This window comes from Sphingomonas sp. PP-CE-3G-477 (genome assembly GCF_003050745.1).
In the GTDB taxonomy this organism is placed as follows: Bacteria; Pseudomonadota; Alphaproteobacteria; order Sphingomonadales; family Sphingomonadaceae; genus Sphingomonas.
The window spans coordinates 115,344-173,014 of the sequence record NZ_QAOF01000002.1; the positions used below are offsets into that span (position 1 = coordinate 115,344).

Annotated in this window: 44 protein-coding genes, 1 tRNA gene and 2 riboswitches (2 of these 47 cut by a window edge); of the genes, 28 read left to right on the forward strand and 17 right to left on the reverse strand. The window is 66.0% G+C overall.

Features of this window, described 5'->3' with window-relative positions:
- Positions 1–16, forward strand: partial view of an ROK family transcriptional regulator gene (locus tag C8J45_RS05890; protein ID WP_107962366.1) — the 3' portion only. Its footprint begins 1,229 nt before the window's first position; 16 of the gene's 1,245 nt are visible here — the last part of the coding sequence; its start codon lies off the left edge, out of view; its stop codon occupies positions 14–16.
- Positions 17–21: 5 nt separating this feature from the next.
- Here C8J45_RS05890 and C8J45_RS05895 read toward each other — a convergent pair whose 3' ends face one another.
- Genes C8J45_RS05895 through C8J45_RS05910 form a run of 4 tightly spaced genes read right to left on the reverse strand, consistent with a single transcriptional unit; the run spans position 22 to position 7,566 of the window.
- Positions 22–1,485 carry a carboxylesterase/lipase family protein gene (locus tag C8J45_RS05895; protein ID WP_107962367.1) on the reverse strand — a complete coding sequence of 488 codons (1,464 nt, stop codon included), beginning with the start codon at positions 1,483–1,485 and terminating at the stop codon, positions 22–24.
- Positions 1,482–2,237 (reverse strand): GDSL-type esterase/lipase family protein, encoded by a 756-nt coding sequence (locus C8J45_RS05900; protein ID WP_308811333.1) that lies wholly within the window; start codon positions 2,235–2,237, stop codon positions 1,482–1,484. Before C8J45_RS05900 ends, C8J45_RS05895 begins: the two co-directional genes overlap by 4 nt.
- On the reverse strand, positions 2,234–4,183 hold the full coding sequence (locus C8J45_RS05905) for a glycoside hydrolase family 97 protein (RefSeq protein WP_107962369.1): 1,950 nt from the start codon (positions 4,181–4,183) through the stop codon (positions 2,234–2,236). The genes C8J45_RS05900 and C8J45_RS05905 overlap by 4 nt, the downstream gene beginning before the upstream one ends.
- The gene (locus C8J45_RS05910) at positions 4,180–7,566 is read right to left on the reverse strand and encodes a LamG-like jellyroll fold domain-containing protein (RefSeq protein WP_107962370.1); all 3,387 of its coding nucleotides are present in this window, start codon (positions 7,564–7,566) and stop codon (positions 4,180–4,182) included. Before C8J45_RS05910 ends, C8J45_RS05905 begins: the two co-directional genes overlap by 4 nt.
- Before the next feature lie 195 nt (positions 7,567–7,761).
- Positions 7,762–7,983: riboswitch (cobalamin riboswitch) on the forward strand.
- 238 nt (positions 7,984–8,221) lie between these two features.
- Between C8J45_RS05910 and C8J45_RS05915 the strand changes: the two genes are divergently transcribed.
- From C8J45_RS05915 to cobJ, 7 genes are all read left to right on the forward strand, one after another.
- Positions 8,222–9,211, forward strand: coding sequence for a HoxN/HupN/NixA family nickel/cobalt transporter (locus C8J45_RS05915; RefSeq protein ID WP_107962610.1), 990 nt, complete (start codon positions 8,222–8,224; stop codon positions 9,209–9,211).
- A gap of 55 nt (positions 9,212–9,266) precedes the next feature.
- Positions 9,267–9,482: riboswitch (cobalamin riboswitch) on the forward strand.
- A 99-nt stretch (positions 9,483–9,581) separates the two neighbouring features.
- The gene (gene cobW, locus C8J45_RS05920) at positions 9,582–10,619 is read left to right on the forward strand and encodes a cobalamin biosynthesis protein CobW (RefSeq protein WP_107962371.1); all 1,038 of its coding nucleotides are present in this window, start codon (positions 9,582–9,584) and stop codon (positions 10,617–10,619) included.
- Between the two features lie 8 nt (positions 10,620–10,627).
- Entirely contained in the window at positions 10,628–13,861 is a 3,234-nt protein-coding gene (gene cobN / locus C8J45_RS05925; protein ID WP_107962372.1) for a cobaltochelatase subunit CobN, read from the forward strand.
- Positions 13,858–15,006 (forward strand): cobalamin biosynthesis protein CobG, encoded by a 1,149-nt coding sequence (locus C8J45_RS05930; protein WP_107962373.1) that lies wholly within the window; start codon positions 13,858–13,860, stop codon positions 15,004–15,006. Before cobN ends, C8J45_RS05930 begins: the two co-directional genes overlap by 4 nt.
- The gene (locus C8J45_RS05935) at positions 15,007–15,636 is read left to right on the forward strand and encodes a precorrin-8X methylmutase (RefSeq protein WP_107962374.1); all 630 of its coding nucleotides are present in this window, start codon (positions 15,007–15,009) and stop codon (positions 15,634–15,636) included. It abuts the gene before it with no gap.
- Positions 15,633–16,370, forward strand: coding sequence for a precorrin-2 C(20)-methyltransferase (cobI, locus tag C8J45_RS05940; protein ID WP_107962375.1), 738 nt, complete (start codon positions 15,633–15,635; stop codon positions 16,368–16,370). The genes C8J45_RS05935 and cobI overlap by 4 nt, the downstream gene beginning before the upstream one ends.
- A complete protein-coding gene (cobJ, locus tag C8J45_RS05945) occupies positions 16,367–17,116 on the forward strand; it encodes a precorrin-3B C(17)-methyltransferase (RefSeq protein WP_107962376.1) in 750 nt (249 codons plus the stop codon). Before cobI ends, cobJ begins: the two co-directional genes overlap by 4 nt.
- Here the strand turns inward: cobJ and C8J45_RS05950 are convergent.
- Positions 17,092–17,841 (reverse strand): cobalt-precorrin-6A reductase, encoded by a 750-nt coding sequence (locus C8J45_RS05950; protein ID WP_107962611.1) that lies wholly within the window; start codon positions 17,839–17,841, stop codon positions 17,092–17,094. The genes cobJ and C8J45_RS05950 overlap by 25 nt on opposite strands.
- Between C8J45_RS05950 and cbiE the strand changes: the two genes are divergently transcribed.
- The 7 genes from cbiE to C8J45_RS19535 all read left to right on the forward strand — a co-directional run bounded on the left by cbiE (position 17,831) and on the right by C8J45_RS19535 (position 23,204).
- On the forward strand, positions 17,831–19,039 hold the full coding sequence (cbiE, locus tag C8J45_RS05955; RefSeq protein WP_374956424.1) for a precorrin-6y C5,15-methyltransferase (decarboxylating) subunit CbiE: 1,209 nt from the start codon (positions 17,831–17,833) through the stop codon (positions 19,037–19,039). The genes C8J45_RS05950 and cbiE overlap by 11 nt on opposite strands.
- A complete protein-coding gene (locus C8J45_RS05960) occupies positions 19,021–19,413 on the forward strand; it encodes a cobalamin biosynthesis protein (protein ID WP_258191322.1) in 393 nt (130 codons plus the stop codon). The genes cbiE and C8J45_RS05960 overlap by 19 nt, the downstream gene beginning before the upstream one ends.
- Positions 19,410–20,195, forward strand: coding sequence for a precorrin-4 C(11)-methyltransferase (cobM, locus tag C8J45_RS05965; RefSeq protein WP_107962378.1), 786 nt, complete (start codon positions 19,410–19,412; stop codon positions 20,193–20,195). The genes C8J45_RS05960 and cobM overlap by 4 nt, the downstream gene beginning before the upstream one ends.
- On the forward strand, positions 20,192–21,499 hold the full coding sequence (locus C8J45_RS05970) for a cobyrinate a,c-diamide synthase (RefSeq protein ID WP_107962379.1): 1,308 nt from the start codon (positions 20,192–20,194) through the stop codon (positions 21,497–21,499). Before cobM ends, C8J45_RS05970 begins: the two co-directional genes overlap by 4 nt.
- Complete coding sequence (cobA, locus tag C8J45_RS05975) at positions 21,496–22,215, forward strand: uroporphyrinogen-III C-methyltransferase (RefSeq protein WP_107962380.1); 720 nt, start codon at positions 21,496–21,498, stop codon at positions 22,213–22,215. Before C8J45_RS05970 ends, cobA begins: the two co-directional genes overlap by 4 nt.
- The gene (gene cobF / locus C8J45_RS05980; protein ID WP_107962381.1) at positions 22,212–22,970 is read left to right on the forward strand and encodes a precorrin-6A synthase (deacetylating); all 759 of its coding nucleotides are present in this window, start codon (positions 22,212–22,214) and stop codon (positions 22,968–22,970) included. Before cobA ends, cobF begins: the two co-directional genes overlap by 4 nt.
- Positions 22,971–23,081: 111 nt before the next feature.
- Positions 23,082–23,204 carry a hypothetical protein gene (locus C8J45_RS19535; protein ID WP_258191323.1) on the forward strand — a complete coding sequence of 41 codons (123 nt, stop codon included), beginning with the start codon at positions 23,082–23,084 and terminating at the stop codon, positions 23,202–23,204.
- A 79-nt stretch (positions 23,205–23,283) separates the two neighbouring features.
- On the opposite strand, the gene C8J45_RS05985 is transcribed toward C8J45_RS19535, so the two are convergent.
- On the reverse strand, positions 23,284–23,553 hold the full coding sequence (locus C8J45_RS05985) for a DUF1488 family protein (protein WP_107962382.1): 270 nt from the start codon (positions 23,551–23,553) through the stop codon (positions 23,284–23,286).
- A gap of 173 nt (positions 23,554–23,726) precedes the next feature.
- Here C8J45_RS05985 and C8J45_RS05990 point away from each other — a divergent pair, with 173 nt between their 5' ends.
- The 3 genes from C8J45_RS05990 (at position 23,727) to C8J45_RS06000 (ending at position 29,125) form a co-directional block, all read left to right on the forward strand.
- The gene (locus C8J45_RS05990; RefSeq protein WP_258191324.1) at positions 23,727–24,347 is read left to right on the forward strand and encodes a DUF1826 domain-containing protein; all 621 of its coding nucleotides are present in this window, start codon (positions 23,727–23,729) and stop codon (positions 24,345–24,347) included.
- A gap of 68 nt (positions 24,348–24,415) precedes the next feature.
- Entirely contained in the window at positions 24,416–26,563 is a 2,148-nt protein-coding gene (locus C8J45_RS05995) for a M3 family metallopeptidase (RefSeq protein WP_107962384.1), read from the forward strand.
- A 147-nt stretch (positions 26,564–26,710) separates the two neighbouring features.
- Positions 26,711–29,125, forward strand: coding sequence for a TonB-dependent receptor domain-containing protein (locus C8J45_RS06000; RefSeq protein ID WP_258191325.1), 2,415 nt, complete (start codon positions 26,711–26,713; stop codon positions 29,123–29,125).
- Positions 29,126–29,161: 36 nt separating this feature from the next.
- Here C8J45_RS06000 and C8J45_RS06005 read toward each other — a convergent pair whose 3' ends face one another.
- Both C8J45_RS06005 and C8J45_RS06010 read right to left on the reverse strand, forming a co-directional pair.
- Complete coding sequence (locus C8J45_RS06005) at positions 29,162–29,797, reverse strand: glutathione S-transferase (RefSeq protein ID WP_107962385.1); 636 nt, start codon at positions 29,795–29,797, stop codon at positions 29,162–29,164.
- 112 nt (positions 29,798–29,909) lie between these two features.
- On the reverse strand, positions 29,910–32,063 hold the full coding sequence (locus C8J45_RS06010; protein ID WP_107962386.1) for a TonB-dependent siderophore receptor: 2,154 nt from the start codon (positions 32,061–32,063) through the stop codon (positions 29,910–29,912).
- 145 nt (positions 32,064–32,208) lie between these two features.
- Between C8J45_RS06010 and C8J45_RS06015 the strand changes: the two genes are divergently transcribed.
- On the forward strand, positions 32,209–32,559 hold the full coding sequence (locus C8J45_RS06015; RefSeq protein WP_107962387.1) for a hypothetical protein: 351 nt from the start codon (positions 32,209–32,211) through the stop codon (positions 32,557–32,559).
- Positions 32,560–32,876: 317 nt separating this feature from the next.
- Here C8J45_RS06015 and C8J45_RS06020 read toward each other — a convergent pair whose 3' ends face one another.
- The 6 genes from C8J45_RS06020 to C8J45_RS06045 all read right to left on the reverse strand — a co-directional run bounded on the left by C8J45_RS06020 (position 32,877) and on the right by C8J45_RS06045 (position 43,866).
- Positions 32,877–34,529: a Na+/H+ antiporter gene (locus tag C8J45_RS06020; protein WP_181321125.1), complete on the reverse strand. Its 1,653-nt coding sequence runs from the start codon at positions 34,527–34,529 to the stop codon at positions 32,877–32,879.
- Positions 34,530–34,604: 75 nt separating this feature from the next.
- Positions 34,605–36,203, reverse strand: coding sequence for a family 43 glycosylhydrolase (locus C8J45_RS06025; protein WP_107962388.1), 1,599 nt, complete (start codon positions 36,201–36,203; stop codon positions 34,605–34,607).
- Positions 36,200–37,510 (reverse strand): DUF885 family protein, encoded by a 1,311-nt coding sequence (locus C8J45_RS06030; protein ID WP_181321126.1) that lies wholly within the window; start codon positions 37,508–37,510, stop codon positions 36,200–36,202. Before C8J45_RS06030 ends, C8J45_RS06025 begins: the two co-directional genes overlap by 4 nt.
- A gap of 265 nt (positions 37,511–37,775) precedes the next feature.
- Entirely contained in the window at positions 37,776–41,600 is a 3,825-nt protein-coding gene (locus tag C8J45_RS06035; protein ID WP_107962390.1) for a LamG-like jellyroll fold domain-containing protein, read from the reverse strand.
- A 100-nt stretch (positions 41,601–41,700) separates the two neighbouring features.
- A complete protein-coding gene (locus C8J45_RS06040) occupies positions 41,701–43,029 on the reverse strand; it encodes an MFS transporter (RefSeq protein WP_107962391.1) in 1,329 nt (442 codons plus the stop codon).
- 24 nt (positions 43,030–43,053) lie between these two features.
- On the reverse strand, positions 43,054–43,866 hold the full coding sequence (locus C8J45_RS06045; protein ID WP_107962392.1) for a 2-keto-4-pentenoate hydratase: 813 nt from the start codon (positions 43,864–43,866) through the stop codon (positions 43,054–43,056).
- A gap of 149 nt (positions 43,867–44,015) precedes the next feature.
- Between C8J45_RS06045 and C8J45_RS06050 the strand changes: the two genes are divergently transcribed.
- From C8J45_RS06050 to C8J45_RS06075, 6 genes are all read left to right on the forward strand, one after another.
- On the forward strand, positions 44,016–45,056 hold the full coding sequence (locus tag C8J45_RS06050) for a LacI family DNA-binding transcriptional regulator (RefSeq protein ID WP_107962615.1): 1,041 nt from the start codon (positions 44,016–44,018) through the stop codon (positions 45,054–45,056).
- Positions 45,057–45,158: 102 nt separating this feature from the next.
- Positions 45,159–46,601 (forward strand): glucuronate isomerase, encoded by a 1,443-nt coding sequence (gene uxaC / locus C8J45_RS06055; RefSeq protein WP_107962393.1) that lies wholly within the window; start codon positions 45,159–45,161, stop codon positions 46,599–46,601.
- Positions 46,602–46,612: 11 nt separating this feature from the next.
- A complete protein-coding gene (gene kduI / locus C8J45_RS06060; protein ID WP_107962394.1) occupies positions 46,613–47,455 on the forward strand; it encodes a 5-dehydro-4-deoxy-D-glucuronate isomerase in 843 nt (280 codons plus the stop codon).
- 117 nt (positions 47,456–47,572) lie between these two features.
- The gene (kduD, locus tag C8J45_RS06065; protein ID WP_107962395.1) at positions 47,573–48,343 is read left to right on the forward strand and encodes a 2-dehydro-3-deoxy-D-gluconate 5-dehydrogenase KduD; all 771 of its coding nucleotides are present in this window, start codon (positions 47,573–47,575) and stop codon (positions 48,341–48,343) included.
- A gap of 38 nt (positions 48,344–48,381) precedes the next feature.
- Positions 48,382–49,389: a sugar kinase gene (locus C8J45_RS06070; RefSeq protein WP_107962396.1), complete on the forward strand. Its 1,008-nt coding sequence runs from the start codon at positions 48,382–48,384 to the stop codon at positions 49,387–49,389.
- On the forward strand, positions 49,376–50,935 hold the full coding sequence (locus C8J45_RS06075; protein ID WP_107962397.1) for a carboxylesterase/lipase family protein: 1,560 nt from the start codon (positions 49,376–49,378) through the stop codon (positions 50,933–50,935). The genes C8J45_RS06070 and C8J45_RS06075 overlap by 14 nt, the downstream gene beginning before the upstream one ends.
- A 4-nt stretch (positions 50,936–50,939) precedes the next feature.
- Here the strand turns inward: C8J45_RS06075 and C8J45_RS06080 are convergent, their stop codons facing one another.
- On the reverse strand, positions 50,940–51,353 hold the full coding sequence (locus C8J45_RS06080; RefSeq protein ID WP_107962616.1) for a cupin domain-containing protein: 414 nt from the start codon (positions 51,351–51,353) through the stop codon (positions 50,940–50,942).
- A 275-nt stretch (positions 51,354–51,628) separates the two neighbouring features.
- Here C8J45_RS06080 and C8J45_RS06085 point away from each other — a divergent pair, with 275 nt between their 5' ends.
- The gene (locus C8J45_RS06085; RefSeq protein ID WP_244655535.1) at positions 51,629–54,667 is read left to right on the forward strand and encodes a TonB-dependent receptor; all 3,039 of its coding nucleotides are present in this window, start codon (positions 51,629–51,631) and stop codon (positions 54,665–54,667) included.
- A 111-nt stretch (positions 54,668–54,778) separates the two neighbouring features.
- Here C8J45_RS06085 and C8J45_RS06090 read toward each other — a convergent pair whose 3' ends face one another.
- Complete coding sequence (locus tag C8J45_RS06090) at positions 54,779–56,068, reverse strand: N-succinylarginine dihydrolase (RefSeq protein WP_107962399.1); 1,290 nt, start codon at positions 56,066–56,068, stop codon at positions 54,779–54,781.
- A 210-nt stretch (positions 56,069–56,278) separates the two neighbouring features.
- A tRNA-Pro gene (locus C8J45_RS06095) sits at positions 56,279–56,355 on the reverse strand.
- A 215-nt stretch (positions 56,356–56,570) separates the two neighbouring features.
- On the opposite strand from C8J45_RS06095, the gene C8J45_RS06100 reads away from it, so the two are divergent.
- Together C8J45_RS06100 and C8J45_RS06105 are read left to right on the forward strand one after the other, a co-directional pair.
- Positions 56,571–57,560 (forward strand): lytic transglycosylase domain-containing protein, encoded by a 990-nt coding sequence (locus tag C8J45_RS06100; protein WP_258191327.1) that lies wholly within the window; start codon positions 56,571–56,573, stop codon positions 57,558–57,560.
- Positions 57,544–57,671, forward strand: the beginning of a protein-coding gene (locus C8J45_RS06105) for a septal ring lytic transglycosylase RlpA family protein (protein ID WP_107962400.1). 394 nt of this gene lie beyond the right edge of the window; the window shows 128 of its 522 coding nt (coding positions 1–128); its start codon is at positions 57,544–57,546; its stop codon lies beyond the right edge, outside the window. Before C8J45_RS06100 ends, C8J45_RS06105 begins: the two co-directional genes overlap by 17 nt.

Genomic DNA, 57,671 nt, shown 5'->3' on the forward strand with positions numbered 1-57,671 from the left:
CCTGATCAAAAGCTGATCGGGTCAGGGCGTATCGCGTAGGCCGCAAATGGCGCCGCGCAGATCCCGGCGCGACACCGGCCCGGTTTGGTCGAACGCCATATAGTCCCGCGTGCCATTCGAATATCGCGCCCATTGCGGGAGTGCGCCACCGTTCGGGTTCCCCGTCTTCACGAAGTTCACCCAATAGGCCTGCAACGGCGGCTGGCCGGGTTTCGGCGGGTTGAACAGATATCCGATCTCGCTCGAATGGCTTACGGTGCCGCCGGGCGGGGCATAGTCGAACTGATATTGCCAGACGGGCACGCCGACGCGGGTCAGCGCCTTCGAGACCGCGACGGTCGGGCAGCGGAACGTCAGATCGGTCGCCAACTGCGCGGTCACGTCGCCGAGGCGCGGATCGTCGACGGGCTTGCCGCCGGGGTTGAGGTCGTAAAAGGCGAGCGCCTTGCCGGCGTTGGCACCGAACTCGCTGCGCACGGTCGCCTCGGCTGCGGGGCGGCCACCATGCAAGCCGAGTTCGCGCGCGTTCACGCCGATCACCAGCGGTGCACGATCGACGTGGCCGTTCGCCAGCAGATGCGCGGGGGTGTCGGTGAGAACGCGGCCGTCGACCACCGCCTGCAACCAGATGAAACTGTCGTCGTCGAGATCGGGAACGTCGACCTTGTCCTGCACCGCGAGCAACCGGTCGACCGACAAGCCACGGAGTTGCGCCGCCGTCGCGGTCTCGGGCAACCCGGCGGCGGTCGCGATCAGCGATCCCAGCCGCTCGTTCTGCGCAAGGCTGCGCGGTGCCACGCCGAAGCCCGGCGTACCGCTTTCCTCGATCGCCTGCGCGAACAGGCCGCGCGATGCCGGCGCCAGTCGGTGAAGCGCGACGTCCTGCGCTCCGGCGGATTCGCCCGAGATCGTGACGCGCGCCGGATCGCCCCCGAACCGTGCGATGTTGCGCTTGACCCAGCCGAGCGCCGCCTGCTGGTCCATCAGCGCGTAATTGCCCGAATGCCCGCCCTGTTCGCGGCTGAGCGCGGGGTGCGACAGGAATCCGAGCGCGCCCAGTCGGTACTGGATGCTGACCAGCACGATGCCGCGGTCGGTGATCGCGGATTCGACCGTGCCGCTGCCCGCGCCGCCTCGATTGGCGCCGCCGTGGATCCAGACCAGCACGGGCAGGGGCTTGGCGGGCGACAGCGCCGGCGTGCGGACGTCGAGGAACAGGCAATCCTCCGAACCATGCTGCGCGGCCGTACGGTTCCATTCGCCGTAATCGCCCTGCGGACAGGCAGCATGCTCGGCGACCGCGTCGATCGGCTCGGTCCATTTCGCAGGCCGCTCGGGCGCACGCCAGCGGAGCGGCCCCGCGGGTGCCTTCGCGAACCGGATGCCGCGAAACACGCTCGTTCCGCCGGGTACTGCTTGGCCACGGACCGGTCCATCATCCGTGCGGACGACCGGCGCCGCGGCCAAGGCCAGCGCCAGGATCATCGCAGGCCTCGCGGGGCCGGCTTGGCGAGCGCGGTGCGGATCGCGGCTTCGGCGACCGGTGCCATCGCCGCATAGCCTGCCTTGTTCGGATGTACCCCGTCATAGGTCAGCGAGGCACGCGTCGCGTCGCCGTCGTGCAGCGCACCCCAGTAATCGGCATAGGTCGCGCCGATCTTCGCCGCATAGTCCTTCAGCCACGCGTTCATCGCGGCGATCTTCGGTGCCGTCGCCAGCCCGGGCCGCCACGGAAACCGGTCCGCCGGCGGGATCGAGGCGAAGATCACGCGGATGTTGTTGGCGCGCGCGAGATCGGCCATCGACATGATGTTCGCCTTGGTCTGCTCGGGCGTCATCGGTCCGGTATTGCTGGCGATGTCGTTGGTGCCGCCCATGATCTGGACCACCGCCGGGTGGAGGTCGACGACGTCCTGCCGAAAGCGGAGCAGCATCTGCGGCGTGGTCTGCCCGCCGATCCCGCGACCCATCCGGTCGTCGGCGAAGAACGACGGGACCATGTCGAACCACCCCTGCGTGATCGAATCGCCGATGAAGACGACGCGGTGGTTGCCGGGCTTGGGCAACGCGGCGTTGGCGGACTGATAGCGGCCCAGCCACGCCCAGTCCTCGTGCAGCCGAGTCTCGGCCGCCTGCGCCTCGCGCTGCTTGTCCGCGTCGGTCTGCGCGGTCGCTGCCGTGCCGGTCATTGCGATCATGCCGGCAAGGGCGATCCGGGCGTATGTCGTCATGGTCATCGAACAGGCTCCATCATGGCGGCGGCGCCTCCGGACGCGGCCAGTGTCAAGGTCAGGGTGTCGCGCGCGGTCACCGTGCGGGTCGCGGTAACGAGGTTGGTCGGGGTCGCGCCGTCGGTCCAGGTCCGCGTGCGATAACGGCCGGTCCCGAGGAACGCGAGCGGCAGCGTGATCGTCCGCGCGGCATCGGTCATCGCCCCGACATACCAGGTCTTGCCGCTCCGCCTTGCTACCGCGATGTGCTCGCCGAGTTCGCCGCTCAGGAACCGCGTCTCGTCCCACGTCGCCGGCACCGCGGCAAGGAAATCGAGCCCCGACTGGCCACGATACGCATCGGGACTGTCGGCGATCGACCCGAGCGGGCTTTCGTACACGACGTACATGGCGAGCGTCTGCCCTCGCGTCGTCTGCACCTCGGGGCCCACGGGATGCGGCGCGAACGTCCCCAGCGTACGATTGCGATACCCGCCCGGCGTATAGTCCATCGGCCCGCCGAGCATCCGCGTATAAGCGAGCGTCACGTTGTGCCGCGCCGTGATCCGCCGCGTCCACTTGTTGTATTCCGCCCCCAGCACGCCTTCCTGCGTCAGGAAGTTCGGCCAGGTCCGCGTCATCCCCCACGGGTGCGTCGCGCCGTGCAGGTCGAGCAGCAGGTGATGCCGCGCAGTCGCCTCGGCGAGGCGGTGATAATAGGCGATCATATCCTGGTCGTCGCGGTCCATGAAATCGACCTTGATGCCCTTGATCCCCCACGCCTCGACCTGCGCCAGGATACGCTCCATGTTGGTATCGAGCAGCTTCCAGTGGATCCACACGATCAGCCCGACGCCGCGCTTGCGCCCATAGTCGACCAGCGCGGGCAGGTTCACGGCGGCGATCGGCCTGGTCGGGTCGGCCCCCGGATTGAGCGTGCCGCCGTCGCCGCTGTTCACGTACCAGCCGTCGTCGATCATCATGTACGGCAGCGTCATCGACTGCGCGAAATCGATATAGCCGCGGATCGTCGCGTCGTTGGTGCTCGCCTTGGGCACGCTCGCCAGGATCGGCCCGGACCACCAGTCCCACGCGGTCTTGCCGGGCTTCACCCAGCTGAAATCCCCCTTCGGCGCGGGGTTCAGGCTGGTGAGCAGCGTGTTCTCGATCAGCGTGCCGGGGTTCGCGCCGACCATGATCACCCGCCACGGCGACCGGATGCCGGTCCCGACGTCCGCCTTGACCGCGATCCCCGGCTCGTCGATCCGCCGCGACAGCTTGGTGTCGACGCCCAGCGCGCCGGTTTCGGTGCCGGTCAGGTACATCGTCGGCCATCCGGTCACGTCGGCCTCCGCGAAGGCCAGCGTCGGCCCGCCCTCGCCGGTGCGGCACACCAGCGGCAGTTCGTACAGATTGTGCCGACGGATCGCCGACGCCTTCACCGGATCATATTCGCCCTCATGGCTCGTCCCGAAGGTCCCGAGGTTGAGCCCGGTGCAATCATAGTCCGCCGGGAAAGCGACCTGCGTCAGTTCGTTGACGATCCGCAGCGACGTCAGGTTCGGCTGCGTCGGCACGACATAGCGCAGCGCCGTCCCGGTGTCGTACGCACGGACGATCACGTCGAGCCGTCGCGTCTTGCCATCGGGCTCGGCGAGATGGACGACGATCTCGTTATACCGCTCCGCGACCGACGACGTCTTGCCGGCACGCAAGGTGTAGCGATCCTCGCCGCGCCGCCGGCCGACGCCGATGACCTTCAACCCGTTAGACAGCTTGGCATACCGCTCGAACTCGAGCCCCAGCGTCGAGGGCGCCACGACTTCGCGACCGGCCACGGCGACCCGGTAGGTCGGTTGCGCCGCGGCGTTGGTCCCGAGCGTGACGGCGATCCGCCCATCGGGCGAAACGACGGATTGCGCCACGGCGGGTGTCGCCCCGAGCACCGCCGCGACCAATACCAGCGCCTTCATCGTACCATCCCTCCTGCAACGTTCCACCCACGCAGCGCGACATGCGCGGCGGAAGCCTTGGCCGTTGGATAGCGGATCTCGACGGTGCGTACGTCACCCGGCAGCAGGGATACGTAGTTGTCGCTGAAATAGGCAGGCAGGACCTGCGAGCCGTCGGCGTTCATCACCGTCAGCTTGGTCTCGATCGCGGGCGTCGCGCTGGTATTGCGCAACGTCACAATGGTCACCGTGTCCGCGCCGTCGACCCGCGTCGCCGATGCCGTGTCGAGCGTCACCGCCGCGAGACCGTTCAGCGCCTGGAACTGCGCATCGTTGGCCGCCTGCCAGTAGAAGTTGGTCGACAACAGCTTGCCCGCCGCATCGCTCGCCTCCAGCCGGACGAGCGCGACGCCGTTCGCGGTCGCCGCCTTGGCATCCAGCGTGAACGCATCGCTCGCCGCCTCACCGGTGGCGGTGATCGTCGCGGACTTCTCGGCGATCGTCCGGTTGTCGAGCCCGACCACCTTCGCCTTCACGGTGACGCCGCGCAGCGAGGTGAGCCCGTTATTGACCAGCACGGCCTTCCAGTCGGGCAGGTTCATCTGGACATGGACCGGCTCGGATGCCTTCTTCACACCGTAGAACGAGGCCTGCGTGTCATAGTCCGAACTGAAGATGTTCCACGCCGACGACGGCCAGGCGGGCTGCGTCATCCACAGCATCCGGCCGCTATGCTCCGTCCACAGCTTCGCGTTCATCCCCTCGAAGATCGCGCGGTACGATTCATACTGCATCATCTGCGCCTTGCGCTCGAAATCCTCGAGGCTGGTGCCGGGGCCGAAGCGCGTGGCGAGCACGTCCATATACGTCTTCACCGCGCCGTTCCCGGTCTGGTGCCAGTCGTGATACGCCCAAGCATCGCTGATCGGCCATTGATCGGCCGGCGCCATCGCACGCTTCCACGCCTCCAGCGTCGGCAGCGACGGGGTGCCGCTCTCGACCGAGAAACCCTTGGCATGCTCGGTGAAATACTCGACCGGCGGACGCCAGTTATACGGTCCGGAGTTCTGCAGGTTCACCCGGTTGGACGACCCCATGTACAGCCGCGTGCCGTCCTCCTTGTCGATCAGCGTCTCCAGCGCCTCGTTGAGGATCGGCTGCGGTACGCCCTCGTTGCGGCCGAACCACACGACGATCGACGGGTGGTTGCGGTATCGCTTCACGACGTCGGTCGCGTTGGTCATGAACAGCGCCGGGTCCTGCGCCTCGATGTTGTAGTCCTGCGTCGATTCCCAGAAATCGTTGAGGATCATCAGGCCGTATTCGTCCGCCAGATCGTAGAACGTGTCTTCGGTGTTCTGGCCGACCCAGTTGCGGATGATGTTGAGATGCGCGTCCTTGTGCAACTTGAAAAACGGCTCGAGCCGCGTCCGGTCGACGCGCTTCATGAAGTCGTCCATGCCGATATTGCCGCCACGCGCGGCGATCTTCACGCCGTTGACGCGAATCACCAGATACGGCGTCAGGCCGTCCTGGTCCTTGATCCGGGTGACCGCAGGCGATGTTTCGGCGCCCGGCACGAGGCTCGCGGCCCAGCCATTGGCGACCTTGCGGATACCGGTATGCGAGCCGTCGACGATCCGCTCGCCACGCTGCCGCGCCTTCGACAGGTCGATGCCGACCCGTTCGAGGTCGCCGTCCTTGTCCATCAGCGAGATGTCGTACGTGACCTGCCGGATGCCGAAGCGGACGTGCTTGGTGTCGCTCGCCGCGCCGTCCACCGACGCGGTCAGGGTCAGGTCGTGCAGGGCAGGGGCACCGTAGCCGTTCGGCCACCAGAGCTTCGGATTGCGCACCATAAGCTGCGGGAAGTCCGCAGGCTTCAGCACGACGTTGGCGGTCTGGCCGGGCGCGAGCGTCACCTGCTTCTCGACTACGACGTTATCGAATGCCGCGCGGACAGTGGCGCTCACCGGTCCCGCGGAATGGTTCGCGACGGGTACGCCGATCTCGACTGCCGCGACGCTGTTGTCCGCCTTGGGCAAGGTGGTGACGACCTGAGCATCGCCTAGCATTGCTGCTCCCGTCGCGGTCAGGGTCACGCCGCGCCACAGGCCGATGTTGCGGTCGCGGATGCTCGGAATCCAGTCCCACCCCTCGGTCGCGACGAAGGTCGGGCCGTCGAGCATCATCATGCCGCCATTCTCGCCGACGCCCGACGTCAGCGACTCTTCCTGCGCGATCCCCGGATGCGGCGGCGGCGACACCTTCACCGCGACCGCGTTGCGGCCGGGCAGCAGCTTGCCGGTCACGTCGAACCGGCCGCGCACGAACGCACCCTTCATCGTGCCGATCGGCGCCCCGTTCAGCCACACCTCCGCGCTGTAGTTCACGCCGTCGAAATTGAGCATCTGTCGCTTGCCCGCGGTCGCGGCGGGCGCGTCGAACTCGGTGCGGTACCAGTAATCCTGTTTCGCGAGGCTTTCGGGGATCGTCATGTTGTTCAAACCGAACGCAGGGTCGGCATAGACCCCGCGATCCACCAGCGTCGTCAGGACCGTGCCAGGCACCGTCGCAACGTACCAGTTCGACGCATCGAACCCCGCACGGCTGAGCGTGGCACCGGGTGCGGTCACCTTCGGCGCTTCGGCCAGCCGCCAGCCGGCGACGGTCCAGGCGCCGGCATGCAGCGGTGCGATCGCGGGTTCGGTCGGGAGTGGCTTGGCGACGGGCGCGGGGAAGGGGGCCTTCGACACCGGCCGGGTCCAGGCATCCTGCGGGGTGGTCTGGCCAAGCGATTGACGCACCTGAACCGGCCATGCCGGGCTCGCATCCTGATAGACGATCGACGCGCCCGGCTTGGTCGTGGCAAGCGCCTTCACCGCACCCGCGTCGAGCGCACGCGCCTCCATCGCAAAGCCCGAAACCCGCCCGCCGAACGGCGCGATCGTCGCGACCGATGGCACGGGCGCCGTGGTCATCCGTCGCTGCGCGACCTGTCGCCCATCGACGTACAGGCGCGCCTGACCCTGCTCGACCGTCGCCGCGACGTGATGCCAGCTGCCAGCCGCGATCCGCGATGGCGCGATCACCGTGCCGGCTTCGGTGATGAGGCTCGGGCGGCCCTTGTCGAGCGCAAGATAGCGTCGCGGTCCGTTCGCGATATCGCCGAACCCCGCCACCGGGACGATGCCGTCGCGGATCGTCCGGGGTTCGATCCACCCCGACAGCGTCCAGCTCGGCGCGTCGATCGGCCTAGCGCTATCGCCCCCGATCGCCGTCTTGAGGCTGTCGCCACCAGCAGGCGCCGCGACGTTGAACGGACCATAGCGCTGGGCCGACGCGGCGGTCGCACAGCATAACGCCACCATGGAAATCGTGCCCGCGAACATCCGCTTGCCCATAATCATCCTCCCGTGCGCGGAATCTGACGATGCTCCGCGATTGACGATCAACATGACGCGGTGCCGCGAAAAAGCCAAATTGAATTACGAATTGTTTCCGATCGGTCGGGGCGTTCGCGACCACGCTTGACCGAGGCGCATATTGGCAGCGCCGCGAAAGCAGGATACCCAACCGGGCGGGCAGCGGATCAACGCCGCCTGCATGATCGCGTCGGTGCCCCTCGGGGCTTGATTGGGAATGCGGTGCGGTGGGGTTCGCCCTGCCAATGCCGCGGCTGTCCCTGCAACTGTAAGCGGCGAGCGAGACGCACGGGCCCTTCGACTAGAGGGCAGCCACTGGGTCGAAAAGCCTGGGAAGGCGTGGCGTGGAGCTTTGACCCGTGAGCCAGGAGACCTGCCGGCGTCTGGTCGCTCTTGTCCCGGTCCAGGGGGTGGCCGAGGCACGGTGAACGCCGTCTGAGCGACGACACGCGCGGCAGGGGCCGCACGGCGACGCGCGTCGGCCGCTCATGGCGTCCGGTCTTCGCGTGTCCCGGCCGCTCGCGGCAGGCCCCCGTCCTCGTCGGACGCCGGGGAGTTCTGCATGACGACTGCGACGATAGATAGACCGGTCGAGAGACCGACGCACGCCGCCACCCGCAAGCGGATCGGCTGGATGTTTTCAGGCTTGGTCATTGCCAACATCGCCGCGTGGGGCTGGGCATTCTCGCTGTTCCACGCGCAACCGCTGATGCTGGGCACCGCGCTGCTCGCCTGGGGCCTGGGTCTGCGCCACGCCGTCGACGCGGATCACATCGCCGCGATCGACAACGTGACGCGCAAGCTCATGCAGGACGGCCAGCGCCCGATCGCGGTCGGTTTCTGGTTCGCGATCGGCCATTCGGGGATCGTCCTCATCGCCGCCGTCGCGATCGCGCTCACCGCCAGCGCGCTGTCTCAGTTCGAGGCGTTCAAACAGGTCGGCGGCGTCATCGCGACCGTCATCTCCGCCGTCTTCCTGTTCACGATCGCCGCGATGAACCTGATCATCCTGCGCTCGGTGTGGCGTACCTTCGGCCATGTCCGCGGCGGCGGCACCTATGTCGAGGAGGATCTCGACCTGCTGCTCGGCAACCGCGGCTTGCTCGCGCGGCTGTTCCGGCCGATGTTCCGGCTGGTCACGCGGAGCTGGCACATGGCGCCGCTCGGCTTCCTCTTCGGGCTGGGCTTCGACACCGCCACCGAAGTTGCGATCCTTGGCCTCTCCGCGAGCCAGGCCGCCGACGGCCTGTCGATCGGCACCGTGCTCGTTCTGCCGGTGCTGTTCGCGACCGGCATGGCGCTGGTCGATACCGCGGACGGTGTCGTCATGCTCGGCGCGTATGAATGGGCGTTCGTGAAGCCGATCCGCAAACTCTATTACAACATCACCATCACGCTGATCTCGGCGATCGTCGCGATCGCGATCGGCGGGATCGAGACGCTCGCGCTGCTCGGATCGAAGCTGGGGCTGACCGGCGGCATCTGGGATCTGGCGGAGGCGCTCGGCGAGAACTTCAACGGCCTCGGCTTCGCGATCATCGGGCTGTTCGTGCTCTGCTGGGTGCTGAGCTTCGCGATCTACCGCTGGAAACGCTTCGACGAGATCGAAGTCGTGCACGGATAGCTGGCGGCGTGCCGGAAAGTCCGTTAGGTCGCCTTCGTGAGGGTCGGTTGCACCGAACCTCGTTGATCGCGCCGGTGCCCTTCGGGGCTTGAATGGGAATGCGGTGCGGAAGGGGTTCGCTCCTCCAATGCCGCGGCTGTCCCTGCAACTGTAAGCGGTGAGCGACACGCACGCGCCCTTGATGGGCAGCCACTGGGCCGACGGCCTGGGAAGGTGTGCGAGGAGCTTCGACCCGCGAGCCAGGAGACCTGCCAGCGCAACGGTCGCTCTTGCCACGATCCAGGGGGTGATCTTGGCACGGTTCTCCGTCTGAGCGACGAACACGCCCGGCCGTCTGGTCGCGCGTGCGTGTGCTCGCAGGAGAATATCAATGCCCGATCTTTCAAAGGTCCCCGTCACGATCGTCACCGGCTTTCTCGGCGCCGGCAAGACCACGCTGATCAGCCACCTGATCCGCAACGCGAGCGGCCGCCGTCTCGCCGTCGTCGTCAACGAATTCGGCACGCTCGGCATCGACGGCGACATTCTCAAGGGCTGTGCGATCCCCGATTGTCCGGCCGAGAACGTGATCGAGCTGGCGAACGGCTGCATCTGCTGCACGGTGGCGGATGACTTCATCCCGACCGTCGAGGCTCTCCTTGCGCTCGACCCGCGCCCCGATCACATCCTGATCGAGACGTCCGGGCTCGCGCTGCCCAAGCCGCTGCTGAAGGCGTTCGACTGGCCCGCGATCCGCTCGCGCATTACCGTCGACGGTGTCATCGCGCTCGCCGATGCCGAGGCGGTTGCCGCCGGTCGTTTCGCCCCTGACGTCGCTGCGCTCGACGCCCAGCGCGCCGCCGACCCGAGCGTCGACCACGAGACGCCCTTGTCTGAGGTGTTCGAGGACCAGCTCGCCTGCGCCGATCTGGTGCTGTTGACGAAGGTCGATCTCGCCGGGCCCGAAGGCGTCGCCAAGGCGCGCGCGGTGATCGCCGCCGAGTCCGCACGGCCGCTGCCGGTCATCGACCTGACCGACGGCATCATTGATCCGCGCGTGATCCTCGGCCTCAACGCCGCCGCCGAAGACGACATCGCCAGCCGCCCCTCGCATCACGACGGCGAGGACGATCACGAGCATGACGATTTCGACAGCGTCGTCGTCGAGCTTGGCGAGATCGCCGACCCCGCCGATCTGACCGCGAAGATCGAAGCCCTCGCCCGCAGCGCGGACATCCTCCGCGTGAAGGGCTATGCGGCCGTCACCGGCAAGCCGATGCGTCTGCTCGTGCAGGCGGTCGGCGCGCGCGTCCGTACGCAATACGACCGCCCCTGGCGCGCGGGCGAACCGCGCCGCACGCAGCTGGTGGTGATCGCCGAGCACGACCGGATCGACGAGGCCCGCATCAAGGCCGCGCTGGACGGCTGAGGCCCACGATGCATGTCGTCTTCCGCGAGACCCACGGGCTGGAGGAAAGCGCGGTCCCGCAGGACCTCGCCCAATCCCCCGCGGATCTCGTCGTCCTCTCCTTCTCCGACGGTGACCTCGGCGCATTCGCCGCGGGCTGGAGACGTGCGGACGCAGCCGGAAGCCGATTGCCGTCGCTACGCCTCGCGAACCTGAGCGCACTCCAGCATCCGCTCTCGGTCGACACCTATGTCGAGCAGACGCTGGCAGGCGCGAAGGGCGTCCTGATCCGGCTGATCGGCGGGCGGTCTTACTGGAGTTACGGCCTGCAACAGGTCGAGAACCTTGCGCGGGAGAAGGGCATCGCGCTGGTCGTCCTCGCAGCGGACGGCCGCATCGACACGCGGCTCGACGCCGCCTCGACGATCCCGCTCTCCACGTTGCGCCGCCTGGCCCATCTCTGCGACACTGGCGGCGCAGTCGCGGCGCAGGCGGCACTGGCCCAGTTCGCGCTGGCCGCCGGCTGCTACGCCGGCCCGGTCACCGGCGTCCGCGCGATCGCCGATGTCGGCGGCTGGCAGCCACATGACGGCGTGACCTGCCCGGCCGCGTTCGCCCTGAACGCGACACGCCCCCGCATCCTGATCGTTTTCTACCGCTCATACCTGACCGCCGCGGACCTCGACCCGATCGAAGCGCTTCACGCCGAACTTTCCGCGCGAGGGTTCGACGTCATCGGCCTCTTCGCGCCCTCGCTCAAAGCGCCGGACGCGGCCGGCTGGCTGAGCCGTTGGGTCAAGGCGCTGGAACCCGCCGCGATCGCCAACGCCACCGCCTTTTCCGCGCGCGGCGTCTCCGACACCACGCCTCTCGACGGTGCCAACGTGCCCGTTTTTCAGATTGCGCTAGCCACCTCCGACCGCGCCGCCTGGGCCGGCGCCACCCGCGGCCTGTCGCCCGCCGACCTCGCCATGCACGTCGTCCTCCCCGAAGTGGACGGTCGCCTCTTCGCCGGTGTCGCCAGCTTCAAGGAAGCTGCCGCGAGGGACGGATACCTCGAATACACGCGCCGCGAACACCGCGCCGACCCGGCCCGCATCACCGCCATCGCCGCGCGCATCGAAGCCTGGACCAGCCTGGCCAGCAAGCCGGTCGCCGACCAGCGCATCGCGGTCGTTCTCTCGACCTACCCTGGCAAGGCATACCAGATGGCGCACGCCGTCGGCCTCGACGCACTCGCCTCCACGCAAGCGATCCTCGCAGACCTCACCGAAGCCGGCTACGCGATCACGCCCGACGCAACTGATCTCGCTACCTCACGCATCCACTGGCCGCTCGCCGAGTATCGCAAAGGCCTCGCGCACCTTCCCGAAACTCTGCAGAAAGACCTCCAGGAAAGCTGGGGCAATCCAACGGAAGACTTCACTTTCACCGCGATCGATCAGGGCGGGGCGCTTGTCGCCCTCCAACCCGAACGCGGCCGAACCGAGCAACGCGCCGAGGAATATCACGACCTTTCACGCTGCCCCTGCCATGCCTATGTCGCCTTCTACCTCTGGCTCCACGCGCGCGGCACCAATGCGCTGGTTCATGTGGGCGCGCATGGCACGCTCGAATGGCTCCCCGGCAAGTCGGTCGCGCTGTCAGACTCCTGCTGGCCCGAAGCGCTCACCGGTGCGATGCCCGTCATCTACCCGTTCATCGTCAACGACCCCGGCGAAGCGGCCCAAGCCAAACGTCGCATCGGTGCGGTCACGCTCGGCCACGTCCCGCCCCCGCTCGAACGCACGCGCACCGGCGCCGGCCTCGGCCGCCTCGAAGCGCTGCTCGACGAATTCTCCAACGCCGACGGCCTCGACCCGGCACGGCGCGACCGCCTGCAACGCGACATCCGCGACGAAGCCACCGCCACCGGCCTCGCGGCAACGCTGGGCCTCGACGACGCGCAGTCCCAAGCCGACGCGATCACCCGCATCGACACCTTCGTCTGCGACGTGAAGGAAAGCCAGTATGGCGACGGCCTCCACATCTACGGCCGCGGCGAACATGGCGAAGCCGAACGCGCGGGTCTTCTGTCGGCGCTCCAAGGCAAACGCGTCGCATCAGGCCCGTCCGGCTCCCCGTGGCGAGGCCGCGCCGACGTCCTCCCGACCGGCCGCAACCTCTACACCACCGACCCTCGCGCGGTCCCGTCGCGCGCCGCCCATACTCAGGGCGTGAAGCTCGCCGACGAACTCATTCGCCGCCATTTGCAGGATCACGGCGATTACCCTCGCACCCTCGTCGTCGACCTCTGGGCCTCCGCCACGATGCGGACCGCGGGCGAGGAGTTCGCGATGGCGCTCCATCTGCTCGGCGCGGAACCGGTGTGGGACATGCAATCCGACCGCGTGACGGGTGTCGAGATTCTGCCACTGGCGAACTTCGATCGCCCCCGCATCGACGTCACCCTGCGCGTGTCGGGCCTGTTCCGCGATGCCTTCCCGACGCTCTGCACGATGTTCGGCCAAGCCGTCCGGGCCCTCGCCGCGCGCGACGAACCGCAGGACTGGAACCCGTTCGTCGGCAAGCCCGCGACCGCTCGCGTCTACGGCCCCGAACCCGGCCGCTACGGCCTGAGCATGGGCGCCGCCGCCGAAACCTACACGCCAGCGGCGCGACTGGAAGCGGGCCAAGCTTGGCTGTCCGCCTCCAGCCACGCCCTAGACGACGGCGCGGACAGCTTCGATCCCACCGGCATCCGCGACCGTGTCGCCGCCGCCGATGCCTTCGTCCACGTCCAGGACCTGCCCGAAACCGATCTCCTGCTCGCCGTAGACTACGCCGCGCACGAGGCCGGCTTTGCCGCCGCGCAATCGGTCGCGGGGGGCAGCGCCACGCTCTACCATCTCGACGCGCGCGATCCGAACCAGGCCAAGGCCCGCCCGCTCAACGAGGAGATCGCCCGCGTCGTCCACGCCCGCGCGGCAAACCCGGCCTGGGTCGACGGCATGATGCGCCACGACTTCCGTGGTGGCGCGGAGATCGCCGCAACGCTAGATCATCTCGGCGCCTTCGCGCATCTCGCCAGTGCGGTCCGTCCCGAACTGATCGACCTCTATTACGACGCCACGCTGGGCCGCGACGACGTCCACGCCTTTCTCGCCGAAGCCAACCCGGGCGCGCTCGCGGCGATGAAGGCGCGGTTCGCCGCCCTCCATGCCGCCGATCTCTGGCCGACCCGCCGCAACTCGATCCTCGCGAGCCTGGACTTGCCGGTATGACCGCGCCGGTCACCAACGGCGTCGTCAAAGGCTGGTGCCCCGACGCCTGGCGTCCGATGATGGCCGGCGATGGATTGCTGGTCCGTGTAAGGCCACCGCTTGGCCGCCTCACGCGCGTCCAGGCACTTGGCCTTTGCGAAGCGGCAACACGGCACGGTAACGGCCAGATCGACGCCACCACCCGCGCCAACCTCCAGATCCGCGGCGTCCGGGAGGATAGCTGGCGACCGCTGATCGATGCGCTTCTCGACCTCGCCCTGATCGAGCCCGACCCGGTCCGGGAAGCGCGCGCGAACATCCTGGTCGCACTCGAATGGTGCGTGGGCGACGACACCCACCGCGTCGTCGAAGAACTGCGCGCCCGCCTCTCGGAACTGCCGGACCTACCCGGCAAAGTCGGCTTCGCGATCGACGCTGGCCCAACGCCCGTGCTCAGAGACGCCCCGGCAGACTTCCGCATCGAACGCGCCATGTCCGGATCGCTGATCCTCCGCGCGGATGGCCGCGACCTTGGCATACCGCTATCGCACGGTACCGAAGTCGACCGCCTGATCGCGCTCGCGCATTGGTTCGTCGACAGCGGCGGCCGAGCCAATAAACGCATGGCGCGCCACGATGCACTACTCCCTGAGTGGGCGACCGCGACGACGCCCCCCGCATTCGCAGCCACGGCGCTTGAGCCCGGCCCACATCCGCTAGGCATGGCGCTCGGCCTGCCGTTCGGTCGTATCGCAGCGACGGCCCTGACGCGCTTGCTCGAAGCCGAGCCCATCTGCGCCATCCGCATGACGCCGTGGCATGTGGTGATCTGCGAGGCGGACGGGCCGTTCCAGGCCAACCCGGCCGAGTTCATTACCGACCCATCTTCGCCGGTCCTGCACGCCGACGCGTGCGTCGGCGCACCGGCCTGCCCGCAAGCCACTGTCGAGACTCGCGCACTAGCCCACCGCCTGGCCCCCCACGTCGCTGGCAGCCTGCACGTCTCGGGTTGCGCCAAGGGATGCGCCCGCGCAGCCCCCGCCGACATCGTTCTCACTGGTCGCAAAGGTCGCTACGACCTTGCCTATGCCGCGCGCGCGGGCTCACTACCTGCCGTTACAGGTCTGGACGCCGCCCAGATCCTCGCCCATTTCGGAGCCGCCTGAATGCCGTACGCCTATGAAACCGACGGCGCGGCGATCTACCGCCAGTCCTTCGCGATGATCCGCGCCGAAGCCGATCTCGCCCGCTTTTCGCCCGCGGAAGAACCAGTCGCAGTTCGCATGATCCACGCCACCGGGCTGGTCGGCCTCGCCCAGCACCTGCGCTTCTCGCCGACCTTCGCGGTCGAGGCGCGTCGCGCACTGCAAGCCGGCGCACCGATCCTCTGCGACGCGCGCATGGTCACCGAGGGCATCACGCGCGCGCGCCTCCCTGCCGACAACCGCATCGTCTGCACGCTCCACGCGCCCGAAACACCGGACCTTGCCCGAACGATGGGCAACACCCGATCCGCCGCCGCGCTCGAACTCTGGCGCCCGTATCTCGCAGGTGCCGTCGTCGCGATCGGCAACGCGCCGACCGCGCTGTTCCACCTGCTCAACATGCTCGAGGACCCCGATTGTCCGCGCCCGGCGGCGATCATCGGCTGCCCGGTCGGGTTCGTCGGGGCGGTGGAATCGAAGGCGGCACTCTGGACCGACCAGCCGGTGCCCTGCGTCGTCGTCGAAGGCCGGATGGGCGGCAGCGCGATCACCGTCGCCGCGATCAACGCGCTCGCGAGCGGCACCGAATGACACCCGTGCGATCTGGGGGTACGATTCACGGCGTCGGCCTGGGCCCCGGCGCGCAGGACCTGATGAGCGTCCGTTCGGACAGCCTCGTCCGCGGCGCGCGTCACGTCGCGTATTTCCGCAAGGCCGGACGTCCCGGCCAGGCGCGAAAGATCGTCGAGGGCATGCTCCGCGACGACGTGATCGAATTCGCGATGGAATACCCGGTCACCACGGAGATCCCCGTCTCAGATCCGCGCTACAACGACTGTCTGTCGGCCTTCTACACCGCGTGCACCGATCACCTTGCCGCGCTTGTCAAGGCAGGCGAAGACGTCGTGGTCCTCTGTGAAGGCGATCCGTTCTTCTACGGCTCGTTCATGCATCTCTACACCCGGCTCCAGCCCATCGCCCCGGTCGCGGTGGTCCCCGGCATCACCGGCATGTCGGGCGCCTGGACCGCCAGCGGCGCGCCGATCACCTGGGGGGACGACGTCCTGACCGTCTTGATGGGTACGCTGCCCGAGGAGGACCTCGTCCGCCGGATCCGAGACACCGACGCGCTGGTGGTGATGAAGATTGGCCGCCACCTCGACAAGCTCCGCCGCGCCGTTGCCGCCGCCGGCCGCGAGGATGCGGCATGGCTCGTCGAATATGCCGCGATGGCCGACCAGCGCGTCACGCGGCTGTGCGAGGCGAACGCCGTCACGCCCTATTTTGCGATCCTCCTGATCCATGGACAGGGGCGTCGCCCATGACCGGCTGGCTCGCCGTCGCAGGGCTCGGCCCCGGCAACGAAGCGCTCGTGACGCCCGAAGTCACCGCCGCACTCGCCGACGCGACCGACGTCATCGGCTACATCCCCTACGTCGCCCGCGTCGCCCCCCGCGAGGGCCTGACGCTCCATCCGACCGACAACCGCGTCGAACTCGACCGCGCCACGCACGCGCTTCTGCTGGCCGCGCAAGGCCACCGCGTGGTCGTTGTATCCTCTGGCGATCCAGGCGTGTTCGCGATGGCGGCGGCGGTATTCGAAGCGCTCGAAGCCGGCCCGCGCGAGTGGCGCGACCTCGATATCCGCGTGCTCCCTGGCATCACCGCTATGCTCGCCGCAAGCGCGCGCGCCGGTGCGCCGCTCGGCCATGATTTCTGCGCGATCAACCTGTCGGACAATCTAAAACCCTGGCCGTTGATCGAACGCCGCGTGCGGCTAGCCGCCGAAGCCGACTTCGCAATCGCGTTCTACAACCCGCGATCGAAGGCGCGCCCGGATGCGCTGATCCGCATCTTCGAGATCCTCCGGGAGACCTGCGCCGACGACCGCCCGGTGCTGTTCGCGCGCGCCGTCTCCACGCCCGAGGAAACGCTCCGCATCGTGCCTTTGCCCGAAGCGCGCGCGGAGATGGCCGACATGCGCACGATGATCATCATCGGCTCCAGCCTGACGCGGATCATCGAACGCGCGGCCGGCCCAATCCTCTATACGCCGCGGTCGGCGCCATGATCGATCCAGCGCAGTACGTCCTCCGCGGCCTGCACCTCCAGCCGATCCGGCAGGACCGGCCGATCGATCATGATCACCGACAGCCCGAGCGCACGCGCCGCGCCCAGCTTTGCCTGCGCGCCCGTACCGCCCGCATTCTTGCAGACGACCGCCTCGATCCCGTGCGCCGCCATCAACCGCCGGTCACCGTCCACATCGAACGGCCCGCGATCGACCACCAGATGATGCCGCGGCAGCCCGGGCGGATGATCGGGCGCGTCGACGAACCGCAGCAGATACTCATGCTGAGGCTGCGCGCCGAACGCATCGACATGCATCCGTCCCAACGCCAGCATCACACGCCGCGCGGGGCCTGCCAGAGCCGCGACCGCCGCCTCGATATCGGCCACCCGCGTCCACCGATCGCCAGCCACGGGAGCCCAGGGCGGCCGCGTCAAGGCGATATGCGCAACGCCTGCCCGTGCCGCGGCCGTGACGGCGTTCGCGCTCATCCGAGCCGCGAACGGATGCGTCGCGTCCACCAGATGCGTCACGCCGTGCTCACGCAGATACGACGTAAGCCCATCGACGCCGCCAAACCCACCGACGCGCACCGGGATCGGCTGAACCTTTGGGCTGGCGACACGCCCAGCATAGCTCAGCACCGCATCGTCGCCACGTGCCGCCAGCATCGCGGCGAGTGCGCTCGCTTCGGTCGTACCGCCAAGAACGAGGATGGTCGGAATGGCTGAGGCTCCATGGCTGACGATCGTCGGGATCGGCGAAGAAGGCATCGCCGGCCTCTCCGCGCCAGCCCGCCTAGCGCTTGCCGAAGCGGAGATCGTGACGGGCGCGACCCGCCATTTGGCGCTCGTCGGCGATCTTACGGCTGAGGTCGAACCTTGGCCAGTACCGTTCGATCAGGGCATCGCGCGGTTGCTCACGCATCGCGGCCGCCACGTCGTCATGCTTGTCTCGGGCGATCCGTTCTGGTTCGGCGCAGGCACGTCGATCACGCGCCATCTGCCTACCGACGAATGGATCGTGTATCCCGTATCGTCGACGTTCAGTCTCGCCGCAGCCCGGCTTGGCTGGCCACTGGAGGACACGCCATGCCTCGGTCTTCACGCCGCGCCGTTTACACGGCTGCGTCCTCACATCGCGGTCGACCGCAAAGCGCTAGTCCTGGTGCGTGACGGCGATGCGGTTGCGGTTCTCGCGCGGTATCTGTGCGCGCTCGGCTTTGGAGGATCGCGCCTGCACATTCTCGAAGCACTTGGCGGCCCTCGTGAACGCATTCGCCAAGCGATCGCCGCCGACCTGGATTTCGCCGATATCGCCCATCCCGTTGCGATCGGCATGATATTTGCCGGCGCAGGTAACGTGTTGCCCCAGGCAACCGGTCTGCCCGACGCGTGGTTCGAGCATGACGGCCAGATCACCAAAAGCCCGATCCGCGCGCTGACCTTGTCCGCCCTTGCCCCGAAGCCGGGTGAGAAATTGTGGGATATCGGCACCGGCTCGGGTTCGATCTCGATCGAATGGCTGTTGTCGCATCCTTCGACGCACGCGATCGCCTTCGAAGCCGACCCGATCCGCGCCGGCCGGGCCCGTACCAATGCCGCCGCCCTGGGGGTAGATCGTCTGACGGTCGTGGAGGGCAGGGCGCCTGCGATCCTCCAAGGCCACGCACGGCCTGACGCCGTGTTTATCGGCGGCGGTCTGTCGGAAACGCTCCTGGAATCCGTGTTCGCTACGCTTTCCACCGGAACGCGCCTCGTCGCCAATGCGGTCACGCTGGAATCCGAAACGCGGCTCACGCGCTGGCAAGGACTGAAGGGCGGCACGCTATTACGCATCGAACTGTCCGACGCGGTCCCGATCGGGTCGCGTCGGGGCTGGCGCGCGCGCTACCCCGTGGTCCAGTGGAGCGTCTGCTGGTGATCGTCGCCGGCTTCGGTTTTCGGGCGGGCGCGACGCTCGACGCGTTGCGCACTGTGCTCGCCAGCTCGCAACATGGCCACCCTCCGGTCACGGCGCTTGCCGCGCCGCACGACAAGCAGGCGCTGGTGTCGCCCCTAGCCGAGGCTATGGGTGTGCCGATGATCGCCGTATCGCCCAGCGCGTTGCAGTCGGCACAAACGTCGACGCGGTCTGCCGCCAGCCTCAAGGCGCGCGCCACCGGCAGCGTTGCCGAAGCCTCTGCACTTGCCGCGGCGGGGCCAGGCGCCCGGTTGCTGACCCCCCGTCACATTTCGCTCGATCGAATGGCGACCTGCGCCATTGCGCGATCGGTCGCCGAAGGATTCGAAGCATGACCGTTCACTTCATCGGAGCCGGCCCCGGCGCGCCCGATCTTCTCACGCTGCGAGGTCGCGATCGGATCGCCGGATCACCGGTCTGCCTATACGCCGGCTCACTAATTCCAACGGCGATGCTCGATCACTGTCCGCCCGGTGCGCGGATCGTCAACACCGCGGCCTTGTCGCTCGACGAGATCATCGCCGAGATCCAGACAGCAACCGATGCCGGCCAGGACGTCGCGCGGCTCCATTCGGGCGACCTGTCGATATGGTCTGCAATGGGCGAGCAACTCCGCCGCCTCCGCGCACTCAACATCACGTTCACGGTCACGCCCGGCGTACCAGCCTTCGCCGCCGCCGCCGCCGCGCTGGAGATCGAGCTCACGCTCCCCGAACTCGCTCAATCGGTCGTACTGACCCGCACGCCGGGCCGTGCCAGCACGATGCCACCTGCGGAAAAACTCACCACGTTCGCCGCGACCGGGGCGACGCTGGCGATCCACCTTTCGGTGCACAACCTCGCGCAGGTCGTCGCCGATCTGACGCCGGCTTACGGCGCCGAGTGCCCGGTCGCGATCGTCTGGCGCGCGAGTTGGCCCGACCAGCAGGTCGAACGCGCCACGCTCGCAACGATCGCGGACACGATTGAAGGCAAGCCCGACCGCACCGCGTTGATCCTCGTCGGACAGGCGATCTCGCCCAAGGATTTCGCCGAAAGCAGCCTCTACGCGCAAGGCTATGACCGTCGCTTTCGCCCACAATCGGCGGAGTCGAAGTTTGCCGGAGGTGAGGCATGACCCCAGGCCTGCTTGTTGCCGCCCCAGCCTCGGGCACCGGCAAGACCACCGTCATGCTCGGCCTGCTCCGTGCGCTTCGCGACGACGGGGTTGCGGTCCAGCCGTTCAAGAGCGGCCCCGACTATATCGATCCGGCGTTCCACCGCGCCGCGAGCGGCCGGGCATCGTTCAACCTCGATAGCTGGTCGATGCCCGCCGTCATGCTCGATACGCTCGCGGCGAAGGCCGACGATGCCGACTTCGCGCTTGCCGAAGGATCGATGGGGCTGTTCGACGGCGTTGCCAGACCGGGCGAGACCGGCAACGGCGCCAGCGCAGACATCGCTCGCCGGATGGGCTGGCCGGTCGTCTTGGTGATCGACGTTTCCGGCCAGGCACAGTCCGCCGCCGCCACCGCGCTCGGGTTCAGCCGTTACGATCCCAGCGTGCCGATCGCCGGTGTCATCCTCAATCGCGTCGCCAGTCCGCGGCACGAACGTCTCGCGCGCGCCGGCATGGACGCGGTCGGCATCCGCGTGTTCGGTGCCTTGCCGAGGCGCGGCGACCTGAAGCTGCCGGAACGTCATCTTGGGCTCGTCCAGGCGGTCGAGCACGCCGACCTCGACGCGCGGATCGACGAGTATGCGACATTCCTGCGCGCGCACGTCGATATCCCAGCGCTCCGGGAAGCTGCCGCTACGACCGCGCAATCCGTGCCCTACGAAGCCTGGGTCCGCCCCCCGGCGCAGCGGATCGCATTGGCGCAGGATGCCGCGTTCTCGTTCACCTATGCGCACGTCCTGGAGGGCTGGCGCGGGGCAGGGGCTGAAGTGCTGCGGTTTTCACCGCTTGCCGACGAGGCGCCCGCATCCGACGCCGACATAGTCTGGCTACCCGGCGGCTATCCCGAACTCCATGCCGGACGCCTCAGCGAAGCGCGCAGTTTCCACGCCGCTCTCGCCGAGCATGCCGAGACGCGCCCCGTCCACGGCGAGTGCGGCGGCTACATGGCGCTGGGCGAGGGGCTGATCGACGCCGACGGGACACGCCACCGGATGGCCGGACTGCTCGGCCTCGTCACCAGTTATGCGCAGCGAAAGATGCATCTCGGCTATCGACGAGCGTCGCTGCTAGCACCGATGGCGGGCTTCGCGCAGGGCGCCAAACTCGCAGGGCACGAGTTCCACTATTCGACGATCCTCGAACAGCCCGACGCGCCACTAGCCGATGTCGTGGATGCTCAGGGAGAGGCAGTGCCGGAAACGGGCTCCCGTCGCGGACGCGTGACGGGTACGTTCTTCCACATGATCGCGCCTGTTTCATGACGGGGTTCGTGTCCTTCGTCGGCTCGGGCCCTGGCGATCCCGAGTTGCTGACATTGAAGGCCGTGGCGCGGTTGCAGGCTGCGGACGCGGTATTGTTCGACGACCTGTCCTCGGCGGTACTCGGCCACGCCCGCCACGGTGCCGATCTGGTCGCGGTCGGCAAGCGTGCCGGCCGGCCTTCGCCGAGCCAGGCGCACGTCTCGCAACTCCTCGTCGAGTACGCCCGAACCGGCATCCGCGTCGTCCGGCTTAAATCGGGCGACGCCGGCATGTTCGGCCGGCTCGAGGAAGAGATCGTCGCACTGCGAGCGGCAGGCATCCCGTTCGAGATAGTCCCGGGCATCAGCGCCGCGAGCGCCGCCGCGGCCGCTGCGCAGATTCCGCTCACACGCAGGCTCAGCGCGCGGCGCGTCCAGTTCGTGACAGGCCACGACGTCACCGGCGATCTGCCCGAGCAGCGCAACATGGCCGCCCTCGCGGATCCCGAGGCAACGACGGTGGTCTTCATGCCCAAGCGAACCTTCCCCGCGCTGGCCGCATCGCTGATCGCGCATGGCCTGTCGCCCGACACGCCGGCGATGATTGCCGAAAATATCGGGCACCCCGACCAGAGCCTGGCGCGCTCGACGATCGCAGAGCTTGCCGCGCGATTGCAGGAGGGCTTTTCCGGCAAGCCCGCGCTCATCCTCTACGGCCCGCTGATGGACGCGGAATGATCGACCTTCACCTCATCGGCATCGGTACGGGCAATCCGCAGCATCTCACGCTGGCCGCGATCGCGGCGATGAACGCTGCCGACCTCATCCTCCTGCCGCGCAAGGGTGACGCGAAGTCGGACCTGATCGATCTTCGCCGGACGATCTGCGCGGACGTCGTGGCCGGCGCCACGCGCATCGTCGAGTTCGATCTTCCGCAACGCGAGCCGGACTCGCCGTACCTCGATGCGGTCGATCACTGGCATGATGCGATCGCCGATGCGTGGACCGGCCAAATCGCCGCGCATCTGCCTAACGGCGGTAAGCTGGCGTTGCTCGTGTGGGGCGATCCGTCGCTGTACGACAGCAGTTTGCGGATCGCCGATCGGTTGCGGGAGCGCGGCATGGCGATCCGTGTCCATGTCGAACCCGGCATCACCAGTCTTCAAGTGCTCACTGCCGCGCACGTCATTCCCCTCAACACGCTTGCCGCGCCGGTGCTGATCACGACGGGGCGCCGGTTGCGGGCAGGGGGCTGGCCGGAGGGGGTGGATACGCTCGCGGTGATGCTCGACGGCGGATGCGCATTCGAGACGCTCGCAGACGAACGCATTGCGATCTGGTGGGGCGCCTATCTCGGCATGCCGAACCAGTCGTTGATCGCTGGCCCGCTGAGACAGGTCGGCGCGCAGATCGTCCGCACCCGCGCTTCGCTCCGCGCAGAGCATGGCTGGATCATGGATATCTACCTGCTCCGCCGGGAATGGCGCGTCTGACCGCCCTGCTTGCTGCAGGCTAAAATGAACGCACGATTGACGCGCCGTTCAGGTGCCGTGCCGGTTTTGGATCATAAGTCGAGCCGATCGAGGAAATGACGGAGTTCGACCATGCTCAGGATCGTCATGATCGTCTTTGCGACGATATGGGGAGCATCGATGCTGTTCGGGGTGACGCTGCTCGTCGGCAGCCACTATTCGGCGCGCATCCGGCGGTTCGTGACCGGCGACTAGGTCATCCGGCTTTCTGGGAAGTGTGAGCCGACGGCCGGCGCGTCCTGGAAGACGATCGCCGGCCGTCAGCTTGCCGCCGTTATTCGAGGTCGTTCTCGTCTACGACGATCGTCGAAGCCCCAGGCTTGCGCTCCAGCGCTGCCAGGCACGCATCGACGATATCGTCGTTGAACCGGTTGAACAGCTCGATGCCGTCATCCTCGGGCTCGTCGCCGCTCAACTCCTTGAGAACCGCGTATTTTACCGCGAACTCATATTCGTCGCCGTCGAACTCGCCGAGAAACTCGATCTGCTTCTGGATGTCGTTGTCGACGATGCTCGACTGATCGATTTCTAATGCGCTGGCCATGTCGGAACTCCTGAGGTTTGCCCGCCTACTGCCTGCGCTCGGGCAACAGCGCAAGCGTCGGCGCAGCAAGCAAAACTATGCGAGGCTTCGAGCGGGTTGACCTTTTGTCGAGACGATGACACGAACGCGGCATGATACAACATCTCATTGAGCGCTTTGCGCAACGAATGCCGATGGATGCACGTGAAAAAGAGCCTGCGTCATGTGCCGCAGTGGCGATCGGACGTGGTCCGGCAATCCTGGAGCGCATCATGGACGAAACCGTGCATCTGGCGATCTGGCAACGGCCTGCGCCGGAGTACGGCGCGGCGGTAAGCGAACTGGAATGGGATGCGATCGACGACATCGACGACGAGATGGATGTCGTCGACGTACCGCGGGCGTTACCCATATCGCTGGCGGACGCGGGATACCCGGCCGACCTGGGGCTTGCGGACGAGCTGGCCGCGCTCGCGGTGCGCTTTGCGGAGATCGTCGCGTGCGACCGTCTGCGCGTTCGGTTGGATGTGATCAAGACCGATGCATGCCGGAAGTTTCACGCCGACAACGTGACGGTACGGTTGTTGATGCCGCTTGTCGGCCCTGGAACGCAGTGGCTCGCTGCGCGCGGGGTCCATGCCGACCCACTCGTCGCGGAGGGTCAACTGCAAATCGGCGAGGTCGGCCTGTTCAAAGGGCGGGTATGGGCGGAGCGACCGGAAATTCTCCATCGTTCGCCGCCTGTCGCGGCCACGGGGATCACGCGACTGTTGCTGGCGATCGATCCGTTGGGCGGCATCCACGATCAGCGATAACGGGCGTTGTAACCTCTCGTTGCTCCATGCAAGAAGAGCGTCATCACTCCTGCCATTGTGAGTCCTCGATGTCGCGTTCCAGCCTGCTTCGTTCCGCTGCTCTTCTCTGTTGCATCGCCAGCGCCGCCTCGGCGCAAACCCCCTCCAAACCGATTGCCAAACTGTCGCGCGTCAATCCGCTGACCGTGCCCAGCACGCTGCCGTTCCAGGCGCCGCGCTTCGACCAGATCACCGACGCCGATTATCAGCCCGCGCTCGAACAGGGCATGGCGGAGCAGATCGCGGAGATGAAGGCGATCGCGAACAATGCGGCGGCGCCGACCTTCGCCAATACGATTGAGGCGATGGAGCGCTCGGGCCGCACGCTCGATCGCGCGAGCCAAGCGTTCTTCGGCGTGTCGCAGGCGAACACCAACGACGCGCTCGACGCGGTGCGGTCCGCCGAGGCGCCCAAGCTCGCGCAGCACAGCGACGCGATCTATCTCGATCCGAAGCTCTTCGCGCGCGTCCAGGCGCTGTACGCGAAGAAGGATTCGCTCGGTCTCGATGCCGAACAGAAGCAGGTGCTGGAGATCTACCACAGCGACTTCCTCCACGCTGGCGCGCAGCTGAACGATACTGACAAGGCCAAGCTGCGGTTGCTGAATACGCAGATCTCGACCGCGACGACCGACTTCCAGCAGAAGCTGCTCGCTGGGACCAAGGCGGGCGCGCTGGTGGTCGACGACAAGGCCAAGCTTGCGGGCCTGAGCGATGCGGAGATCGCAGCCGCTGCAGAGGGCGCAAAGGAGCGGGGGATGCCCGGCAAGTACGTGCTGTCGCTCCAGAACACGACGCAGCAGCCCGCGCTCGCCTCGCTCAGCGATCGGGCGACCCGCGCGGCGCTGTTCGAGAAGAGCTGGAACCGGTCGCAGCGCGGTGACGCCAACGACACGCGCGCGCTAATCCGGACAATCGCGCAGTTGCGCGCGCAGAAGGCGCAGTTGCTCGGCTATCCGAACTATGCCGCCTATTCGCTGTACGACCAGATGGCGAAGACGCCGGCGGCGGCGAAGGGGTTCATGACCCAGCTGGTGCCCGCAACCGCCGCGGAGCAGCATCGCGAGGCGGCCGAGTTGCAGAAGACGATCGACGCGACCGGCACATCCTTCCCGCTCGCGCCGTCGGACTGGGATTTCTATTCGGACAAGGTGCGGAAAGCCAAGTACGACCTCGACCAGAACGAGCTGAAGCCGTATTTCGAGATTTCGCGCGTGCTGACCGACGGCGTGTTCTTCGCCGCGAACCAGCTCTACGGCGTCACCTTCAAGGAACGCCGCGATATCCCTACCTATCAGCCGGACATCCGCGTGTTTACCGTCTACGACAAGGACGGCTCCGAGCTGGGGCTGATGTATTTCGATTACTGGAAGCGCGACAACAAGGCGGGCGGCGCGTGGATGTCGAACTTCGTCGGCCAGTCGAAGCTGCTGAAGACCAAGCCGGTCGTCTACAATGTCGGCAACTTCACCAAGCCCGCGCCGGGCCAGCCCGCTTTGATCACGTTCGACGACGTGACGACGATGTTCCACGAGTTCGGCCATGCGCTGCACGGGCTGTTCGCGAACCAGACCTATCCGCTGGTGTCGGGCACCAACACCGCGCGCGACTGGGTCGAGTTCCCGTCGCAGTTCAACGAGCATTGGGCGCTCGATCCCAAGGTGTTCGCGAACTACGCCAAGGATTATCGCACCGGCGCGGTGATGCCCCAGGCGCTCGTCACCAAGATCAAGAACGCGGCGAAGTTCAACCAGGGCTATGAACTGGGCGAGCTGGTGGCGGCGGCGACGCTCGATCAGGACTGGCATTCGCTGCCGGCCTCGGCCGGGCCGCAGGATGTCGATGCGTTCGAGACCAAGGCGCTGAACTCGATGGGGCTCGACACGAAGGACGTGCCGCCGCGCTATCGGACCAGCTATTTCGCGCACATCTGGGCTGGTGGCTATGCGGCCGGCTACTATGCGTATCTGTGGACGCAGATGCTCGATAACGATGCGTATGCGTGGTTCATGGCGCATGGCGGGCTGACGCGCGCGAACGGCCAGCGCTTCCGCGACATGATCCTGTCGAAGGGCCATACCGAGGATTACGGTCCGATGTTCAAGGCGTTCTACGGCAAGGATCCGGATATCGGCCCGATGCTCGAAGACCGCGGCCTGACGGCAACTGCAAAGTAATGCAGCAGCAGCGGTGCGGCGGTCTTTCGGAACGCTGCACCGCACCATATTAAATGTGTAGCGCAACGGTCATCCGACTGTCTCGCCGTGCCAATAGGCGCAGCCCCGGGAGTGACGATCGATCGATCTCGCTAGGGGTTTTCAAGAATGACGATGTTTTCTCGTACGGCCGCGCGGCTGTTGTGCGGCGCTATCGGTTTTGTCGTGGTCGGCGTGCCAATAACCGCAACGGCGCAGTCGCTGGTTGTGAAGGACGCGCAGCCGGGTTCGCCTGCTCCAGTGGCCGATCCGGCCGATCCAGCAACCCCGCCTGCCGGGCAGGATGATACGATCGTCGTCACCGGCGCGAACACGCGATCGGTGACGCAGGTCAGCGGCGTCGACATGCAGAAGATCCTTCCCGGCGTCAGCCCGTTGAAGGCGCTGCAAACGCTGCCGGGCGTCACCTTCCTGACCGCTGATCCATGGGGCAACAACGAGCAGAACATCTCGCTGTTCGTCCACGGCTTCAACGCGCAGCAACTCGGCTACACGCTCGACGGCTTACCACTGGGCGATCAGAATTACGGAAATTACAACGGCTTGTCGCCGCAACGTGCGATCATCTCGGAGAACGTCTCGCGCGTCACGCTGGCCAGCGGCGCGGGCGATCTCGGCACCGCATCGACCAGCAACCTCGGCGGTACGATCGATACCTTCTCGAGCGATCCAAGAAAGGATCTCGGCGTCCAGGTCGACCAGACGCTCGGCAGCCACTCGACTTCGCGACTGTTCGCGCGGATCGACAGCGGCGACCTGGGCAACGGCAACGCGTTCTACATCTCGGGCTCGCGGCAGAAGGCGAAGGCGTGGGATTTCAACGGTATCCAGGGCGGCTATCAGGCCAATGCCAAGTTCGTCCACGATGACTTGAACGGCAAGCTGACGCTCTACGGCGCGTTCTCGGACAAGACCGAGCCGAACGAGGATTCGACCGTCATCACGACCGCGACGCAGGCAACCGCGCCGTATGTCCGCCCGTTCGTCTATCCCGATTTCAACGCAATGCTCACCTATCTCAACTCCGGCGCGTACAAGGCTGACGGGTCGAATTACCGCAATTACTACGGTGTAGCGGCGCGCACCGACTATCTTGGCTACGTCAAATACGACTGGAACGTCAGCGACCGCGTGACCTTCTCGAACCAGGCCTATTACCATCACAATGACGGCGTCGGCGTCATCGGCGGTCCGATCGACGTCGCCGGTCTGCCCAAGCTGTTCTCGTTTTACTATCCAGGCCAGAACCTGACGTCGGTGTTCGGCGGCTCGGGCCTAGCCACGCGTACCACCGAATACCGGATCGACCGCGGTGGCCTCGTCTCCACCGTCGCGCTCGATCTCGGCGCACATCATGTCGAGTTCGGCGCCTGGTACGAGCATCAGAGCTCGTCCGCATATCGCCGCTGGTATCCGTTCCCGGTCAACGATCCGAGCACGCCATACCAGCGTCCGCGCGAAGAACTGACGCCGCTGATCACGCAATATCACAGCGAAGTCCGCGTCGACGAATACCAGGCGCACATCCAAGACAGCTGGAAGGTCTTGCCGACGCTCACGATCCAGGGCGGCGTCAAGAGCACGTTCCAGAACGCGTCGCAGCGCATCCCGACGCAGCCGATCCCGGGCTCGTTCACCGGCTCGGTCGCGTTGCCGGTCGGCAAGATCGACACGCACAAATACTTCCTGCCACAGCTTGGTGCGTTGTGGGATGCGACCGACAACGAGCAGGTGTTCGTCAACGTCCAGAAGAACATCCGCCAGTTCCAGACGAGTGCCGCCGCCGGATTGTCGCCGTTCGCGCTCGGCAGCCAGGCGGCGTTCGACCTGTTCAAGCAGGACGTCGAGCCCGAGACGAGCTGGACCTATGAGGCAGGCCTGCGCTCGCATCATGCACTGAACCTTGGCCCTTTGACTGGTTTCGATGGCCAGATCAGCGTGTATCACGTGGACTTCAGCAATCGCCTGCTCGGGATCAGCCCGAACCCGGTGGTGACCGCAGTCGTCAGCGGCGCGGCGATCCTGCAGAACGTCGGTGCGGTGAAGACCGACGGGTTCGACATCGCGGGCACGTTCCGGTTCGGCTCGCACTTCTCGTTCTATCATGCGCTGTCGTACAACAATTCGCGCTACGAGGAGAACTACATCAGCGGGACGAGCACCGTCGCGACGGCGGGCAAGAAGGTGCCGGGCAGCCCCGACTGGCTCAACAAGTTCACCGCCTCGGCCAATTACGGCATCTTCGACGCGCAGCTCGTCGGCGACTATATCGGCAAGCGGTTCGCGACCTATACCAACGACCTGTCGGTGCCGTCCTACTTCACGCTGTCGGGCCGCATCGCCGCGCACGTACCGTTGTCGGAAGGGCAGGTCGTGAAGACGGCGACGGTCAGCCTGAACGTCACGAACATCACCAACAAACGCGCCGCCTCGACGCTCAGCATCGGCGCGGCGAGCGGAACGTTCAACCAGTTCCCGGTAGCACCCCGCCAGGTGTTCGGGACGATCAGCGTCGGCTTCTGATGCGGTGGGGGGCCTCGGGTTTGCCGGGGCCTCCTACTACGCGTCGGTCGACGTCGGGAACACCGTCGAAGGATCGCCGGGTTGCCAGGGCGCAGGGCGTATCATGACCCAAGCGAACAGCGCCGATGCGAGGTGCATCGCCAGCCACGCGTGTAGCCGCTCGAACGGCAAACCATCGAAATAGGATCGATCGGTTTGCGCGAACTGGCGGACGAACGGCATGATCGCAAGATCAGTCATCGACTGCGGGCCGCTGCCCAGACTGCCGGTAGCACGGAGCCGCTCGTCCAAGTCGCGGAGCAGGACGGTCGCGGCGCCGCGGTGCTCGATCGGATCGACATCGTAGCGGTTGGCATATTTGTAGCGGTCGAGATGGTGTTTGAATTCGCCGTCGTTCGTTGCGATCAACCCGGCGTCGCTACCAGTCGGCCATTCAGCATCGCGTGTGTTCGCACAGGCCCAGCGCATGATGTCTAGACTCTGGTCGATAATCGTCCCGTCCGGCAGCACTAGCACCGGCACGGTTCCCTTGGGCGACGCGTCGATCATCGCCGCCGGCTTGTCCCGCAAGACGATCTCGCGCAGCTCGACACGACGGTCGTTCGCCGCAATCGCGAGCCGTGCGCGCATCGCGTAGGGGCAGCGTCGGAAGCTGTAGAGGACCGGTATCATGCGCCGGCCTATAGCGAAACGCTGCGCCTTGGTCGCCTGATCGCCGCTCCCTCTTCGACGTTCCCAACCGATGTTGCTCTGCAACCTCGGTTGGGAACGTCGATAGCTTGGGTCAGAAACGATAGCCGATCGTCGCCTGCACGGTGCGGCGGTTGCCGTACCAGCACCAGTTATAGTTGGCGAAGCACGATGTCAGATACTTCTTGTCGAAGATATTCGCGCCGTTGACCGCAAGGCTCAGGCCCCGCAGCGACGGCGCGAACTTCTCCAGATCATAGCGGATCAGCGCATCATAAACCGTGTAGGACGGGCTGTTGCGACCGACGGTCTCGGTCGGCGTGACGCCTGCATAGACCTGGTCGACATGACGCACGGCGCCGCCGATCGTCAGACCTTCCAAGGCACTCACGGGCGGCGCCCAGTCGAGGCCTAGCGACGCTCCACCGCGCCCGACGGTTTCGAGGCCACGTCCGACGCGCATTGGATCGTTTACGTCCTGCGTCACCTTCACGCGTTGACGGCTATAGGCAGCACGGGCTTTGAAGCCGTACGGCAGCGGCGCGCTACCCTCGAATTCCACGCCCTGCGAGCGGACCTTGCCGGTCTGTGTCGAGACCGAGAACGTTGGCGTCGAGGTTAGCACGTTGGTCTGGTCGATGCGGAACCACGCTCCCGAGAGCAGGATCTGCGTGCCTGGGATCGTGAATTTCGCGCCGGCCTCGAACTGCTTGCCGAGCGACGGATCGGCGATGCCGAACGATCCATCGGGACGGAGCACAGTACCTGCCTGCTGTTCAAAGGACGTCGAATAGCTCGCATACGGCGCGAGGCCAAACGGCAGCGTGTAGAGCGCTGCGGCACGGTAGGTGAACTTCTCGTCGTGTTTCGCAGCGCCGCCGATCTGTTGCGCGCGCGCCCAGTCCTGTCGGCCGCTGAGCACCACGCGGAGCTCGCCGAGCGACATCTGATCCTGCGCGTAGAGGCCCTGCTGACGCTGGCGGGTCGCAATGTAGCCGCCGAACGGATTAGGCACCGCCGCTACGCTCTGCGGCGGGGATACCGTTCCGTACACCGGCGCAAAGCCGTTGATCGACGGTGCAGAACCAAAAGCGAAATCCTCGGTCGAGTGCGCGACTTGGCGATCAACACCGAACAACAGCGTGTGCTGAACGGGACCGGTCCGGACTGAGCCGGTCAGCTGGTTGTCGAACGTCCAATTGTTGAGCTGCTCGCGCGTTGCATAGGATGCACGGCTATACGTCTGTTGGGTCGGATCGCTCGTATCGAGCGCCCCTGCGGTATAGATCAGCCCGAGCGCCGACTTTACATACTGATAGCGACCCGATGAGCGGAACGCCCAGCCGCCGCCGAAATCGTGGCGGAAGATATAGGTCAGCGCGGCCTGCTCGCGGCTGAAGCGGTTGCCGGCCTCGCCTCCGTCGAAGCTGGTCGGCAGCTTGCCGTTCGGATTGGGGAGCAGCGTTCCGCTGGCCGGAAACACGCCGTAGTCTCCGTTATACGGATCATGCGAATAGGCGCCGAGCAGGGTGAAGCTGGTCGAACTGCCCGCGCCTGCCGTCACGGCGCCCGAGATCGTCTGGCGTTCGCGCTTGCCGAACTTCTGCTGCGTGTCGGCACCGTTCGCGCTGCCGTTGATCCGCCAGAGAACGCCTTCGCCCGCTCGCCCGCCGATGTCGGCATCGACGCGGTAGAGATCGTAATTGCCGTAGGTGCCGCTGATCGCGCCATAGAGTGCCTGGTCGAGCGGTAGCTTGCTCGATTCCGCGACAAGGCCGCCGGGGCTCGACTGGCCATACAATACCGATGCGGGTCCCTTGATGACCTCGATCCGGTCGAGGCGCGAGACGTCGACCTGTGGCACGGCATAGCCCGACGGGCTGCCGAACTGCTTCAGGCCGTCGAGATAGACCGGCGCGTCGAAGCCGCGCAGCTTGAACTGGTCATAGACCTCGCCGCTCGACCCGCGCGTTTCGGGCGTCACACCTGCGACGAAGCGGAGTGCCTGGTTGAGGTTCTGCAAGCTGCGGCCTGCAATATCATCAGCGGTGATGACGGTAATCGACTGCGGCGTCTCGGCGAGCGGAGTATCGGTCTTGGTGCCCGACGACGCCTGAGTGCGCGCCTGCTGTGCGTTGACCACGATGACTCCCGATTCGTCATCGTTTTGCGCGGTCTGCGCATAGCCGGGCGCGATCGCGAGAGCGGCGGAACCCAGCAGGAAAGCGATGCCGAGACGATGTGTCATGTGATACCCTTTACGTTGTGCCGCCCCGCTAATGTTTCTGATAGTTATTATCAACAGCGAGTTGGCCCCTGAATTATTGAGCGGTTGCATCTGCGGCAATCTGGCAACACCTGTCTCGTCCCGGATGCGCAGGAGTCGAAGACGCGTGAAGAACCAGAAGGCAATGGCAGTCCAGATCGCGACCGCTGGAGACGAGGCGTGGTTCGACAAGAACCTCGACCGACGATTGCGACTGAGGAACATGGTCGCCGGGGAGTTCGACGACGTGGTCGGGCAGCCGCCGGTCGGCATGACATGGCGGACGATCGTCCTGGAAGCACAGCCGGGTGCCCGGACCCGTCAGGCGATTGCGTTGCCGATCGGTGTCGATGCCGATGCGCTGACCGACACCGATCTCTTCGAGCTTTTCGTACAGGTGGCGCCGCCGGGTGCCCGCGCGATGATTGCGTCACTCCGCAAGGTTAAACTGCCCCAAGGCACAGCGACACGGCGCTGAAGACAGTTCACGGGCGGACGGACGCCGCGACGTACCTCGATTTCGGACAAGGCGAGGCGCAGACGTGGTGGGCCGTGCTTCTCACCCCGGTATCTCCTGCTAGCTTGTCGTCAGCGATGCGCGGCCGAACGGCCGCCGCGTCCTCGGTGCCCTGCCCGGATACGAGAGTGTCGCACGGACGGGCAGGGCACCTCGTTCATACTAGATTCATGTTAAAGCGGCATAGCGCGCGTCAGAGGCATCGCCTAGTATCGCGTAACCTTCAGCGCCCCGCCGGTTTCAGTCACACGGACAAGCGGGGCGCTCAACACCGGCCTTCAGTGCAGTACCTGACGTGACAGTCGGGCATCGGCCAAGTCGAGTTCGCGCCCCAATTGCTCCGCCAGTTCGACGCCGATCTCACGGCGGCGCGCCAGGTCAAAGATTGCGTTGCGTTCGGCACGAACTGCAGCGAGGCGCATGTCGCGTTCGATCACGCCATCGCCATGCTGTGAACGATCTTCCGGCTGGGTCGAGAGGCTGTCGATCCGTTCGCGATACTGGTCCATCAGGCGCGCGGCGATATCGGTGAAGCGGTCGGGATCGTCGCGTCCCTCGGCCATCCGGTGCTGGACGCGGTCGAGTTCTGCGATCGCCGCGTTAGCCGCAACCAGCTTGGCCTGGTCCCGCGCCGCGCCGACGCCGGTTTCGGGCGGCAGGCTCAGTCCGCGCAGGAGCAGCGGCAACCCGACCGCAGCGATCACGAGCGACGACAGGATAACACCCGACGCCAGGAAGATGACCAGGTCGCGCGCCGGGAACGGCGTCCCGTCGGCCATGCTCAATGGCAACGTCAGCGCGCCCGCCAGCGTGATCGCGCCCCGCGCGCCGGCGCAAGACATCGCGGCGATGATCCGGCGTGGCGGGCTCTCACCGGCGGCGGGGTCATTGCGACGTCGCGCGCGGAGCAGCGTGAACTGGAGCGATACCCACACCCAGCCGTAGCGCAGGATTGCCAGACCGGCGACGACCGCGACGACATAGACCGCAAGCCACCACGGGCTGACATGCCCCGTCGACGTCACGGTATCGCGCGCACGGACGAACACTTCGGGCAATTGTTCGCCGAGCAGCACGAAGATCACGCCGTTCAGCGTGAACTGCAGCATGTCCCAGACCGCACGGCGGCGGATACGCGTTCCCGCCGCGACCGCCGTCGTGGCATCGGTAAAGCTCATCGCGATCCCCGCGGCGGCGGCAGCGAGCACGCCCGACGCGTGGATGTGCTCGGCCAGCAGATAGGCGGCGAACGGGATCAGCAGGCTGACGAGGATATTCGATCCGGCTTCGTCACCGAACCGCCGCGCGAACGCACTCTTGGTCGCGACGATGCCGAGCGCGACACCGACGCCGATCGCCACGCCCGCAATAGCCATCCACGCGAAGGTCGCGGCGGCATCGGCGAACGAGAAGGTGCCGGTCAGTACGGCGGCGATCGCAAAGCGGACGCAGACCAGGCCGGACGCATCGTTCAGCAATGCCTCGCCTTCGAGGATATGCATCATCCGCTTCGGGATCGGCGCGTTCTGCGCGACCGCCGAGACTGCGATAGGATCGGTCGGGGACACCACGGCTGCGAGCGCGAACGCGACCCCCAGCGGCATCGCCGGGATCAGCCAATGAATGAAGAGGCCCATGCCAAGGACGGTGAGGAAAACGAGGCCGAGCGCGAGCCCCAATACGGCGCCGCGATCGCGGAAGAGTTCGTCCTTCGGGATCCTCCAGCCGTCCAGGAATAGGAGGGGCGGGACGAGCAGCAGGAAGAAGAGTTCGGGATCCAGTTCGACCCTGACGTGCGCGACCATGCCGATCAAGGCGCCAAGCGCGATCTGCACCAGCGGCCGGGGCAACGCCGATGGCAGCATGCGCGAGACGATGCCGCTCACCACGACGGCGAGCAACAGGAACAGGCACAAGGTCACAATCTGCAAACCGGACTCCCCGAGGATTTGGACGCGCGGCAGGCACGCAGGCGCGCGATCGAGAGGACCGGCGAGTATCCAGTATCAGATAGCAGAGAACCGGAAATTTCGGAAGCGCGCTGCACCTTTTCCCGCTGCGTACAGTCCGGGTCGCAGCATCAGGAAACCACCACGGACATTGTGGTGGTAGCCCGACACCTCCATCCCGCGATCGAACCGGTGCCAGGTCCGGCCGCCATCGCCGCTCGTGTCGTACGTGACGATATGGCGATCGTTGGTCACGCGGATCCGCATCGAACGGCCATGCGGGTTCGTGGGACGGCCACGTTCGGCGCCATATTGGTGCGTGACGAACCGGTCGCCGTCGAAGCCGAGCCCGCAATAGAGCTTGTCGTCGTAGAACAGGATCAACCCGGCGGTGGTGCCGGGATCGATCGCGACGTCGCATTCGAATTGGTAGCGCGTGTCGCCGGCGATCAGCAGGAGCGGGGAGGAGTCGACGGGCGCACTACCGCTGGCGGCGAGCGTCAGGGTGTTGCCGGAGACAGACGCGCGTTTCGCCTCGTCGGGGCGGGGGCGGAAGAAGCTCCATTTCGTCCCGAGCGCGAGGGTCTCGAAATTGTCCGAGAGTATCTGGCCGTGCGGGACTGCTGTGCCGCCTTTCGGTTTCGCAAGCGGCTTCGACAGGTCGCCGCCCTTCATCCGGAACCAGCCATCGGCGGTCCACTCCACGGGATCGAGCAGCGTCTGGCGTCCGAGCGTCCAATAGCCGTTCTCGAACCCGTGATAGAGTGCCCACCAGTCACCTGCCGGCCCTTCGACGAGCGAGGCGTGACCCCGCGACCACCAGCGTTCGGCGGTGTCGGTGGTGCGGACGATCGGGTTGGCGGGGCAATCCTGCCACGGCCCATGGATCGAGCGGGAGCGCGCTGCGATCACCATATGGCCGGTCGGCGGTCCGGCGGTGCCGCCAACCGCGGTAATGAGGTAGAACCAGCCGCCGTGGCGAACGATCTTGGGCCCCTCCGGCGAGAAACCCTCGACGATCCAGTCTTCGGGATAGCGCCACGGATCATAGACGTGCTCGACCGCGCCGACCGTCGACAGGCCGTCGGCGGCGAGGCGGATGCGGTCCCCGCCCGACAGGAAGAGCCAGCGACTGCCGTCCTCGCCGACGATGTGGCACGGGTCGATATGCTTGTGCAGGCCGAGGTCTACCGGATCGCTCCACGGCCCTTCTATGCGATCGGCGTGGATCACCCAGATCGAGTTCGGCTCGGCTTTCACCGGGATATAAAGGAAATAGCGGCCGTCGTGCTTTTCAAGGCTGACCGCCCAGACCGATCCGATGTTGCGCGTGAGGGCTGGGCCCACCGGTTGCCAGTTCACCAGATCGCGCGAGTGCCAGATGACGAGCCCCGGATAGGAATCGAAACTGGAGAAGGTCATGTAATAGTCCGACCCGTCCTTGAGGATCGCAGGATCGGGCCGATCGCCGGCCATCACTGGATTGAGGAAACGGCCGTCGCCCAGATCGGCGATCCGCTGGTTATCCAGACCGCGACGCCAATCGGGGGCAGCGGGCGTAGTCTTTGCTGCGGTACGGGCAGGCGCCTTGCCGGGGACGAGCAACGCGCCGGCTGCGCCGAGCGTGGTGAAGGCATCGCGTCGGGTGAAGGTCATGATCGGATCTTTCGGATGTCATCGATGCGCTGGCGACCGTGGGCGAGCAGCGCGGTGTGATACGCGACCGGGGAGTTGCCTCGCGCGGTATCGGCGATCGTGAGCCACGCCATCGCCTCGGCGACACGCGTGGCTGGTTCGAGCGGGATGCGCGCGAGTTCGACGTCGAACGGCGCGAAATACGCCGGTTCGCCCTGCCATTCGACGAGGCGCTCGCGGGCTTGTTCGATCGACCAGCCGTGGAGGTGAATGCCGAGATCGACGAGTGCGCGGGCGACGCGAAACAGGAGCCAGTGGATGTGGCCGAGCGCGTCGTGGGGGTCGGTGTAGGCGCCAAACCTTTCGGCGAGTTGCTCGGCGTAGATGCCCCAGCCTTCGACGAAGGCCGAGGCGTATTCGATGCGGAGCGGATGCGGCGGGGTGGCGCCTTCCAGGCCAAGCTGGATCATGTGGCCGGGTAGCAGTTCGTGCGCAACGACGCTGGGCAGCGTCCAGCGGGGGCGACGGCGGATGTCCTTGAGGTCGGCGACATAGGCGCCGGGGTGGGCTGGCGTCGGGACTTCGCGGTAGCCACCTCGGCCGGCAGCGATCTCTTGCGGGGACAGCGCGCGGGCGCTGGCGTTCAGACACCAGGGAGGGAGTGTACCGAATGCTGCCGGGATATGGGTTCGCGCCGTGGCGAGCATGCGGTTCATGTCGGTAATGGCTTCGGTCCGGCCCGCGTCGGTGTCCGGGTAAAGGAAGTGCTCGTCTCGCCAGAGTTCGGCGTAGCGTTCTGCGACCGTGCCGTTCGGCGCGCCGATTTGGTCGAACAGGTGCGTTGCGCGGGCGTGAAGGCGGTTCAGTTCGCTGAAGAGTCGGCGTTCGGCATAGGCCAAAGTCATGGTGCCGAGCGAGCGTTGGAGTTGCAGCGCGTACCAGCCCGCGCCGCCCCGGAACCGTCCGACGCCCGGGGCGGAAGGGGCGGTGTCACGCAGACTTTCGAGCGCGGCGATCTGTCGGTCGATCGCGGGGTTCGTGGAGGCGGATCGAAGCGCATCGACTGTGCGGTCGAGAGACAGGCGGGGCAGGATGATGCCGGCTTCGGCGTCGGCGAGGATCGCAGCGGTGTCCGCGTCGATCTTCGCTGTATCCGGACGCGGGGCCTTCCAGGCGCCGGTCGTCGGTGTGACGCGGTAAGGGCTGCGTCCGATGCGGCCGAAGGCGGACCGGGCGATAGCGGCGTCGATCTTGAGGCCGGCACGGGCGGTGGTCAGGTCTAGGCGGTCACCGGGTTGTAGGATGCTCGCGTCGAAGGAGGCTAGCACGCGGAGTGCTTCGTCTGGGTGGGTCGCGGCGGCGGCGTCGAGGGCTTGGCGTAGGGACGGGGTGGGTTGGGCACGCACGTTCGTAGCAAGGAAGGCTGATGCTCCCAGTCCAACGAGTACGCTTCTGCGGTCCGGAGTCATTCCCCATACCTCCGTTCGCCCTGAGCGAAGTCGAAGGGTGTGCCCCAAGAAAAGGTGCTTCGACTTCGCTCAGCACGAACGGACTGGGGAGGGGGTGTAAGAATTACTGGAGTGCGCGGGTTCATCATCGGAGCGGGACGCGGTTGTTGACTTGGGTGATCTCGGGTTCGTCTCCGGCGAGTGCGACTTGGACGGTCAGCGTCGAGAGATCGACGCCGGATGGGATCGCCAGCTTCACCATCGCTGTCTTCGGCCGAAGATCGAGCGGGGCGGCTAGCGGGGAAATGCTCGCAATGGCGACGATCCTGCCCGCCGCGTCGACCAGTTCCGCACGGCCGCCTTTCGCGTTTTTCGCGCCGAGGCTGTGGACGGTGACCGTTACGCTCCGGCCCTTCACGACTACGTCGTCCGTGCCGATGCCGAGGTCGGCGCGCTCATCCACTGGCGGGCCGGGCTCGACTAAGGCGAAGTCGAGTACCGTCGTCCCAGGTGCGAAGGAGACGTCGGTGCTTGCGCTGCGTTCGAGTGTCATGGTCCGCGCAGCCCCGATCGGCGCGAGCGTCTTGCCGCCGTCGGTGCTGCTCGACGCCTGAATCGACCAGCGGCCTGCGGTGACGGTCCAAGTCGACATCGTCGCTTGCTGAGCGTGGTCGGTAGTATTGTACGCGATCACACGGAACTTGGTCGGTTTCGCGCCCGGCAGAAGGACCGCGACGCGCTCGGCCGCGCCCGGCTCGGCGAAGCGCCAGCTCACTGTATTGCCGGGCCAGCTCTGGTTGCGGCGGAGTGCGATGCCGCCGAGCCGTTCGCGTTGCAGGATCTCGCTCGGCTGATCGACGCGGTCGCTCCACCAATGGCCCTCGGTGTACATGTCCATATGCTGCGACTTATCGGCGATCGCGTCGGCGTGGAGTGCTTCCAACGCCGTGGTGTCGCCCGTCGCGGCCCAGGCGGTGTAGCGGGCGAACGGGTCTTCAGACTTCTTCTCCGCCAGTTTCTTACGCGCTTCAGCGCCACCGGGAAGGGCGTCGAACGCGTTCTCGTTGAACTCGGCCAGCGCGCCAGGACCGGCCTTGGCGAGGCGGGATTCGATCGGACGGAGGTATTTTGCATCGCCGGTGTAGCGCCATGCGGCCCAGGTCGCCTGTAACGACGTGGTGATGCCGCCGCCGTCGCCGACACGCTCGGCGTCGGTGCGCCAGTTGATCTCGTTGGGGTAGCTCCAGCTGCCGTCCGGGGCCTGCTTGCCGTGCGCCATCCAGCCATCGATCACGCCGGTGACCAGCCCGCGGGCGAGCGGGTTGGCGTTGTAAAGGCCGACCAGCATCGGGCCGTGCATGACGGTGAACGCATACGGCTTCTGCCATTCCCACGCGCCTTCGCGGTACATCTTTCGTCCGCCATACCAGTTGCTGGCGAAGTGCATGTGACCGGCTGGGTTCTCGAGGATCACGGTTTGCAGAGCGCGCGTGTTGTCCATCAGGCGCTCGACCGCTTTGGGTTCGCCCCAGTTGAGGTACAGGCGTTCGGCGTTGCTGTTGAGGCCCTCCTCGTACGCGTGGAGTTCATCGGCGGTGATGTAGCCGAGCCCGTTCACGATCATGCCGTTCTTGTAGACCGCATCCGACAGCGCCCGGAGCGAAGCGTTGATCTTGTCGGGTTCGACACCCATCAGCGCGAGGCCGGGCCATTGCTGCGTCAGGTCGGTGTCGTCGGACAGGCCACCGCCGAAATCGCCATAGGGAACCTGGCGTTCGTCGATCCACCACGTGACGAACTGGCGGACGCGCTTCAGGTCTTCAAGTTGGCGGAAGGCCCAAAGCGGGACGCCGACGGGGGCGACGGGCTGGACGAAGTTTGGGAGGTTCTCAGGGCGATAATTGATGTCGGCCCAATAGGCGCGGGCGCGCGCGTTGTCGGGATCGACGCGGAGCAGGTCGGAGATGTCGGCGAAGAGGCGCTTGTAGAGGCCAGCGCGCTTCGACGCTGTGTGTTCCTCGACGAGAAAGCCCCAATTGTCCTTCACCTGCGCCATGCGGTCGGCGATGTGCTCGGGTAGGGCGGCGGTGCGGGGTTTGAAGACGAGGCGGATCTTGGCGGCGTTCAGCGCGGCGGCGTCGAAGTCGGGGGCGGCGCTGGCGATCGTAAGATAGAGGCTGTCGTTCGGCAGGATGCGGTCGCGCAAGTCGAGCCACAGCGTGCGGGCTTCGTTCGGACGGACCGAGACGGAAAGGTCGATCATGTCGCGGCCGGGCCAGATCGGGTCCTTCACGCGGATGTTGAGCGCAATCAGGCCGGCGGCGTTGGGCCTAGCCTTCAGTGCGGGGATGTCGATCGCGATGCCGTCGAGGCCGTCGTTGAGGTTCTGCCAGCCGTAATCGAAGGCGCGAGCTAGCGGGCGGTCGGGCAGCGCGTCGCCGAAGCTTGCCGGGATCAGCATGTGGACTATCGGGGCGGCGTCCGTGCGGCGGACCGGGGCGCCCGATGCGCCGCCTGTGCCTGCACCGACCGCGGCTTTAAGGCCTGCGGAGGGCATCGCGACGACGGTGCTGCGTTCGTCCGGTGCGAAGCGGCCGGTGATGTAGGCGTTCAGGGGCGCGAGTGCTGCGAGGTTCGGCGATGCAGCCGCGTCAACGGTGTAAGAGAGCTTGAAGCTGCCGACGGGTTCCGCGCCCGCGCCGAGGTCGTAGGCCCAGATTTCCTGGATCGGCTGCTCCTGCATCGTGTTGGTGAAGCTGAGCGTGCCGCCGGTGCGCGAGGCGAACTGGTCGACGCTGCGGACTACGCCTTGCGGGCGGGTGGCGATCTGGACGGTCTTGCCGGCGTCGCTCCAGTCGAGACGGCCGTATGCGGCGCCGTGGATCTCGACGCGATTAACGCGCTCGCCCGGGGGGATCGTCAGGTCGTAGCGCTTGCCGCCTTCGACATAGGTGTTCCAGTCGGGCAGCTCGAAATAATCGTCGCGGCCGGGCAGGCGGGAGCGGTTGTAGACGCCGGGCCAGGTCGTCTCGGCGATGCCGTCGACGCCTTTCCACATCCACTCCTTGAGGTCCTTCGCGCCGGCGAATTCTACTTTTCGGACACGGGTGACGGGGGCGTCGAGAACCGGCGGCGTGGACTTGTTCCAGCCGTAGCGGTGGAGCCATGCGGCTCGTCTGGCAGCCGGGTCGGTCGCGGTGGTGGCGGATGGTTCGCGTTTTTCCGCGAGCGATGCGACGTCGGTGGCGGGGAGAATGCGGTCGTAGACGCGGATCTCGTCGAGGTCCGATCCGCGCATGAAATTGTAGCGGCTTTGGACCTGGTGCGGCGACATGACGCGCCCGGCGAGGCCGAACTGGTCGAGGCCGCTGTCGAGATCGGCCTTCTGGTCCTTTCGCGCGACCAGCTTGCCGTCGACGTAGAGTTGCACGCCAACGGTCTCGTCCCAGGCGAACGCGACGTGCGACCATGCGTCAGTGGCTGGTGCTCGTGGGATCGTCCACGAGACGCGGATGCGCGAAAGGTTCGCGTCGGTCACGAAGGCGTCGAATCCCTTGCCGTTCCAGTCGACCCGCAGGAACGCCATATCCCAGCTCGAATGGTCGGCGAACCCGGTGCGGAAGATTACGAACGGGGCTTCCCCGACGGGGGTGCGGGCGCGCCAGAAGAAGGCGAGCGTGCCACGGTCCGCGCGAATGTTGCCGGCTGCTTTCCAGGCAACGTAGCCGTCGTCCGCCCAGCGCGCTGCGCCGCCGATTGCACCGTCCGGGGTGATATCGACGCCGCTGCGGAAATTGGGGACGGGGTCGCCGGTGGCGTAGTCGGCGGTGAGGCTCTTGTCGGCGGAGGCGCGGAAGAGGAGGCCGGTCGCGTCCTGTGCGGCGGCGGGCGCGATACTGGCGACAGCCAGTGCGAGGACGGACGCCGTGGTGAAACGCTTCACTGCTCTCTCCTTGGGGCCAATCGGCATTGAGCGATTTGGCCAAGTGTTCGTCGTCCTAAACTTGTTCTCCTGCGAAGGCGGGCGCCCAGGCTGGGCTCCCGCCTTCGCAGGAGAACAAGGGCAGGCCTCAGTCCGCGTCCACTCTCGCCAACCTTGGCGACAGCAGATGCACGACGGTGATCGCGATCAGGTACGTGCTGCCCGCAACCGCGAAGATCAGCGTATAGCTCCCGGTAGTCTGCAGGACGTATCCGGTGAACTTGGCCATCATCATGCCACCGATCGCGCCGACCGTCCCGCCGATCCCGACCACCGAACCGACCGCCCCCCGCGGGAACATGTCGGACGGGATCGTGTAGAGGTTCGCCGAGAACGCCTGATGCGCCGCCGTCGCAAGCCCGACGATCCCGACCGCCAACCAAAGATTGTCGACGTATTGCGCAAAGAAGATCGGCATCACCAGGAACGCGCACGCCAGCATCGTGATCTTCCGCGCGAAGTTTGCAGAATGGCCGCGTTTCATAAGCTTCGAGGACGACCAGCCGCCCGCAACGCTGCCAACATCGGAGAGAAGGTAGATTGCGACGAGCGGCGGGCCGAAGCTCTTGAGATCGAGATGATAGGTCTTGGCGAGGAAATCAGGCGTCCAGAACAGGAACAGCCACCAGATCGGATCGATCAGGAACTTGCCCAGCGCATACGCCCAGGTCTCGCGGTAGCCGAGCAGCTTGAGCCAGCCGATCTTCTTAGCAGGATCCGCCGGATCGCTCTCGATATGCGCGAGCTCAGCAGGCGACAGCTTCGCCACCTCGCGCGGACGGCGATAGATCGCAATCCAGGCGACGAGCCAGATCAGGCTGATCGCGCCGGTGATGATGAACGCCATCCGCCAGCCGAATGCGATCGTGATGATCGGCACGATCAGCGGCGTGATCACCGCGCCGATGTTCGCGCCCGCGTTGAACACGCCGGTCGCAAACGCGCGCTCCTTGGCGGGGAACCATTCGGAGACGGCCTTGATGCCGGCTGGGAAGTTGCCTGCCTCGCCGAGGCCGAGCACGACGCGTGCCGCCGAGAACTGGAACGCGTTGCCCGCAAACCCGCACAGCGTATGCCCGAGCGTCCAGATCACGAATGCCACCGAATAGCCGATCCGCGCCCCAAGCACGTCAACGATCCGGCCAAAGCTCAGATAGCCGATCGCATAGGCCGCCTGGAACCAGAAGATCACGTCGGCATAGGTCGTCTCGTTCCAGCCGAGTTCGGCGGAAATCGTCGGCTTCAACACGCCGATCATCTGGCGATCGACATAGTTTATCGCAGTTGCGGCAAACAACAGGCTGCAGATCAGCCAGCGATACCGGCCGATATTGCCGCCGATGCCATTTACGTTCGTTCCATTTGCTCCGGCCCCATTCGCGCCTGCCGTGCCTCCCGGCATGTCCATCGTTGCCATTGGACTCTCTCCTAAAAGCAGCCTCTAGCGGGCCTTGATGGTGCAATGGACGGCGAACCGTCCGTCGAAGCGCGCCTCGACCCTGTCGCCTATCGCGACCGGATGGACACCGGTAACGGCCCCGGTCGAGACCCACTGCCCGGATGACAACGCGATCCCACGCGCGGCCATATGCTCGAGCAGATACCGAACCGCACCAAACGGCCCGTCGAGCATCGTCGCACTCGTCGCGGCCCCGATCAAGGCGTCGTTGATCCAGAGCTCGACCGGCCAGCCGTTGATATCGCCATTGCGCCATCCCGCAGCATCCGCGCCGATCACTAGCCCGTTGTTGTTACCGAAATCGGACACCGTGACGGTAGGACCCAGCGCGTTGATGCCGGGGAACGGCGAACTGGCGATCTCGATCCCGACATGGACCGCGTCGACCATCGCGCGTGCCTCGGCCATCGTATAGTGCGTCTTGGCGGGGTCAGGCGCGGTGCCGATCCGCAACAGGAACTCAGCCTCCGCCGCGGCGAACCCGTCCGCAAACACCGGCATCGCCACCGGATCGCCCGCCGCTGGATCATCCGCTGGCGTGACGATCTGATCGGCGAAGATCGGGCCGGTGAGACGGTCGACGCCGTCGAGTGGCGGGTTGATGCGGCCGACCTTCCACCCCGCGACGATGCCATCGGCAAGGAGAAGCGCGGCGTCCTGCACCGCATAGCCTTCGCGCAACGTAGCAGGCACGGCGCCCGGAAATTCCGGAACGGCGGCGCCGCTACGCCGTGCATCGACGAAAGTACGGGCGATATGCCGGATATTGTCGGTCGTGTCGGGCTGTGCCGCCAAGAACCCCTCCTGTAATAGCGTTAATCTGCTTTGTCCCGAGCGTATGGGAAACCGGTGTCATTGACAAGCAGCCGTCCTTTTTATTGCAAGAACAGGGTTTGCCAACGGTGAGACTGGTCGATCCGATGTCTCGCGGCTATGCCGAGCCAATGCAGAAAACCGGCCAGCCTACGATCAACGACGTGGCGCGGATCGCCGGCGTCTCGAAGAAGACGGTGAGCCGGGTGATCAACCGATCGCCATTGCTCAACGACGATACGCGCAAGCGAGTCGAGGATGTGATCGGCGAACTCGGCTATATTCCCAACCCGCAGGCACGCGCGCTGGCGCTCAGGCGTAATTTCCTGATCGGTCTGGTGCACGACAATCCCAATGCACAGACCGTCCTGAACGTGCAGCAGGGCATGCTCGAGGCGCTTCACGGGACCGAGTTCGAGATGGTCGTCCGTCCGCTCGATCGCGGCTCGGCGACGATGCTCGATGATCTGCGACACTTCCTGGAACGCCAAAGGCTGTTCGGGGTGCTGTTGATGCCGCCGGTGAGCGAGAACGACTCGGTGGCGGCGCTCTGCGATGCGATCGGCTGTCGCTACGTGCGGATGGGCTCGGCCGTGATCGACGACAACGATCATATGGTCGCGTCGAACGACCGGGAGGCGGTGCGGATCGCCACGGAGTATCTGATCGCGCAAGGACATAGACGGATCGGCTTGGTCGCAGGCCCGCACGGCTTCCGGTCGGCACGCGAACGGCGTCTCGGGTTCGAGGACGCACTGGCCGCGGCCGGGATCGCGCTGCCCCGCAGCATGATCGCGGATGGGAACTACACGTTCGAGTCGGGGCTGGCCGCGGCCGAGCGCCTGCTCGACCTGATGCCACGGCCGACCGCGATCTTCTCGTCCAACGACGAGATGGCCGCGGGCATCATTCACGCCGCCCGCCAGCGTGGTCTGGATATCCCGCACGATCTGTCGATCGTCGGCTTCGACGATACGCCGATCGCCGCGCATGTCTGGCCGCCATTGACGACGGTGCGCTGGCCGATCGCCTCGATGGCACGGTCCGCCGCGTTGAAGCTGATCGCCGGCGTCGACGATGGTAGCGATCTCGTCGAGGAGCCGTCCCTGTTCCTGTCGACGCTGATTCGACGTGGTTCGGTGGCACCGCCGGCGGAGCCCGACGCGGCATGATCCCACCGCCGCTTTGCGGTTGCGTCGAAAACTGACACCGGTTACCAGATGGTCGACAGGCCGCGCAAAAGCGGTTCGAACCTTGGGAAGTGGGAGAGTGGAATGGCCCGTGCGTTGGAACTGCATCCCGATCGCCTGCTTCCCGCCGACCCGGTGACGCGCGACATCGCGCGGGCGCTCTACGCCGAAGTCGCTGGGCTGCCGATCGTCAGTCCGCATGGCCATACCGATCCGACCTGGTTCGCCGAGAATGCACACTGGACCGACGCGACGACGTTGCTGCTGGCGCCCGACCATTATCTGTACCGGATGCTGTACAGTCAGGGTGTCGATCTGGATGCGCTGGCGATCCCGCGGATCGACGGCGTTCCGGCGACCGATCCGCGTGCGGCGTGGCGCGTGTTCGCTGATCACTACACGCTGTTTCGCGGTACGCCGTCGCGGCTGTGGCTGGATCATGTCTTTTCGGACGTGTTCGGGATCGACGTCGCGCTGGAGCCATCGACCGCGGACCGGTATTTCGACCTGATCGGCGAGAAGCTCGCGTCGGAGGCCTTCCGCCCCCGCGCGCTGTTCGATCGGTTCGGGATCGAGTTCCTGGCAACCACCGAAGGCGCGCATGACGACCTTGCCGCGCACAAGCGTATCCGCCAGTCGGGCTGGAACGGGCGCGTCGTCACCACCTATCGCCCCGACGGCGTGATCGACGTCGAGCATGAGGCGTTCAAGCCGGCGATGGCGCGCTTTGCCGAACTGACCGGTGAAGACGTGTACGGCTGGAAGGGCTATCTTTCCGCGCACCGCAAGCGCCGCGCCGATTTCCGCGCGGCAGGTGCCACCGCGACCGATCACGGCCACCCGACCGCAGCGACCGCGAACCTCTCCGCGGTCGAGGCCGAGGCACTGTTCGCCAAGGTGATGCGGGGCGCTTGGACGCCGGCCGACGCGGAGCTGTTCCGTGCGCAGATGCTGACCGAGATGGCGGCGATGTCGGTCGAGGACGGCATGGTGATGCAGATCCATCCGGGCTCGTCGCGCAACCACAATGCGGGCCTCTTCGCGAGCCATGGCCGCGACAAGGGCGCCGATATCCCGATGCGGACCGATTACGTCCATGCGCTCAAGCCGCTGCTCGACCGGTTCGGAACCAGCACGCGGCTGTCGATCATCCTCTTCACGCTCGACGAAAGTTCGTATGCACGGGAACTGGCACCGCTGGCGGGGCACTATCCTTGCCTCAAGCTTGGCCCGTCCTGGTGGTTCCACGACAGCCCCGAGGGGATGCGTCGGTTCCGTGAGATGACGACCGAGACCGCGGGCTTCTACAACACCGTCGGCTTCAACGACGATACGCGCGCGTTTCTCTCGATCCCGGCGCGGCACGATGTGGCGCGGCGGATCGACTGCGGGTTCCTCGCACGGCTGGTGGCGGAACACCGTCTCGCCGACTGGGAAGCTGCCGATCTCGCACACGAGCTGACCAACGGCCTCGTCCGCCGCGCCTACCGTATCGACGAACCCTTTTCCGTCGCAAAAGCGGCCTGACCGGAGCCTTTATGTACGATCGCACCTATTACGCCACGCACCCCGACATGATGGAGTGCGTCTCCAACGAAGAACTGCGCGACCGCTATCTGATCCAGGATCTGTTCCGCGACGGCGAATGCGTGCTGAATTACACGCACGCAGAGCGCTTCGTGATCGGCGGCGTCGCCGTCGCGAGCGGATCGGTGAAGCTGCCCGACCAGGCCGAGCCGGCGTCGGCGGCAGGGCATCCGTTCCTGGAGCGTCGCGAGCTTGCGGTCGTCAATGTCGGCAAGGTCACCGGCACCGTCACGGTCGACGGCGAGACGTTCACGCTCGGCAACAAGGATTGCCTGTACGTGACGATGGGCGCGAAGGATGTGCAGTTCTCCGGCGACGGCGGGCGCTTCTATCTGGCGTCGTGCCCGGCGCACAAGGCGTTCACGACGCGGGTGATCTCGGTCGGCGATGCGACGACACTGGAGCGCGGCAGCCTCGAGGAGTCGAACGAGCGGACGATCTACCAGATGGTCATCCCGGGCATCTGCGACAGCGCGCAGCTCGTCATGGGCCTTACCGTCCTGAAGCCCGGCTCGGTCTGGAACACGATGCCGCCGCACATCCATGAGCGTCGCAGCGAAATCTATTTCTACTTCGAACTCGACGATCTCGAGAAGGATCGCGTGTTCCACTACATGGGCGAAGGCGAGGCGACCCGTCACATCGTCATGGCGAACGAGGAAGCGGTGATCAGCCCGCCCTGGTCGATCCACATGGGTTCGGGGACGAAGGCTTACGCGTTCATCTGGGCGATGGCCGGCGAGAACCAGGATTATACCGACATGAATGTCCTGGATATCTGCCAGCTCGCGTAACTTCTGCTCCCCTCCCGTTAACGGGAGGGGTCGGGGGAGGGCGTGTCCACGAGCGTTGGTCCGCATTTCCCCTCCCCTAGCCCCTCCCGCAAGCGGGAGGGGAACGAGAGAGAAAGCATGACAAACCCCTTCGACCTGACCGGCAAGGTCGCCATCGTCACCGGCGCGAACACCGGTATCGGCCAAGCCATCGCCGTCGCGCTAGCGGCAGCCGGCGCGGACGTCGCATGCGTCGGCCGCACGCCCGCCGAAGACACCGTCGCGCAGATCCGCGCGCTTGGGCGGAAAGCGGAGATCGTCTCGGCCGACCTCTCGACGATCGAACCCGTCCAGCGCGTCGTTGACGAGACGGTCGCCAAGCTTGGCGGGCTCGACATCTTGATCAACAACGCCGGTATCATCCGCCGCGCCGATGCGGTCGACTTCACCGAGGGGGACTGGGATGCGGTGATCGACACTAACCTCAAGTCGGTGTTCTTCCTGTGTCAGGCGGCGGGGCGGCACATGATCGCGCGCATCGAAAAGGGGGGGGGCTCCGGCAAGATCGTCAACATCGCCTCGATGCTGACCTTCCAGGGTGGCATCCGCGTGCCGAGTTACACCGCATCGAAGTCCGGGATCGGCGGGCTGACCAAGCTGCTCGCGAACGAATGGGCGGCCAAGGGCATCAACGTCAACGCGATCGCGCCCGGCTACATCGCGACCAACAATACAGCGGCGTTGCAGGCCGACGAGGTGCGCAACAAGTCGATCATGGACCGGATTCCCGCTGGCGCTTGGGGCGACGCCTCCGATCTCGGTGGTGCGGCGGTGTTCCTGTCGTCGGCGGCGGCGAAGTATGTCCAGGGGCATATCCTGGCGGTCGACGGCGGCTGGCTGGCACGATAACCCTGACCGTCGGTACCGCGATTTGAAATAGGGGCGACATGGCTAAATTCCTGGCATTCGGCGAGATCATGCTACGGCTTTCCCCGCCGGGGCGTGAAGTGCTGTTGCAGACGCCAAAGCTCGACGTATGGGTCGCAGGTGCGGAGGCCAATGTCGTCACGCAGCTCGCGCGGCTCGGCCACGATGTTGGCATGGCGACGATGGTGCCCGACAACGACCTGGGCCGTGCTGCCGTGACGACGTTGCGCGGGCATGGTGTCGACACGTCGACGATCGCGCTGGGCGGCGACCGGATGGGGCTGTATTTCGTCACGTCGGGTGCGGGCTTGCGCGCGACCGAAGTCATCTACGATCGCGCCTGGTCGTCGTTCGCGGAGGCGGCATCGAGCGCCTGGGATTGGGACGCGTTGCTCGACGGCGTCGATCGGCTCCATCTGTCGGGGATCACGCCGGCACTCGGTCCCGTTCCCGCCGAGGCAGCACTGGCCGCCGTTCGCGCGGCGACGGAGCGGGGGATCGCCGTCTCGTTCGACGGTAACTGGCGTGGTAAATTATGGGAACGGTGGGACTCGGATCCGCGCACGATCCTGACCCAACTCGTCGAGCATGCCGACCTGATGTTCGGCAACCACCGCGATATCGCGCTATTGCTCGACCGGGACTTTTCCGGCGAGGCAGAAGATCGTCGGCGCGAGGCGACGGAGGCGGCATTCGCGGCGTTCCCGAGGCTACAGACGATCGCCTCGACCGCGCGGCATGTCGAGCATGTCGATCTCCACCGTCTGTCGGCGCGGATCGATACGCGCGACGCGCACGTCCAGACGGACGAGGTCGTGCTGGCCGGGATCGTCGACCGGATCGGCGGCGGCGATGCCTTCGCGGCCGGGGTGCTGCACGGCCTGCGTTCGGGCAAGGGCATCGAGGACACGGCACGCATCGGCCTCGCGCTCGCCGCGTTGAAGCACTCGCTGCCGGGCGACGCGAGCCTGTTCCGGCAGGCGGACATCGACGCCTATCTCGCGGGCGGGCTGGATGTCCGGCGCTGACGGCTGGACACGCCGCGGCACCATCGGCGGCGCGGCGGCACTGATCCTGGCTGGAGGTGCGCGGGCGTCGGGCGTGCCGATAGTACACTCGCCCGCGGGTAATTTCGTCGGGCACGCGGACGGGCACGTCCTCGCCTTCAAGGGCATTCGCTATGGCCGTGCAGACCGGTTTCGAGCGCCTTTACCGGTATCGATGCTGGGCCAGAGGCGACCGGCGCAGGACTTCGGACCCGTGTGCCCGCAATCGGGACCATACACCCCGCAATCCGAGGACTGCCTGTTCCTGAACGTCTGGACCGCGGAACCAGACGCGCGCGCGAAAAAGCCGGTGATGGTCTATATCCACGGCGGCGCATATTCGAACGGGAGCGTCACCGATCCGCTGAACGATGGGCAGGCACTCGCGGCGCGCGGCGACTGCGTCGTCGTCACCGTCAATCACCGCCTGAACGCGCTCGGCTATCTGTATCTCGCGAGGCTCGATCCGCGGTTTTCCGATAGCGGCAATGCCGGACAACTTGATCTGATCCTCGCGCTGCGATGGGTGCGGGACAACATCGCGGCGTTCGGCGGGGATCCGTCGCGCGTGATGGTCTTCGGCCAATCGGGCGGCGGTGCGAAGATCGCGACGATGATGGGGATGCCCGCCGCCGCGGGCCTGTTCCACCGCGCCGCGACGATGAGCGGGCAGCAGGTCACCGTGTCCGGCCCGATGAACGCGACGGCGCGCGCACGGGCGTATCTGGCCCGGCTGGGCCTGACGGACCGCGATCTGTCGCCGTTGCTGGCGATGCCTGTCGAGAAGCTGGTCGATGCACTCGATGCGACCGATCCGATCTTGGGTGGCGGCGTGTATTTCGGACCGGTGCTCGACATGAAATGGCTGACCCGGCACCCGTTCTGGCCCGATGCGAACCCGCTCGGAAACCGCATTCCGATGATGCTCGGCAACACGCATGATGAGACGCGCGCGTTCATCGGCCACGATTCGCCGAAGGTGAGGGGGCTCGACTGGGGCAATCTCGCGACACGCATGGCGCCCGAACTCAAGATCGACATCCTGCCCGGATGGGTGGTCGCGCAGTATCGCGAGCGCTATCCGACATGGGCGCCGATCGACGTCTTCTATGACGCCACCACCGCGGGGCGAAGCTGGCGCGGGCAGGTGATCGAGGCTGAAGCGCGTGCGCAGGCGGACGCCCCCTGCTGGGTCTATCAGGTCGATTTCGCCTCTCGGACGGATCCGCGTCGTGGCGCGTTCCACACAATGGATATCCCGCTGGTGTTCGGAACCCTGGGTGCCACGGGATCGCAGACCGGGACGGCAGCGGATGCGCGCGCGGCGTCCAAAGCGATGCAGGACGCGTTCGTCGCCTTTGCCACGACGGGGGACCCAAACCATCAGGGCACGCCAAATTGGCCACACTATGACCTGTCGAGCCGCGCGACGATGATCTTCGACGCACGCTCGCGGATCGAGAACGACCCGCGCGCATGGCAACGCGAACTCTTCGGGCGCGTACCCTATATCCAGCCTGGAACCTGACTCGTTACTTCGCAATCGGATAGGCGATGATCAGCACCAATGGTGCCTTGCCCGTCTGTTCGATGCCGACGGTTTCCCCGTCGAACAGATAGGCGGCGATACCCGCACGGACCGGCCGTTTTGCGCCGCCGGATGAGACGATACCCGTGCCGGAGAGGACGTAATACACCTCGTCATGCGCGATCTGGTGCAGGCCGATCGCACTCCGGGGGTGCAGTATCCGCTTGCGAAACTCCATCGTTCTGCCCGGTACCGCGTCGCTGATCCGGTAGGCCGTGCTGGAGCCAATCGCCCCGTGGGGCGGGGGTTCTCGCCGCATCGTCGTGGCTTCGTCGACGATCACCATTGGTCGCGACGTGGCGGCCTGCGCATACGCGCCGGCAGCCAGACCTAGCAGCCCGAAAAGCGCCGATAGCATCGATCGCAGCATTCTCGCTTCTCCTGCATGGCACGATGCATTCCGCGGCATGTTGACACGCAACCGATCGTGCGACATTGTTCTGACACCGGTTACCTAAGCATGCAAGGAACCGGGGGGCGGACCAGCAACAACTGGCAGCCCGGGAGAGGATAAGATGCACCCGTTCGAAGCAACGGGTCTTATTCCCCAAGAATTTCAGGGCGGTGGCCGAGCGGTGTCCAGCCGATCGCGCAACCGGTGTCATCGGCGTAGACCGAACGGGGAGTGAAGAAATGGACGTGCAAACAACGGCAGCGAATTTGCGGATGAATTGGCGCACAGGCATCTCCGCCGGCACCCTCGTCCTGGCGCTCGCCATGCCCGCAGCCGCCTTCGCGCAGGCGGCACAGATTCCGAACAGCCAGACGCCGGGAACGCCGGCACAGGTCGATCCATCGCCCGCGCAGACCGCCGTCGTGCCGCAGGGCCAGCCGGTCGACCCCGCCGCAACGACGGCACCGCAGTCGGCGCCTGAGATCGTATCGCCCGATAGCGAGACCGCCGAGATCATCGTCACGGGCTTTCGCCGCTCGCTCGACGCGGCGCTGAACGTCAAGCGCCAGTCGGTGTCCTCGGTCGACGCGATCGTCGCGGAGGATATCGCCAAGTTCCCCGATCAGAACCTCGCGGAATCACTGCAGCGTATCCCGGGCATCTCGATCCAGCGCGATGCAGGCGAGGGACGCGCGATCACGGTCCGCGGTTTGGGCGCGCAATATACACGGGTCCGCGTCAATGGACTGGAAACGGTGGCGACGTCGACCGATGGCGCCAGTTCGAACCGCGATCGCGCGTTCGATTTCAACGTCTTTGCATCCGAACTCTTCAATTCCATCGTCGTCCACAAGACTGCCGAAGCGTCGCTCGACGAAGGCTCGCTGGGTGCGGTGGTCGATCTCAACACCGGCAACCCGCTCGGCGGCAAGACCGGCGTCACGCTCGTCGGCTCCGCGCAGGCAAGCTACAACGATCTCAGCAAGAACTTCGGCCCGCGTCTCGCCGGCCTGCTTTCGTGGAAGTCGGCGGACGGCACGTTCGGCGTCGCGCTGTCGGGAGCGTACACCAAGACCAACAATTTCGAGCTCGGCAACAACAGCGTCCGCTGGGCACAGGGCGTGTTCGATTCGGTGAACGGCACCCGCTGTTTCACCCAGCCAAATCGCGGCGGTACCTACACAAACGCGGCCGGTTGCGATCAGGCCGCGCTCGCCTTCCACCCCCGCATTCCGCGCTACGGCTCGGTACGTCACGATCGCGAACGGCTCGGCCTGACCGGCAGCGTCCAATGGTCGCCGACCGACGCGACCAAGATCTCGATCGATGGACTCTATTCCCGCTTCAAGGAGACCCGCGAGGAGAAATGGGGCGAAGTGCTGCTCCGCTCGAACGAACGCTCGATCGACATCAGCAACTTCACGATCGACGGCAACAACAATCTGGTGAAGGCGACGCTCAACGACGCCTGGGTCCGCACCGAGCATTATCTGCGCAAATCGCAGACCGAATTCTATCAGCTGGGCGGCAGCTGGGATCAGGACGTGACCGACAAGTTCCGCTTCACGCTGCTCGGCGGCTTCTCGAAATCGGATGCGACGATCCCGGTCGAGACGACCTTCGTGTTCGACGATCGCGACGCGCAGGGGTATAGCTACGACTATACCGACATGAAGCGTCCGACGCTGACCTTCGGGACGAGCGTAACCGATCCGGCGAACTTCCAGCTCGCCGAAATCCGCGATCGGCCATCCGAAACGGTCAACACCTTCCGCACTGGGCAGCTTCGTACGGAATGGGACGTCGCCGAAGGGTTCCAGATCAAGACGGGCGCGATGTATCGTCGCTTCTCGTTCGATACCAAGGGCTTCTCGCGCGATGCCGTCGTCTGCCCTAACGCTGGCGGCAAGGATGTCGTGCTCGGCACGCTCACCTGTTCGCCCAACACGCTGTTCGGCCCGACCGCGATCTACGGTTTCCCCGCTGGCAATCTCGGCGAGATCTTCAACCTGGGCAAGGCCGGGCAACCGTCGGGAACGACCACCAGCTTCCTGGTGCCGAACATCGATGCATCGGCTGCCTATACGGGGCTGTACGGCCGCACGCCGACGGTGCTGGTCGGCGATACCCGCAGCGTGATCGAGGAAGTCACCGGCGGTTACATGCAGTTCGACGTCAAGGGCGACATTCTGGGCCTCAACTATGCGGCGAACGCCGGCATGCGCTATGCCCATACCAGCCAGAAATCGACCGGCATCTCGTCGGCGGTGGTCGGGGGCGTCACCGTCAACACGCCGGCGACGGTCGGACGCAGCTATGACGACTGGCTCCCGGCGATCAACGTCGCGTTCTTCCCGACCGACGATATCATCCTGCGCGGTGCGATCTCCAAGGTGCTGACGCGTCCGAGCCTGGGCAGCCTGACGCCGGGTGGGTCGGTCGACGGCTTCAACTACCGCGTGACGTTCGGCAACCCGCAGCTCAAGCCGTTCCGCGCGACCGCGCTCGATCTTGCCGCCGAATGGTATTTCGCGCCGCAGTCGATCTTTTCGGTCGCGGTGTTCAAGAAGCTGATCGAGAGCTTCCCCGTCACGCAACCCCGCAGCGGCACGTTTGCCTCGACCGGCCTACCGCTCTCGGTGATCCCGGCAAGCTCACCGGCTGCGCTCAATCCCGAAGGCCAGGAATGGCAGATCAACGCGCCGATCAACGGCGTCGGTGCGTCGCTGAAGGGCATGGAAATCTCGCTCCAGTCGAGCTTCCGCTTCCTGCCTGGCTTCCTGAAGAATTTCGGCTTCCTGGCCAACGCGACGTTCATTAGCTCGGACGCTGATTATACGCAGGCCGGCCCGGCGACGACGGTGTCGCGGCCGACCTTCAACCCGACCACCGGGGCGGTACTGACACCGGGTGGCGTGCTGGGCGCGCTGCCCGCCACGACGCGCACCGCGACTCTCTACGGCCTGTCGAAGCGCGCCTATAACGGCACGCTCTATTATGAAGACAAGAAGTTCAGCGCACGCGGATCGATCAGCTATCGCAGCCCGTACATCGACGGCAGTTCGGCCACCGGCAATTTGTTCGAAGGGTATAACTCGACGATCAACGTCGATGCGTCGCTGCGCTACAAGCTCACGCCGATGGTTGAGGTGTCGCTGGAGGGTACCAACCTCACCGACAATTATCGCAGCCGCTACAATGATCTCGATGCGAACCGGAACTACGAGAATAACCATTTCGGGCGCACGTTCCTGATGGGCGCACGCTTCAAGATGTAAGCGCGCGCCAGTCCAACTCCTCCTCCTCCTCGGCTGCATTCGATTCTGGAATGCAGCCGCTTTTTTTGATGAATCCGCAGTCGGGCAACCTTCCAAACTGACGGGAGATGCCTAGATCTCGTCCGGTGCAAACCCGAGCGCCGCCGTCAACGCCGCGCGAGCTTTGATGCAGCGGTCCCACAGGTGCGGATCGCCGAGGTTTTCGATCGCGATCGCCTCCGGCCATTCGTGCGCGACGACATACTCGATTCTGCCGCACGCAGCCTCGTCGAGCAGGAAGCGGGGATCTATTGCGGCAAGCGCCTCCTCATTGAGCTGGACGCGCAGCCTTAGGCACGCTGGGCCGCCGCCGTTCCGCATGGACTCGCGGACATCGACGATCTCCAGCCGCTGGATCGGCCCGCCGCTGGCGATCAATTCGGACAGCCACGCCCAGACGTCCGCATTCTCGTGCGCTTCGGCGGGAAGGACGAGCGTCATGCTGCCGTCTGGCATCGTGACTAGCTGCGAATTGAACAGATAGGTTCGGATGGCGGTGTCTAGGCTCACGCGATCTGCGGGCACCTCGACGATCGCAACGTCGGGCATCAACGCTTTCAGGGTCTCGTGAAACGCGGAAGGCTCGGCGAACGCCTGCTCGTGCGCGAACAGGACATGGCCGTTCGCGACTGCGACGACGTCGTTATGGAACGCCCCCGCGGCGATCGCGGCATCGCTCTGGCGCACCATCAGCGTGCGCGCAGGGCTCAGCCCGTGCCGACGCGCGACCGCCTCGCTGGCGGTGCGGTGCTGACGTGCCGGGAATCCGCCGGCCTGGCCCTCGCCATAGACGAACATCTCCACCGCGGCGCCATCGGCAGGGGGCACCAGCCGCATGAAGTTCGCAGCACCCTCATCGCCGAACGCAGACGGTACCGGGGAATGGACGCGGAAGTGACGCGGGTCGGCGAAGGCGAGGCGGAGTTGGCGTTCGGTCTGAGCGGCTTCGCTCGCACGATGCGGCATCGTCGACAGATTAGCCACCGAGATATGGCAGAGGCCATCGCGCGTATCGGACGACGGCGAGACCGTTCCCGCGTTCGCCGTCCACATCGCCGACGCCGACATCGCGTTGGCGACCAGCGCCCGATCGGCGGTCCAGGCCGAAGCAAGGACCTCCGCATCGTCGCCGACGAACCCGAGTGCTCGAAGCCATCCGACATTGGGTCGGACGTGCGGCAGGAAGACGCCCTGGTTCAGCCCCATCGCCATCAGCCGCCGCATCTTCGCGACGCCTTGCAACGCGGCCAGCCTGGGCGCCGAAACGGCACCGGCGTTGGCGGACGATGCGCGATTGCCGATCGAAAGGCCGGCGTAATTATGCGTGGGGCCGACGATACCGTCGAAATTGACCTCGATCACCGCATCTCTCCTTCGTTCCACCACCGGGTTGGCGTCAACGCGGTCGTGCCGAGATCGGATAGCCACAATTCGCGACGACGTAAAAGGCGCCGGCACGCTCGTGTCTCGAACGGATCTGCTGACCCGATATGCGTGAGATGGAGATCGGATGATTGGGAACGACCGCGCTCGCAGGCGCCATGATCGTCCTTGTATCGCCCCGTAAGACGATGGTCGGGGAGACAGGATTCGAACCTGCGACCCCCTGGTCCCAAACCAGGTGCGCTACCAGCCTGCGCCACTCCCCGACGGCGTTGCGGTTAGGCGTACCTGCCGGGATGTGCAAGCGTCATAACGTCACGAGAATGAAATTGCTGGGGATGAAATCCGCCCGCGTCCGTGCGTGCCTGGCGTACGACGGTGCGAGGTTCCGATACGGACGCGTCTGTGGCACATCCTAGGTATGGGTGGGGCATCGACAGCAGCGACTAGGCTGCGCAACGGCGTATTCGGCATACTCGCAATGCTGTCCGGTAACGGATCGGCGATGGCGCAGGATGATCCGGGTTTTCAGTCTTACATGACGGTGCTGCGTCAGCAGGCGCTCGCCGAGGGCGTCAGCGTCCGGACGGCCGACGCGGTGTTTTCCGGCCTGACGCTGAACCCGCGCGTGATCGAACTCGATCGGGGGCAACCCGGAGCGACGAACACCAGCAGCGCGATCCCCGCCTTCGCACCGTATCGCAGCCAGCATGTCGATGCGGCGCGGATCGCACGCGGCCGCCAGACCTATCTGGCGCAGCGCTCGCGGTTGCAGCGGATCGAACAGCAGACCGGGGTTCCCGAATCGATCATGGTCGCGATCTGGGGGCATGAAACGAATTACGGCAGCTATACCGGCGACTTCGATCTGCTCCGCTCGCTCGCCAGCCTCGCTTACGAGGGACGGCGCCGGTCGCTGTTTGCCGGCGAGTTCATCGCAGGGCTCAAGATGCTCGATCGCGGCGTCACCCGCTCGCAGCTGAAGGGTAGCTGGGCAGGGGCCACTGGCAATCCGCAGTTCCTGCCGTCGATCTACCTCCGCCTTGCACGCGACGGCGACGGCGATGGTCGCGCGGACATCTGGAACAGCCCGGCCGACACGCTGGCATCGATCGGCAATTACTTCATCGACGCCGGCTGGCGCGCCGGCCAGCCCTGGGGCGTCGCGGTCAACGTGCCTGCGGGCCTCGACCGGTCGCAGGTCCGCAACCGGCTGGTGTCGCCGCGCTGCCCTCGCGTGTTCGAGCGACATAGCGGCTGGCGGACGATCGCCGAGTGGCGCGCGCTTGGCGTGACGCCACAGGGCAGGAGCTTACCCGCCGACAGCGTGATGGCGACGTTGCTCGAGCCGGACGGGCAGGGCGCTACCGCCTATCTGCTCACCAGCAACTACCGCGTGATCCTCGATTACAATTGCTCGAACTTCTACGCGCTGTCGGTCGGATTGCTGGCCGATGCGGTCGAGCGCTAGGGTCCTGTGCCTGGCGTTCGCGCTGGGGGCGTGCAGCAACGCACACGATAGCGTCGGTGCGACCTTCCCAGCGGGGGGCGGACTTTACGGCAGCTATCAGGATACCGGCCT

Bases quoted from the DNA above. Each gene is read 5' to 3' on its own strand.
- C8J45_RS05895 (WP_107962367.1), bottom strand. From the start codon at position 1,485: ATGATCCTGGCGCTGGCCTTGGCCGCGGCGCCGGTCGTCCGCACGGAT.
- C8J45_RS05900 (WP_308811333.1), bottom strand. From the start codon at position 2,237: ATGACCATGACGACATACGCCCGGATCGCCCTTGCCGGCATGATCGCA.
- C8J45_RS05905 (WP_107962369.1), bottom strand. From the start codon at position 4,183: ATGAAGGCGCTGGTATTGGTCGCGGCGGTGCTCGGGGCGACACCCGCC.
- C8J45_RS05910 (WP_107962370.1), bottom strand. From the start codon at position 7,566: ATGGGCAAGCGGATGTTCGCGGGCACGATTTCCATGGTGGCGTTATGC.
- C8J45_RS05915 (WP_107962610.1), top strand. From the start codon at position 8,222: ATGTTTTCAGGCTTGGTCATTGCCAACATCGCCGCGTGGGGCTGGGCA.
- cobW (WP_107962371.1), top strand. From the start codon at position 9,582: ATGCCCGATCTTTCAAAGGTCCCCGTCACGATCGTCACCGGCTTTCTC.
- cobN (WP_107962372.1), top strand. From the start codon at position 10,628: ATGCATGTCGTCTTCCGCGAGACCCACGGGCTGGAGGAAAGCGCGGTC.
- C8J45_RS05930 (WP_107962373.1), top strand. From the start codon at position 13,858: ATGACCGCGCCGGTCACCAACGGCGTCGTCAAAGGCTGGTGCCCCGAC.
- C8J45_RS05935 (WP_107962374.1), top strand. From the start codon at position 15,007: ATGCCGTACGCCTATGAAACCGACGGCGCGGCGATCTACCGCCAGTCC.
- cobI (WP_107962375.1), top strand. From the start codon at position 15,633: ATGACACCCGTGCGATCTGGGGGTACGATTCACGGCGTCGGCCTGGGC.
- cobJ (WP_107962376.1), top strand. From the start codon at position 16,367: ATGACCGGCTGGCTCGCCGTCGCAGGGCTCGGCCCCGGCAACGAAGCG.
- cbiE (WP_374956424.1), top strand. From the start codon at position 17,831: ATGGTCGGAATGGCTGAGGCTCCATGGCTGACGATCGTCGGGATCGGC.
- cobM (WP_107962378.1), top strand. From the start codon at position 19,410: ATGACCGTTCACTTCATCGGAGCCGGCCCCGGCGCGCCCGATCTTCTC.
- C8J45_RS05970 (WP_107962379.1), top strand. From the start codon at position 20,192: ATGACCCCAGGCCTGCTTGTTGCCGCCCCAGCCTCGGGCACCGGCAAG.
- cobA (WP_107962380.1), top strand. From the start codon at position 21,496: ATGACGGGGTTCGTGTCCTTCGTCGGCTCGGGCCCTGGCGATCCCGAG.
- cobF (WP_107962381.1), top strand. From the start codon at position 22,212: ATGATCGACCTTCACCTCATCGGCATCGGTACGGGCAATCCGCAGCAT.
- C8J45_RS19535 (WP_258191323.1), top strand. From the start codon at position 23,082: ATGCTCAGGATCGTCATGATCGTCTTTGCGACGATATGGGGAGCATCG.
- C8J45_RS05985 (WP_107962382.1), bottom strand. From the start codon at position 23,553: ATGGCCAGCGCATTAGAAATCGATCAGTCGAGCATCGTCGACAACGAC.
- C8J45_RS05990 (WP_258191324.1), top strand. From the start codon at position 23,727: ATGGATGCACGTGAAAAAGAGCCTGCGTCATGTGCCGCAGTGGCGATC.
- C8J45_RS05995 (WP_107962384.1), top strand. From the start codon at position 24,416: ATGTCGCGTTCCAGCCTGCTTCGTTCCGCTGCTCTTCTCTGTTGCATC.
- C8J45_RS06000 (WP_258191325.1), top strand. From the start codon at position 26,711: ATGACGATGTTTTCTCGTACGGCCGCGCGGCTGTTGTGCGGCGCTATC.
- C8J45_RS06005 (WP_107962385.1), bottom strand. From the start codon at position 29,797: ATGATACCGGTCCTCTACAGCTTCCGACGCTGCCCCTACGCGATGCGC.
- C8J45_RS06010 (WP_107962386.1), bottom strand. From the start codon at position 32,063: ATGACACATCGTCTCGGCATCGCTTTCCTGCTGGGTTCCGCCGCTCTC.
- C8J45_RS06025 (WP_107962388.1), bottom strand. From the start codon at position 36,203: ATGACCTTCACCCGACGCGATGCCTTCACCACGCTCGGCGCAGCCGGC.
- C8J45_RS06035 (WP_107962390.1), bottom strand. From the start codon at position 41,600: ATGCCGATTGGCCCCAAGGAGAGAGCAGTGAAGCGTTTCACCACGGCG.
- C8J45_RS06040 (WP_107962391.1), bottom strand. From the start codon at position 43,029: ATGGCAACGATGGACATGCCGGGAGGCACGGCAGGCGCGAATGGGGCC.
- C8J45_RS06050 (WP_107962615.1), top strand. From the start codon at position 44,016: ATGCAGAAAACCGGCCAGCCTACGATCAACGACGTGGCGCGGATCGCC.
- uxaC (WP_107962393.1), top strand. From the start codon at position 45,159: ATGGCCCGTGCGTTGGAACTGCATCCCGATCGCCTGCTTCCCGCCGAC.
- kduI (WP_107962394.1), top strand. From the start codon at position 46,613: ATGTACGATCGCACCTATTACGCCACGCACCCCGACATGATGGAGTGC.
- kduD (WP_107962395.1), top strand. From the start codon at position 47,573: ATGACAAACCCCTTCGACCTGACCGGCAAGGTCGCCATCGTCACCGGC.
- C8J45_RS06070 (WP_107962396.1), top strand. From the start codon at position 48,382: ATGGCTAAATTCCTGGCATTCGGCGAGATCATGCTACGGCTTTCCCCG.
- C8J45_RS06075 (WP_107962397.1), top strand. From the start codon at position 49,376: ATGTCCGGCGCTGACGGCTGGACACGCCGCGGCACCATCGGCGGCGCG.
- C8J45_RS06080 (WP_107962616.1), bottom strand. From the start codon at position 51,353: ATGCTATCGGCGCTTTTCGGGCTGCTAGGTCTGGCTGCCGGCGCGTAT.
- C8J45_RS06085 (WP_244655535.1), top strand. From the start codon at position 51,629: ATGGACGTGCAAACAACGGCAGCGAATTTGCGGATGAATTGGCGCACA.
- C8J45_RS06100 (WP_258191327.1), top strand. From the start codon at position 56,571: ATGCTGTCCGGTAACGGATCGGCGATGGCGCAGGATGATCCGGGTTTT.